This window comes from Microbacterium sp. CFSPD4_SD4, assembly GCF_057364585.1.
In genome coordinates this window covers 56,234-111,593 of the sequence record NZ_JBNFOC010000002.1, presented here as the reverse complement: position 1 = coordinate 111,593, position 55,360 = coordinate 56,234, and the positions used below count along the sequence as shown (strand labels likewise).

56 protein-coding genes, 1 tRNA gene and 1 pseudogene (2 of these 58 cut by a window edge) are annotated in these 55,360 nt (G+C 68.1%); 27 read left to right on the top strand and 31 right to left on the bottom strand.

The window, feature by feature from the left end; all coding sequences use genetic code 11:
* Positions 1–377: the 3' portion of a dihydrofolate reductase family protein gene (locus tag AC2W7E_RS04505; protein WP_485988630.1), read on the top strand. Its footprint begins 184 nt before the window's first position; the window shows 377 of its 561 coding nt (coding positions 185–561); its start codon lies beyond the left edge, outside the window; its stop codon occupies positions 375–377.
* A gap of 24 nt (positions 378–401) precedes the next feature.
* Here AC2W7E_RS04505 and AC2W7E_RS04500 read toward each other — a convergent pair whose 3' ends face one another.
* The 7 genes from AC2W7E_RS04500 to AC2W7E_RS04470 all read right to left on the bottom strand — a co-directional run bounded on the left by AC2W7E_RS04500 (position 402) and on the right by AC2W7E_RS04470 (position 7,796).
* Complete coding sequence (locus tag AC2W7E_RS04500) at positions 402–2,285, bottom strand: MMPL family transporter (protein WP_485988757.1); 1,884 nt, start codon at positions 2,283–2,285, stop codon at positions 402–404.
* 444 nt (positions 2,286–2,729) lie between these two features.
* Positions 2,730–3,362, bottom strand: a complete 633-nt coding sequence (locus AC2W7E_RS04495) for an HsdM family class I SAM-dependent methyltransferase (RefSeq protein ID WP_485988756.1) — start codon at positions 3,360–3,362, stop codon at positions 2,730–2,732.
* Positions 3,363–3,453: 91 nt separating this feature from the next.
* Entirely contained in the window at positions 3,454–3,729 is a 276-nt protein-coding gene (locus tag AC2W7E_RS04490) for a helix-turn-helix domain-containing protein (protein ID WP_485988755.1), read from the bottom strand.
* A gap of 772 nt (positions 3,730–4,501) precedes the next feature.
* On the bottom strand, positions 4,502–5,884 hold the full coding sequence (locus AC2W7E_RS04485) for a GmrSD restriction endonuclease domain-containing protein (protein WP_485988629.1): 1,383 nt from the start codon (positions 5,882–5,884) through the stop codon (positions 4,502–4,504).
* Positions 5,881–6,894 (bottom strand): DUF4236 domain-containing protein, encoded by a 1,014-nt coding sequence (locus AC2W7E_RS04480; protein WP_136029804.1) that lies wholly within the window; start codon positions 6,892–6,894, stop codon positions 5,881–5,883. Before AC2W7E_RS04480 ends, AC2W7E_RS04485 begins: the two co-directional genes overlap by 4 nt.
* A gap of 426 nt (positions 6,895–7,320) precedes the next feature.
* The gene (locus AC2W7E_RS04475) at positions 7,321–7,506 is read right to left on the bottom strand and encodes a hypothetical protein (protein WP_315105355.1); all 186 of its coding nucleotides are present in this window, start codon (positions 7,504–7,506) and stop codon (positions 7,321–7,323) included.
* A 20-nt stretch (positions 7,507–7,526) separates the two neighbouring features.
* Positions 7,527–7,796 (bottom strand): hypothetical protein, encoded by a 270-nt coding sequence (locus AC2W7E_RS04470; RefSeq protein ID WP_136029808.1) that lies wholly within the window; start codon positions 7,794–7,796, stop codon positions 7,527–7,529.
* Between the two features lie 171 nt (positions 7,797–7,967).
* Here AC2W7E_RS04470 and AC2W7E_RS04465 point away from each other — a divergent pair, with 171 nt between their 5' ends.
* Complete coding sequence (locus tag AC2W7E_RS04465; protein ID WP_136029810.1) at positions 7,968–8,378, top strand: fluoride efflux transporter FluC; 411 nt, start codon at positions 7,968–7,970, stop codon at positions 8,376–8,378.
* On the top strand, positions 8,375–8,761 hold the full coding sequence (locus AC2W7E_RS04460; protein WP_136029812.1) for a fluoride efflux transporter FluC: 387 nt from the start codon (positions 8,375–8,377) through the stop codon (positions 8,759–8,761). The genes AC2W7E_RS04465 and AC2W7E_RS04460 overlap by 4 nt, the downstream gene beginning before the upstream one ends.
* Here the strand turns inward: AC2W7E_RS04460 and AC2W7E_RS04455 are convergent.
* On the bottom strand, positions 8,740–9,270 hold the full coding sequence (locus AC2W7E_RS04455) for a P-loop nucleotide/nucleoside kinase family protein (RefSeq protein WP_315105348.1): 531 nt from the start codon (positions 9,268–9,270) through the stop codon (positions 8,740–8,742). The two genes, AC2W7E_RS04460 and AC2W7E_RS04455, sit on opposite strands and share 22 nt — an antisense overlap.
* Positions 9,271–9,371: 101 nt before the next feature.
* Positions 9,372–10,100: a YoaK family protein gene (locus tag AC2W7E_RS04450; protein WP_315105346.1), complete on the bottom strand. Its 729-nt coding sequence runs from the start codon at positions 10,098–10,100 to the stop codon at positions 9,372–9,374.
* Between the two features lie 154 nt (positions 10,101–10,254).
* Between AC2W7E_RS04450 and AC2W7E_RS04445 the strand changes: the two genes are divergently transcribed.
* Positions 10,255–11,466 (top strand): cupin domain-containing protein, encoded by a 1,212-nt coding sequence (locus tag AC2W7E_RS04445; RefSeq protein ID WP_315105344.1) that lies wholly within the window; start codon positions 10,255–10,257, stop codon positions 11,464–11,466.
* A 109-nt stretch (positions 11,467–11,575) separates the two neighbouring features.
* Positions 11,576–12,772, top strand: a complete 1,197-nt coding sequence (locus AC2W7E_RS04440) for an MFS transporter (protein ID WP_315105341.1) — start codon at positions 11,576–11,578, stop codon at positions 12,770–12,772.
* A gap of 53 nt (positions 12,773–12,825) precedes the next feature.
* Here AC2W7E_RS04440 and AC2W7E_RS04435 read toward each other — a convergent pair whose 3' ends face one another.
* The 4 genes from AC2W7E_RS04435 to AC2W7E_RS04420 all read right to left on the bottom strand — a co-directional run bounded on the left by AC2W7E_RS04435 (position 12,826) and on the right by AC2W7E_RS04420 (position 15,939).
* Positions 12,826–13,353: a DsbA family protein gene (locus AC2W7E_RS04435; protein WP_315105339.1), complete on the bottom strand. Its 528-nt coding sequence runs from the start codon at positions 13,351–13,353 to the stop codon at positions 12,826–12,828.
* A 12-nt stretch (positions 13,354–13,365) separates the two neighbouring features.
* Positions 13,366–13,836, bottom strand: a complete 471-nt coding sequence (locus tag AC2W7E_RS04430; RefSeq protein ID WP_058630786.1) for a redoxin domain-containing protein — start codon at positions 13,834–13,836, stop codon at positions 13,366–13,368.
* 73 nt (positions 13,837–13,909) lie between these two features.
* A complete protein-coding gene (locus AC2W7E_RS04425; protein WP_485988628.1) occupies positions 13,910–14,971 on the bottom strand; it encodes an FUSC family protein in 1,062 nt (353 codons plus the stop codon).
* The gene (locus AC2W7E_RS04420; RefSeq protein WP_315105332.1) at positions 14,968–15,939 is read right to left on the bottom strand and encodes a Dyp-type peroxidase; all 972 of its coding nucleotides are present in this window, start codon (positions 15,937–15,939) and stop codon (positions 14,968–14,970) included. Before AC2W7E_RS04420 ends, AC2W7E_RS04425 begins: the two co-directional genes overlap by 4 nt.
* Positions 15,940–16,130: 191 nt before the next feature.
* Between AC2W7E_RS04420 and AC2W7E_RS04415 the strand changes: the two genes are divergently transcribed.
* Positions 16,131–16,514 (top strand): nuclear transport factor 2 family protein, encoded by a 384-nt coding sequence (locus AC2W7E_RS04415; protein ID WP_058630789.1) that lies wholly within the window; start codon positions 16,131–16,133, stop codon positions 16,512–16,514.
* Here the strand turns inward: AC2W7E_RS04415 and AC2W7E_RS04410 are convergent.
* Positions 16,486–19,359, bottom strand: coding sequence for a helix-turn-helix transcriptional regulator (locus AC2W7E_RS04410; RefSeq protein ID WP_485988627.1), 2,874 nt, complete (start codon positions 19,357–19,359; stop codon positions 16,486–16,488). The two genes, AC2W7E_RS04415 and AC2W7E_RS04410, sit on opposite strands and share 29 nt — an antisense overlap.
* A gap of 239 nt (positions 19,360–19,598) precedes the next feature.
* Here AC2W7E_RS04410 and AC2W7E_RS04405 point away from each other — a divergent pair, with 239 nt between their 5' ends.
* From AC2W7E_RS04405 to AC2W7E_RS04385, 5 genes are all read left to right on the top strand, one after another.
* Positions 19,599–20,765 carry a helix-turn-helix domain-containing protein gene (locus tag AC2W7E_RS04405; protein WP_485988626.1) on the top strand — a complete coding sequence of 389 codons (1,167 nt, stop codon included), beginning with the start codon at positions 19,599–19,601 and terminating at the stop codon, positions 20,763–20,765.
* A gap of 35 nt (positions 20,766–20,800) precedes the next feature.
* Entirely contained in the window at positions 20,801–21,637 is an 837-nt protein-coding gene (locus tag AC2W7E_RS04400; protein WP_315105325.1) for an alpha/beta fold hydrolase, read from the top strand.
* 84 nt (positions 21,638–21,721) lie between these two features.
* Positions 21,722–22,438 (top strand): alpha/beta fold hydrolase, encoded by a 717-nt coding sequence (locus AC2W7E_RS04395; protein ID WP_058630793.1) that lies wholly within the window; start codon positions 21,722–21,724, stop codon positions 22,436–22,438.
* Between the two features lie 19 nt (positions 22,439–22,457).
* Complete coding sequence (locus AC2W7E_RS04390) at positions 22,458–23,705, top strand: MFS transporter (protein ID WP_193752157.1); 1,248 nt, start codon at positions 22,458–22,460, stop codon at positions 23,703–23,705.
* Positions 23,706–23,808: 103 nt separating this feature from the next.
* Positions 23,809–24,939 carry an FAD binding domain-containing protein gene (locus AC2W7E_RS04385; protein WP_485988625.1) on the top strand — a complete coding sequence of 377 codons (1,131 nt, stop codon included), beginning with the start codon at positions 23,809–23,811 and terminating at the stop codon, positions 24,937–24,939.
* On the opposite strand, the gene AC2W7E_RS04380 is transcribed toward AC2W7E_RS04385, so the two are convergent.
* Both AC2W7E_RS04380 and AC2W7E_RS04375 read right to left on the bottom strand, forming a co-directional pair.
* Complete coding sequence (locus AC2W7E_RS04380) at positions 24,934–25,305, bottom strand: DUF488 domain-containing protein (protein WP_058630796.1); 372 nt, start codon at positions 25,303–25,305, stop codon at positions 24,934–24,936. The two genes, AC2W7E_RS04385 and AC2W7E_RS04380, sit on opposite strands and share 6 nt — an antisense overlap.
* Positions 25,306–25,326: 21 nt before the next feature.
* Complete coding sequence (locus AC2W7E_RS04375; RefSeq protein ID WP_193752158.1) at positions 25,327–26,136, bottom strand: helix-turn-helix domain-containing protein; 810 nt, start codon at positions 26,134–26,136, stop codon at positions 25,327–25,329.
* Between the two features lie 309 nt (positions 26,137–26,445).
* Between AC2W7E_RS04375 and AC2W7E_RS04370 the strand changes: the two genes are divergently transcribed.
* Positions 26,446–27,282: an alpha/beta fold hydrolase gene (locus AC2W7E_RS04370; protein WP_058630798.1), complete on the top strand. Its 837-nt coding sequence runs from the start codon at positions 26,446–26,448 to the stop codon at positions 27,280–27,282.
* A gap of 1,221 nt (positions 27,283–28,503) precedes the next feature.
* Here AC2W7E_RS04370 and AC2W7E_RS04365 read toward each other — a convergent pair.
* The 6 genes from AC2W7E_RS04365 to AC2W7E_RS04340 all read right to left on the bottom strand — a co-directional run bounded on the left by AC2W7E_RS04365 (position 28,504) and on the right by AC2W7E_RS04340 (position 32,546).
* Positions 28,504–29,316 (bottom strand): aquaporin, encoded by an 813-nt coding sequence (locus tag AC2W7E_RS04365; protein WP_315105312.1) that lies wholly within the window; start codon positions 29,314–29,316, stop codon positions 28,504–28,506.
* A 664-nt stretch (positions 29,317–29,980) separates the two neighbouring features.
* Positions 29,981–30,697 (bottom strand): hypothetical protein, encoded by a 717-nt coding sequence (locus tag AC2W7E_RS04360; RefSeq protein ID WP_485988624.1) that lies wholly within the window; start codon positions 30,695–30,697, stop codon positions 29,981–29,983.
* On the bottom strand, positions 30,694–30,936 hold the full coding sequence (locus AC2W7E_RS04355) for a hypothetical protein (protein WP_147038321.1): 243 nt from the start codon (positions 30,934–30,936) through the stop codon (positions 30,694–30,696). The genes AC2W7E_RS04360 and AC2W7E_RS04355 overlap by 4 nt, the downstream gene beginning before the upstream one ends.
* Positions 30,937–31,082: 146 nt before the next feature.
* Positions 31,083–31,901 carry a hypothetical protein gene (locus tag AC2W7E_RS04350; RefSeq protein ID WP_485988623.1) on the bottom strand — a complete coding sequence of 273 codons (819 nt, stop codon included), beginning with the start codon at positions 31,899–31,901 and terminating at the stop codon, positions 31,083–31,085.
* Between the two features lie 7 nt (positions 31,902–31,908).
* Positions 31,909–32,340, bottom strand: coding sequence for a hypothetical protein (locus AC2W7E_RS04345; protein WP_485988622.1), 432 nt, complete (start codon positions 32,338–32,340; stop codon positions 31,909–31,911).
* A gap of 2 nt (positions 32,341–32,342) precedes the next feature.
* Complete coding sequence (locus AC2W7E_RS04340; protein WP_147038323.1) at positions 32,343–32,546, bottom strand: helix-turn-helix domain-containing protein; 204 nt, start codon at positions 32,544–32,546, stop codon at positions 32,343–32,345.
* A 206-nt stretch (positions 32,547–32,752) separates the two neighbouring features.
* Here AC2W7E_RS04340 and AC2W7E_RS04335 point away from each other — a divergent pair, with 206 nt between their 5' ends.
* The 4 genes from AC2W7E_RS04335 (at position 32,753) to AC2W7E_RS04320 (ending at position 35,577) form a co-directional block, all read left to right on the top strand.
* Positions 32,753–33,931 (top strand): tyrosine-type recombinase/integrase, encoded by a 1,179-nt coding sequence (locus tag AC2W7E_RS04335; protein WP_485988621.1) that lies wholly within the window; start codon positions 32,753–32,755, stop codon positions 33,929–33,931.
* 67 nt (positions 33,932–33,998) lie between these two features.
* The gene (locus AC2W7E_RS04330) at positions 33,999–34,619 is read left to right on the top strand and encodes a hypothetical protein (RefSeq protein ID WP_485988620.1); all 621 of its coding nucleotides are present in this window, start codon (positions 33,999–34,001) and stop codon (positions 34,617–34,619) included.
* An 86-nt stretch (positions 34,620–34,705) separates the two neighbouring features.
* Positions 34,706–35,020, top strand: a complete 315-nt coding sequence (locus AC2W7E_RS04325; protein WP_485988619.1) for a hypothetical protein — start codon at positions 34,706–34,708, stop codon at positions 35,018–35,020.
* A gap of 5 nt (positions 35,021–35,025) precedes the next feature.
* A complete protein-coding gene (locus tag AC2W7E_RS04320; RefSeq protein WP_485988618.1) occupies positions 35,026–35,577 on the top strand; it encodes a hypothetical protein in 552 nt (183 codons plus the stop codon).
* 109 nt (positions 35,578–35,686) lie between these two features.
* Here the strand turns inward: AC2W7E_RS04320 and AC2W7E_RS04315 are convergent.
* Positions 35,687–35,760 (bottom strand) — tRNA-Gly (locus tag AC2W7E_RS04315).
* An 86-nt stretch (positions 35,761–35,846) separates the two neighbouring features.
* Between AC2W7E_RS04315 and dcd the strand changes: the two genes are divergently transcribed.
* Positions 35,847–36,452 carry a dCTP deaminase gene (dcd, locus tag AC2W7E_RS04310; RefSeq protein WP_025102697.1) on the top strand — a complete coding sequence of 202 codons (606 nt, stop codon included), beginning with the start codon at positions 35,847–35,849 and terminating at the stop codon, positions 36,450–36,452.
* 1 nt (position 36,453) lies between these two features.
* A complete protein-coding gene (locus AC2W7E_RS04305; RefSeq protein ID WP_126893932.1) occupies positions 36,454–36,927 on the top strand; it encodes a hypothetical protein in 474 nt (157 codons plus the stop codon).
* Here the strand turns inward: AC2W7E_RS04305 and AC2W7E_RS04300 are convergent.
* On the bottom strand, positions 36,860–37,861 hold the full coding sequence (locus tag AC2W7E_RS04300; RefSeq protein ID WP_485988617.1) for an alpha/beta fold hydrolase: 1,002 nt from the start codon (positions 37,859–37,861) through the stop codon (positions 36,860–36,862). The two genes, AC2W7E_RS04305 and AC2W7E_RS04300, sit on opposite strands and share 68 nt — an antisense overlap.
* Before the next feature lie 72 nt (positions 37,862–37,933).
* On the opposite strand from AC2W7E_RS04300, the gene AC2W7E_RS04295 reads away from it, so the two are divergent.
* On the top strand, positions 37,934–38,581 hold the full coding sequence (locus tag AC2W7E_RS04295) for a TetR/AcrR family transcriptional regulator (RefSeq protein WP_485988616.1): 648 nt from the start codon (positions 37,934–37,936) through the stop codon (positions 38,579–38,581).
* 529 nt (positions 38,582–39,110) lie between these two features.
* Here the strand turns inward: AC2W7E_RS04295 and AC2W7E_RS04290 are convergent.
* Positions 39,111–40,328, bottom strand: a complete 1,218-nt coding sequence (locus tag AC2W7E_RS04290) for a MarR family winged helix-turn-helix transcriptional regulator (RefSeq protein ID WP_485988615.1) — start codon at positions 40,326–40,328, stop codon at positions 39,111–39,113.
* Positions 40,329–40,454: 126 nt separating this feature from the next.
* On the opposite strand from AC2W7E_RS04290, the gene AC2W7E_RS04285 reads away from it, so the two are divergent.
* Positions 40,455–41,012 carry a MarR family winged helix-turn-helix transcriptional regulator gene (locus AC2W7E_RS04285; protein ID WP_240743066.1) on the top strand — a complete coding sequence of 186 codons (558 nt, stop codon included), beginning with the start codon at positions 40,455–40,457 and terminating at the stop codon, positions 41,010–41,012.
* 6 nt (positions 41,013–41,018) lie between these two features.
* Here AC2W7E_RS04285 and AC2W7E_RS04280 read toward each other — a convergent pair whose 3' ends face one another.
* The 5 genes and pseudogenes from AC2W7E_RS04280 to AC2W7E_RS04260 form a co-directional block, all read right to left on the bottom strand.
* Positions 41,019–41,936 (bottom strand): cation diffusion facilitator family transporter, encoded by a 918-nt coding sequence (locus AC2W7E_RS04280; protein ID WP_062765630.1) that lies wholly within the window; start codon positions 41,934–41,936, stop codon positions 41,019–41,021.
* A 46-nt stretch (positions 41,937–41,982) separates the two neighbouring features.
* The gene (locus AC2W7E_RS04275) at positions 41,983–43,350 is read right to left on the bottom strand and encodes an MFS transporter (RefSeq protein ID WP_485988614.1); all 1,368 of its coding nucleotides are present in this window, start codon (positions 43,348–43,350) and stop codon (positions 41,983–41,985) included.
* 197 nt (positions 43,351–43,547) lie between these two features.
* Positions 43,548–43,679, bottom strand: a pseudogene (locus tag AC2W7E_RS04270) (DUF3253 domain-containing protein); the annotation flags it as partial.
* A 330-nt stretch (positions 43,680–44,009) separates the two neighbouring features.
* Entirely contained in the window at positions 44,010–45,185 is a 1,176-nt protein-coding gene (locus tag AC2W7E_RS04265; RefSeq protein WP_485988613.1) for an exo-beta-N-acetylmuramidase NamZ family protein, read from the bottom strand.
* Between the two features lie 2 nt (positions 45,186–45,187).
* Positions 45,188–46,054, bottom strand: coding sequence for a MurR/RpiR family transcriptional regulator (locus tag AC2W7E_RS04260; protein ID WP_029989136.1), 867 nt, complete (start codon positions 46,052–46,054; stop codon positions 45,188–45,190).
* A 137-nt stretch (positions 46,055–46,191) separates the two neighbouring features.
* Here AC2W7E_RS04260 and AC2W7E_RS04255 point away from each other — a divergent pair, with 137 nt between their 5' ends.
* The 4 genes from AC2W7E_RS04255 to AC2W7E_RS04240 are packed head-to-tail and all read left to right on the top strand — an operon-like array spanning position 46,192 to position 50,401.
* Positions 46,192–47,475, top strand: coding sequence for an ABC transporter substrate-binding protein (locus AC2W7E_RS04255; RefSeq protein WP_025102685.1), 1,284 nt, complete (start codon positions 46,192–46,194; stop codon positions 47,473–47,475).
* A 55-nt stretch (positions 47,476–47,530) separates the two neighbouring features.
* Positions 47,531–48,487, top strand: a complete 957-nt coding sequence (locus AC2W7E_RS04250) for a carbohydrate ABC transporter permease (protein ID WP_485988612.1) — start codon at positions 47,531–47,533, stop codon at positions 48,485–48,487.
* A complete protein-coding gene (locus tag AC2W7E_RS04245; RefSeq protein ID WP_062765614.1) occupies positions 48,487–49,404 on the top strand; it encodes a carbohydrate ABC transporter permease in 918 nt (305 codons plus the stop codon). The genes AC2W7E_RS04250 and AC2W7E_RS04245 overlap by 1 nt, the downstream gene beginning before the upstream one ends.
* A 16-nt stretch (positions 49,405–49,420) precedes the next feature.
* Positions 49,421–50,401 (top strand): serine hydrolase domain-containing protein, encoded by a 981-nt coding sequence (locus AC2W7E_RS04240; RefSeq protein WP_485988611.1) that lies wholly within the window; start codon positions 49,421–49,423, stop codon positions 50,399–50,401.
* 193 nt (positions 50,402–50,594) lie between these two features.
* On the opposite strand, the gene AC2W7E_RS04235 is transcribed toward AC2W7E_RS04240, so the two are convergent.
* Positions 50,595–51,491: an Lrp/AsnC family transcriptional regulator gene (locus AC2W7E_RS04235; protein WP_025102681.1), complete on the bottom strand. Its 897-nt coding sequence runs from the start codon at positions 51,489–51,491 to the stop codon at positions 50,595–50,597.
* Positions 51,492–51,709: 218 nt separating this feature from the next.
* Between AC2W7E_RS04235 and AC2W7E_RS04230 the strand changes: the two genes are divergently transcribed.
* The 3 genes in view from AC2W7E_RS04230 to AC2W7E_RS04220 are tightly spaced (at most 42 nt apart) and all read left to right on the top strand, a layout consistent with a single transcriptional unit that may run on beyond the window.
* Entirely contained in the window at positions 51,710–53,053 is a 1,344-nt protein-coding gene (locus AC2W7E_RS04230) for an MFS transporter (RefSeq protein WP_062765608.1), read from the top strand.
* 42 nt (positions 53,054–53,095) lie between these two features.
* Entirely contained in the window at positions 53,096–54,763 is a 1,668-nt protein-coding gene (locus AC2W7E_RS04225) for an amidohydrolase (protein WP_485988610.1), read from the top strand.
* Between the two features lie 10 nt (positions 54,764–54,773).
* On the top strand, positions 54,774–55,360 hold the start of the coding sequence (locus tag AC2W7E_RS04220; RefSeq protein ID WP_485988609.1) for a thiamine pyrophosphate-binding protein. The gene runs 1,030 nt beyond the window's last position; only the first 587 of its 1,617 coding nucleotides appear in the window; it begins with the start codon at positions 54,774–54,776; its stop codon lies beyond the right edge, outside the window.

Sequence of the window (55,360 nt, the reverse complement as noted above, 5' to 3'; positions counted from 1 at the left end):
GAGTCTGGCCGGACTGGATGGAGGAGTGGGAGACGCCCTTCGCAGAGACCATCGATCGCCTGCCGAAGCATGTGGTGTCGGCGACGCTCGATGCCGTCGACTGGAACGCGGACCTCGTACGCGGCGACCTCTCGAAGGCGGTGCGGGGGCTAAAGGATCAGCCTGGGGAGGGCTTGTCGGTCGGCGGAGTGGCTCTGCCCGCGGCGCTCGCGGACCTCGGGCTGATAGACGAGTACCTGTTCGTGGTCCACCCGGTCGTCGCGGGGCATGGTCCCCGGCTGCTCGACGGCGTGCACGAGCGTCTTCGGCTCGAGCTCGTGGAGCGGCGGGAGTTCCGCTCCGGCGCCGTCGCGCAGCGGTACCGTCCGGTGGCGTGAGCGACGCACAGCGACCCCGACGCATCAGCCGGCGTCAGCGTTGCGTCCGGAGGCAGGTCGCCCCGGCCACCAGATGCGGTCGCCGACGAGAGCGAACAGCGCCGGGACGATCACCGTCCTGACCACCAGCGTGTCGACGATCACACCGACGCCGACGATCAGCCCCAGCTGCCCGAGGGTGACCAGCGGCAGGACGCCGAGCGCCGCGAACACGGCGGCGAGGACGATCCCGGCGCTCGTGATGACGCCGCCGGTGTGGGCGACCGCTTCCACCATGCCGTCCCGGGTGCCCCGCAGCACCGCCTCGGTCCGGGCGCGGTGGACCAGGAAGATCGTGTAGTCGATGCCGAGGGCGACCAGGAACAGGAAGGCCAGCAGCGGTACCGGGAGATCGAGCGCGTGCTGCCCGAACAGCACGCGACTGAGCCAGGCCCCGGCGCCGATGGCGGCCACGGCACTCGCCACGTTGACGGCGAGCAGCAGCAGCGGCGCGACCAGGGATCGCAGCAGGAACGTCAGCACCAGGAAGCTCACCACCAGGACCAGGGGCACCACGACGCCGAGGTCCGCGAGGTTCCCGGCGCGGGCGTCGAGATCCGTCGCCACCGCGCCGCCGACGACCGCCCCCGCCCCCGGCACATCGTGCACGGCGTCCCGGAGATCCGTGATCTGAGCCAGGCTCTCGTCGGTACTGGGCGCATACTCGCTGGTCACCAGGATCTTCGTGAGCTTCCCATCGTCCGTCGTCCCGACAGGAGTGGCGCGGACGATGCCCTCCACGTCGCGCGCCGCAGTGAGGACGGCTTCGGCTTCGCCGCTGTCCGTGACGATGAGGATCGGCTGCGCCTCTCCCGCCGGGAAGTGGTTCGAGAGCACCTCGAGACCCGTCGCGGACTCGGACGGGACCCGGAACTTGTCGACCTGGTCGAGCCCGACGGTCGTCCCGACGAGGCCGACCGTCATCACGGCCAGCAGGGCCGCACCGCCGAGGAGGCTCACGACCGGCCGGCTCACGACGCGCGTCGCGATCGTCCGCCACACCCCGTCGCGTCGTGCGGCAGCTCCGGGACGAGGGACGAACGGCCAGAACACCTTCCGTCCGCACACCGCCAGCAGCGGAGGCAGCAGGAAGAGGACGGACGCCAGGGCGACCAACAGCCCGATGGCGGACGAGACGCCGAGTCCGTGCGTGCCGGGGATCACCGCCAGGGCGAGTGTCAGGAGGGCGAGGACGACCGTGAGGTTCGAGGCGAGGATCGCCGGAGCGGTCCGGCGCCAGGCCGTGCTGAGCGCGCGGCGGTGGTTCGTCGTGGTGGTGAGCTCCTCCCGATATCTCGAGATCAGGAGCAGGGCGTAGTTGGTCCCGGCGCCGAAGACGAGGACGCTGATGATCCCGGCATCGAACTGCAGGTCCCACGCGGAACCGGCAGCCGCGGTCAGTCGCCCGGCGAGTCCGTCGGCCAGGCCGACGGCGGCGAGCGGCAGCAGCCACAGCACCGGTGACCGGTACGTGACGATGAGGAGCACGGCGACGATCAGGACGGTCACGAGGAGCAGGGTGAAGTCGGCGCCTTCGAAGGAGGCGGCGATATCGGCGCCGAACGCCGGACCGCCGGTCACGAGTAGCGTCATCCCGTCCGGTGCGTGCTCGTCGATGTCGGCGCGGAGCGCCGCGATCACCGAGGCGGTGTCGGTGCTCGTCTGGCCGACCGCGATCGGCGTCACGAGAACCGCGGCCTTCTCGTCCTCGCTCACGAGAGGCCCGGTCGGATCCGCGTCCGCGTGCGCGTCGAGCACCGGGAGGAGACCTTCGAGGGCGGTGACGTCCTCTGCCGAGAGCGTCGCGCCGTCGTCGCGTGACGCGACCACGATCACGGACTGCCGATCCGCGTTCGGGAACTCGGCCAGCAGGTCGCTCGTGTGCGCCGACTCCGACCCCGCGGGGCCTGCTCGTTGCCGGCGGGTGCCTTCGCCGACCCGAACAGGCCGAAGAGAGTCATCATGATCAGGACGACCGCTCCGAGCGTGATCCACGCTCCGCCACGGGAGGTCATCCACTCGGGAAAGCGCCGAAGAGCGCGAGAATCTGCCATACCCGTCACTCCACCAGGAGCGCCGGGCGGCGACATCGTCAAGACGATGGAGGGAGGTCTCCCTCTTTCGATGGATGCCGGTCGGGCGGGGGCGGGTACGCCGAACCGGTCGCATCGAGGCGAGGATCAGAGAGGTGGTGTCACTTCCAAAACTACTCCGGACTGCCGAGCCGCCCTGGTAGTGCTTCTCGGACTGATGTTTTTGCCGAATCCTGAAGGTCGCGGAGAGGCGCTTTCCATAGCTACTTCAGACAAACGGTTAGCTTAAATCCCAGTTCAATCGAGATTTAAGTCGGGGGTTCTTGAGCTTGAGATCCGCTCTGTGTCGCGCCGATCCCTTCTCCCGGCAGGGATCGAGGCCCCTCCCCGCCTGGGCAGGGGGTGGGCAATGCACCAAATGTGCGCAGTTTCCCCGCAGTCTGCTCGATTCGCGGCAGGGTAGTAGGCGAGAGAGAGTCGCGGGAAGCACCCCCCGGTCGAGCAGCCCACGGTTGCCGAGCGTGCCGCGGCCGATGCAGGGGGGCGAGTCGTCGGGACCGAGCTCGTTGCGCTTCGAGCCAAGCCCCTTGCGCATCTTGCGGAAGAGCTTCGTGCCGTCTATGAGCTGTACCCGGCCCGTGCGCTCGGCGCTTTTCTTGGTCGAGAGCACCCAGACGTAGGTGGCGATGCCGATGTTGTAGAACATGTCGGTGGGTAGCGCGATGATTGCTTCGAGCAGATCGCACTCGAGCACCCACGTGCGAATGTTGGACTCGCCTGACCCTGCTCCACCGGTGAACAGCGGGCTGCCATTGAGGACGATGGCAGCCCGCCCGCCTTCATCCGAGGCGGAGCGCATTTTCGAGATGAGGTGCATGAGGAACAACATCGATCCATCCGAGACGCGCGGCAGGCCAGGTCCGAACCGTCCCGCGAATCCGCGCTGAGTATGTTCGTCCGTGACGGCCTTCTGCTGCTACTTCCAATCGACGCCGAACGGCGGATTAGAGACCGTAACTGAACGTCGCGCCAGCGTGGCTGTCCTTGATGAGGGTGTCGCCGAAGAAGATGGGGCATCGACCGACTGGCCTTTGACGGTCATGTCGGCCTTGCAGATCGCGTACGACTGCGGGTTGATCTCCTGCCCGGCGAGCGTCAGCGTCGGCGGAGGGAGTGAGGCGGCCTCTCTCGATCCCCGAGATGACAGCTTGAGAAACGTTGGATCGTTCGGCGAGCTCCACTTGGCCCACGTGCTGACTGACGCGAACGTTCCACAGCATCAAGTTCGCGTCGCCCATGACTCCACCGTTGATGCACCCGCACCGGATCTGCCAAAAATATTTCGGCAGATCTAGTGCGGGTGGACCTGTGGTAGACGAAAACGACAACTGCTGACCAAGGGCACCTTGGCTGGAGTTTCCCCAGTGATTCCGAGGGATCGGGGGCTGTTAGCAAGGTTGCCAAGTAGTAGGTAGTTCATATGAGAGATCAAGAGTAAGTAAGTAGTAAAGGGGGCCCTAGCTACCCTCTGAAATCCCTACAGGGCTACGTTATGCACTCGGTCACCTTGGCAGATCGAGGTGGTCCCCTACTCTCGACTGGCGAAACGGCTCATTCCGGCCTTGGCAGAGTCCTTGGACTGACCGTGACATCAAGATTTTCTGGCGGATCTGCAGCAATCGCCCCGGACTCGCCGCAGGGTAGTCGGTGAGAGAGAGTCGCGGAGAACATATCCCCGGTCGAAGCAACCCATTGGGCTGCCGAGCGGCCGCGACCGTAGCAGGGGGAGGAGTCCTCGCGCCGGGGCCTGTGTTCGACATCTGACAAGTCCACAGCGAACCGCGGCACGCCTGCCGCCCGAGCACGTTCGAGATCCGGCGGAGCTCGAGGTGAGAGCCTGCCTAGCTGCTGCGACCTTCCTCACGGTCGCCACATCCATCATCCGCGGCTGACGACCGCGTAGCGACGGTCGATGTCGCTGTCTGCAGGAGTTGGCCGTTGAGGCAGATGTTGTAGATGGTCGTGCCACTTCAGAGCGTGCTTGCGCATCGCTCATTCGCAAGCGACGCCGTCTCCGTCTCGGTCAAGCTTCCGGCTGTATCCAGGCGAGCCGGCGTAGAGGGGCGAAGCGCCTGCCGCGCGCACCGCATCGCAGTTCGCGTAGAACGTGTTCGCGGGTGGCGCCGGAGCGGGTACCGGCTCTACCGGAGCGGGTGCGGGCTGGATGGGTGCTGGTGCCGGGACCGGCGCTGGATCTGGCTCGACGGGCGCTGGTTCCGATGTCGGCTGCGGAGCGGGTGCAGCGAAAGCTGAGCTAGGTGCGGGCTCGTCCGGGCAGGTCACCAGCACGCGGTCCATAGCGTCGTACTCGGCCTGCGTCACCCACAGACCGTAGGTGGCCTTCACCGCTACCTGCCGCGCGACGTAGGCACAGCGAAAGTCTCGGTTCGAGGGCAACCATGTCGCCGCGTCGCCGTCGCCCTTCTGCGCGTTAGCCGAGCCATCGACCGCGAGGAGGTTCAGCGGATCGTTTGCGAAGGTCGCGCGCTGATCTGCAGTGAGCTGTTGAGCGCCCTTCTGCCAGGCGTCGGACAGTGACACGACGTGGTCGATCTGCACCAGCTCGGACGTGCCCTGTCCGCGGGAGAACGCAATCTCGGTTCCGGTAAAGGGATCGGCGAGCGACCCGGAGATCACGCGGCACGGACCCGACCGTGTGGCGTCGGCGAGGTCGCGGGCGAGGATGTCGTTCCGGGTGTCACAGCCGTTGCGGTCGATGTCGAGCCATCGCTGGCCGAACTCGTCTCGGTCGTATCCGGTTTTCGGGGCGCGACCCTTCACCTCGAGGGTGGCGAGAACTGCGAGAGCAGTTTGGTTAGCCGTCGCCGATGCATCCTTCGCAGTGCCGGCCAGACCCGCGAAGGCCTGCACCTCTGACGCGTCATCCGCGAACGGCGTCGCGGATGGAGTGGGCGTTGGACTCGCGGTCGTTGTCGAGACGACATCAGCAGGCGCCTCAACAGCGGTGCTCTCGTCCGTCGGGTAGAGCGCGGTGCTGATGCTTCCGACGACGAAGAGGACCACGGCGGACGCGATGGTCCAGATCACTGCTCGTCGGCGCGAGGTGAAGCGCAGCCAAGTCGGGGTGTTGCGGACAAGGGCGACCACACCGGTGATCGTGACGATCAGCGCGATCAGCGCGACGAGCGGGGAGAGGAAGACTGTTACGAGCACGGCGGCTAGCCCGCCGATAATCCACAGCCAAGTGGGTATCTTTCGCTTCGCTGCTGCGGTCGCGAAGGTTGTCGCGGGCGGAGGAAGCATGCCGGTCGGTGGGGGCGGCGCGGTCTGCGCGCTCCACTGCTGTCCGTCCCACCAGCGGGTCTGCTTGGGATTCTCAGGGTCGGGGAACCAGCCGGCGGGAGGGGTGCTCACGCGCTCACCGCGGCGAGCATCTCGGTGAGTCCGGGATAGGCGGCGTTGTCCGCCAGTACCCGCTCGTAGTCCTTGCGGGCCATGGCCTTCTTCCCTTCGGCGAGATAGGTGTGCCCTCGTGCGACAAGCGCGAGGTGTCGCAGCTCGACGGGGCGCGAACGCACGCGTAGCGCTTCCTTCAGCGCTTCGCGAGCGGCCTCGAAGTACCCCTGTTCACGCAGCGCCGTGCCGCGCTGGATGAGGAGGAACGTCGCTGCGACGTCCTCGTTGGTGAGACCGTTGGTCAGGTCGATGATGTCTGCCCATCTTTCCTGCTCCGCGTAGAGCTCGGCGAGGGACACGGCAGCAACTGTTGTCGGCTCCAGTGCTTCGACGATGGATATGGCTCGCTCGGGATCGCCGGCGGCCTGCTCTAGCTCGGCGGCCAGCAGGCCGAGGGCCTGACGGTCCCACTTCATCATCGCCGTCACGCCGGTCGCAACCGGGATGCTGACTTCGGCTGTATCCACGTACTTGGTGATGAACGGGTCGCTGGTGGGGTCGTATCCAGAGTCGAAAAGCCACCCAAGCAGTACGCGAGCCCGTGCGTCATCGCGGTTCGGAGCAGCCACCCGCAGCACCTCGACCATTGCGGCCGTTGGCGCGGCCGCGGGGGTCTGCTGACCAACCGCATGGATTACCGATGCGTCACCGGGTCCGCTGAGCTGCTTGAACAGTTGCTTCTCCCACGCCGGGGCAGTGAGACCCGGCTTGATCTTCTTCGGCTTCGGTGGAGCTGTCGGTTGTGGTTGCTGCCGCGGACGGGATGCAGGACGCTTCGCGCTGATACTCGACGACTGTGTGTGCGAGATGCCGGTGCCCGGGATCCCGACCGTACGCGTCATGCGCCCGTTGGTGTTCACGCTGACGCGGGCGCCCCGGACACCCGCCGATACACCGATGTTCTTGCTGGATACATTCAGTCGCACGCCGGGCGCGATCTTGATGGACTTGCGGACCTTGAACCCCATAGTTCAGCCTCTCTCGACAACCTCCCTGATTCTATTCATGCGCAAGGAACGCTGCGCCTTGGTGGAGGCCAAGCCGAACCCGGCCGGTAAGCACACCTGGTCGGCGATACGTTGGCTCCTGCGCGAATCCCATCTGTAGGGGAAGAGCTGAACGACGACCACTCCTTCTTCTCATGCCGATGTGGTCACGGCGCTATCCCGGCGCCGAGGAACGGAACTGGCGGTCGGCCGTCGCCCTCATCGGCGAGCATTGGCCGACCTTGCTCGATGAGCCCGGCAACATTCTGGATGATGCGTTGCGGGCTGTTCCGCTCGATGCTTTCCGTGGTGAACCGCGAGCGACGGCGGTCCCATCATGGCTGATGCGCCCTGAGATCTACCCAGTGAACACACGAGTCAGATCGGCGCCCAAGAGGACGGTCCCCATTAGAAGTCGACGCGGCCCTCGCGGTCGATGTCCAGAGCTGTGCGGTCTTTCGCCCACTCCTCGAGCGCGGAGTCAAGTTGCTGCCGCAACCAGTCGCGGGTCTGTTCGGTCTTCGGGGTGACCGACAGCTGCCAGAGGCGCTGGTCGACGGAGCCGGTGAGATTGGCGGCGGGTGATGTCTTCATGGTGTCCCCGGTTCTTGACGTCAGTTGCGGACGGGTGTGTAGTCGGCGGCGTGGAGAAGGCGGCGGAGTTTAATGAGGAGGTCCTCGTCGACGGTCTTCTCCCGAGGAGGCGACACGATGATGGTCTCGGTGCCGACCGTGACCTTCACTTTGCTGTTGTGCTCGACGGTGACCTCCCCAACGGCTCGGAGCAGTGACAGGACGTCGTGCCACTGGACGTTGCTGCTCGTCGGGTGCTCGGAGATCTGGCGGAGTGTATTGCGGTGGTTCTCACCCAGGTGCGAGGACATGTCGGCCTACTTTCGGTGGTCTCGGTAAACACCACCGTAGGTTCGCGAAGCCGGGTGCCAGTCAGACCGTTGTCGAGTCCCGCATCGACACCGCGTAGACCGACGGGTGTCGATAGGACATTCGACAGTCGTCGTGCGCCGTTCGACAGGCGCTCTTCTACGTTCAACAGCATGGAGTTGGAGATGACCTCGACGCGGAGTGCAGCGGCCGTGCCGTACATGCTCGTCTTCGCCGGAGGAGCAGCAGGCACGAGTATCCGGATTCTCCTCGGTACATGGTGGGCGAGCAGCTCCTCGTTCCCCTGGCCGACGTTCATCATCAACGTGTCGGGCGCAATCTTGCTCGGCGCGCTCTACGGCGCATCTCGCGGGGCGGCGACGGGTCGGATGCGCTTGCTGCTCGGCACCGGAGTTCTCGGCGGGTATACGACGTACAGCACGTTCGCGGTCGGCTCCGACGGGCTGATCCTGACGGACCACCTGCTCCTCGGTGTCCTCTACGTGGTGCCGACCGTCGTCCTCGGGATCGCCGGCGGGTTCGCAGCCCAGCGCCTCACCGCTCCGAGGAAGGTACGAGCATGACGGGGCTCGTCGTCGTTCTTGCGTCCTTGGCCGGCGGTCTGGGCGCAGTCGCACGGTACGCTCTCGACACGCGAGTCACGCGTCGTGTGGGCGGCCCGTTCCCGTGGGGCACGGTCATCATCAACGTGAGCGGATCCTTCGCTCTCGGTCTCGTCACCGGGCTCGCTGACGCTCACGTCCTCGATGCATCGGGCGCGCTGATCCTGGGCGCCGGCTTCCTCGGCGGGTACACCACGTTCAGCACGGCCAGCGTGCAGGCGGCAGAGCTGTTCGCTCGTCGTCGAACGCTTCTCGGGGTCTCCTATGCCGGAGGCATGCTGAGCGCCGCTCTCCTCGCGGCGGCCGCCGGACTGGCGCTGTCTTACGCCTGGGGGCCCGCGTGAGTGCTCAGCGAGTGAAACAGATCGGCGATGGTCTCCAGCTCACGCGCGTTCCGGGCTTCGACGCGGATCGCGTTCTCCTCCAGCGGTGGCTCGAAGCTCGCTCGGTGCTCGGCCATCACCCTGTCCACGACATCGGGCCGGGCGGCAGCGGACCGGTTCGCTTGCAGCCGATGTCGCTGGGTGACCGGGTCGATGTCCAACCAGATGATCTGGAACCGCACCTTGCCCTGGGCCGCGACCTCGCGCCAGGTGTCACGCAGGAACCGGTGGGAAGCGGTGTCGTCGACGATGACGCTGCAGCCTTGCATGAGAGCCTGCAGAGCGCGTGCTTGGGCGATCTGATGCGTCTTCTGCCATTCCTCGCCCGATAGAGGCCGCGCTCGGCGTTGATGACATCGAGGCTGAGCGCCTCCGCGTCGAGGCGTGAACGCAGTTCGAGGGTCAGGGTGCTCTTTCCGGAGAATGACAGCCCGCACATCAGGGATCAGCCGCGGGGCGAGCGCCGTCATCAGGGCAGACTCGATCCACGCGAGGATGGACAACGTCGCCCGAGAGGTCCAACCGGTGGGATGGCTCCGGGCAGCATGCAGATCAGCGTGATCACCCGGCGCTACGGCGTCGGTGCGTTCTGCGCCGGGTCGATGGCGCCACGCCCGCGGACCGCGCAGGTCCACAGCACGAGGAGGACGGCCGCCGCCAGGACCAGAGACAGGCCTTCCCACCCGCGGTTGAGCAGGAATCCGCCGCCGCCTCCGACGGCGAACGCGAGAAGAACCGCGAGGTATGCGCCCGCAGGCCGCACATGCCGTTCGCCATCGTCCGCGATGCGCCGCCCGACCGCTCGCCCCAGCAGACTCGCCGCCATCTGAATGACGGAGGTGACGGCGATGTTGCCGTAGAGCATCCCTGCTTCACGGTGGAAGGCGTTGCCCTGCACTCCGGCGAGGAAACTGATGGCCCACGCGATCCACATCGGCTCGACGACGTGCCCGACGCTCAACACAGCGAGCATCGCGATAATCGCGACCTCGCCAAGAAGGACGGGCGCGGAGTACGACCTCCCTCGCCGGGAAAGCCAGAGGACCATGATGCTGCACACGAAGGCTCCGAGCGCGAAGACGAGAACAGAACTGGCAGCGAGGAGCGCGCGCCCGACGTTTCCCCCTGCGGTGAAATACCCGAGGGAGATGAGGTTGCCGGACTGCACTGTGGCGAACGTGCCGACCTGGCCGAACGTCCACGCGTCGAGCAGCCCGGAGACGAACGCGAGAGACGCAGACGCCCACACCGTTTCCAGCAGCGGGTATCGACGAAGCGACGGGGCTTGGGCGAGCGACATGAAACCTCCTCGGGACCTTTCCACCCAAGCGAACGACGCGGTTGACGGCGTCCGACGAGTGTCGAGTGCACGTTCGTCAGCTATCCCTGTTGCGCACCGCTGGGCGTTGCCAGACTCCTGAGTACCGTCCGGATTCGTCACGAAGGAGCAAGCTATGGATTCGTCTGAGAACGTCCCCGTCGGGCATGAGGTCCCCACTCTGGGTAACCCCGACCTGCCGCAGGAAGGCGAGATCAACATCGCTGACCACCCACAGAGCAACACGATGACGGGTCCGCAGAACGAGGCCATCGAGTCGCAGTTCCCGAACCAGGTGCATGCGCCGGCGACCGACATCAGCACGCAGCCGTTCTTCTGGTCGTCGTTCAACATCTCGCCCCGTCGCGTGCAGCGTGGTGGCTGGGCGCGTGAGCTGACGAAGCAGGACTTCCACATCTCCGACGAGATCGCCGGAGTGAACATGTACCTGGAGCCCGGCGGCATTCGCGAGCTGCACTGGCACCAGACCGCCGAGTGGGCCGTGATGACTCGGGGAAAGGCCCGCGTGACAACGCTCAGCCGTTCCGGCCTCCCCGCCGTGGAAGACGTGGAGGAGGGCGACCTGTGGTTCTTCCCGGCCGGTACGCCGCACTCCCTGCAGGGGCTCGGCCCGGATGGCGCCGAGTTCGTGCTCGCCTTCGACGACGGCGAGCAGTCCGAATCGAACACCCTGCTGCTGACCGACTGGTTCGCGCACACCCCTCCCGAGGTGCTGGCGAAGAACTTCGGTGTCGCACAGGAAGTGTTCTCGGACATCCCGCTCCACAATCTGTGGATCTTCCCCGGTGACGAACCGCCGGCCCTCGAGGTCGACCAGGCTGCTGCCGGCGTCGAGTGGGGCATGGAGCCGGTCATCTTCCGCCTGTCGCGCTCGAAGCCGCTGTACGAGAACACGGGCGGGTCGATTCAGATCGCTGACTCCACCAACTACAAATACTCGTCTACGGTCGCTGCGGCCCTCGTCACCGTGGAGCCGGGCTCCATGCGAGAGCTGCACTGGCACCCGAATGCCGACGAGTGGCAGTACTACCTCCGCGGCTCCGCCCGGATGACCGTGTTCAACACCGGCCCGCACGCGAACACCACCGACTTCCGTCCGGGTGATGTGGGCGTGGTCCGCAAGAACTTCGGCCACTACATCGAGAACACCGGCGACGATGTGCTGCAGTTCCTCGAGGTGTTCCGCACCGACAAGTACGAGGAGATCTCCCTCGCCAACTGGCTGTCCCACGTGCCGCCGCAGCTCGTCTCGGCGCACCTCAACATCGACCCCGCCGTCCTCGCGACCTTCCCGCGCGGCTCGCAGGGCATCACTCCTCTGCGGTAAGCAGAGACGCCGCCTCGGGATCGGGCTCGAGGCGGTAGACGGCGCCGGAGGGGCACCCCTCCGGCGCCGTTCTTGCCTCACCACGCACCCATAGAGAAAGCTGCAGGCGATGGCCTTCACACACTCCGACACCGCTCACCGCACGACACCGTTCTGGGTGGTGGCGGTCGCGTTCCTCCTGGTGATGGCGTATTCCACTGTCCCCACACCGCTGTATCCGCTGTACCAGCAGCTCGACGGGTTCCCCGTCTCGGTCGTCACCGTGGTGTTCGCGGCCTACGCGGTCGGCGTCGTCGCGAGCCTCTTCCTGCTCGGTCACGTCAGCGACTGGATGGGCAGGCGCCGAATGCTCGTCATCGCCATCCTCATCTCCGCGCTCTCTGCGGTGCTGTTCATGGTGTTCACCGACGTGCCGGGTCTGCTGGTGGCCCGCGTCGTCAACGGCGTCAGCATCGGCGTGCTCACCGCGACGGCGACCGCGCACCTCGGTGAGCTGAGGGCTCGCGCTCGGCCGGATGAGAACGCCATCGTCGCGGCATCCGTCGCCGGCGGCGCAAACCTCGGAGGCCTCGCCCTCGGCCCCCTCATCGGTGGGCTGTTCGCGGACTTCCTGCCGGACCCGCTGCACCTTTCGCACACCGTGTTCGCGATGGTCCTCATCCTCCTGGCCATCGCGGTCGCGCTCGTCCCTGAGACCGTTACCCCAACTCTGCGCGCGTATCGTCCGCAGAAGGTCGCGGTCCCCGCTGCATCCCGTGGGCAATTCATCGCCGCCGCCTTCGCTGCCTTCGCCGGGTTCGCGCTCTTCGGGCTGTTCACCTCTCTTGCGCCCTCGATTCTCGTCGGCATCTTCGACGAAGACGGCCATCTGATGGCCGGCATCACGGTCTTCCTGGTCTTCGGGTCCGCCGCGGCTGCTCAGGTGCTCCTCGCTCGCGTCGCGCGACGCACTCAGCTGCTGTTCGCCGCCGTCGCCTGCGGTATCGGGCTGCTCGCCATCGCCGGTGGAGCTCTCGCACCGTCGCTCGCCCTGTTCCTCCTCGGCGGGATCATCGGCGGGGCGGGCGTCGGCGCCCTGTTTAAGTGCGCGCTGGCCACGGCATCCGAGATCGCGGAACCGGGTCGCCGGGGCGAGACGCTCGCCGCTATGTTCCTCGTCGCCTATTGCGGCCTGGCCATCCCGGTCCTCGCCATCGGCGGCGCCCTGACGGTGCTGCCGCAGATCACCGTGCTTCTGGTGTTCGTCGTCCTTGTGGGAATCGTGACGGTGGCCGCCGCGCTGAGGATGCGCCGCATCGCCCGCTGAACAGTGAAGGGCCGCCGGGTGGATCCCGGCGGCCCTTTCGATGCTGACACGGCTCAAACGGCGCGACGGATCACTCCTGCCAGAGCCTTGGCGAGGCCCTCAGTTCCGCTGTCGAGGCGGTGGCCGTTGAGGAAGAACGTCGGCGTCCCGTTCACACCGCTGCGGATGCCGCCTTCCTCGTCGGCGCGGATCCGAGAGAGGTATCGGCCCTCGGTCACGGCCGTACGGAGTTCGTCCAGCGGCAGGCTGAGGCGCTCACAGATCGTCGCGTAGAGGTCGGGGCCCAGCTGCTGCTGGTGTTCGAACAGCAGGTCGTGTGCCTCCCAGAACTTCCCGTGCTCGGCGGCGAACTCGGCGACGAAGGCGGCGTCGACCGCCTCCGGGTGAACCTCAGCGAGAGGGAAGTTCCGGAAGACGAAGCGTACCTTCCCCTCGTAGGCGGCGAGCAGCTCCTTGACCACGGGATACGCGGCACCGCAGTAGGGGCACTGGTAGTCGCCGTACTCGACGAGGACCACCGCCGCGTCGGCGGGGCCCGAGGTGTGGTCGTGCGGGGAGACAGGAACGCGAAGTGAGGACATCGTCCTCTCCTTTCAGTGGTGGGTGAGTGTGTCGAGGGCGTCGAGAACCCCGTCGACGCCAGGATTGACGGCGACGGGGGCGAGGTAGCTCCAGGCGATGATGCCCGCGGAGTCGATGATGAAGAGGGCCCTTCGGGCTTCGCCGACGGTGTCGTCGTATGCACCGAAGAGTCGGGCGACCGCCCCCTTCGGCTCGAAGTCGCTGAGCAGCGGAAAGTGCAGTGAGTGGGCCGAGGTGAACGCCTCGTGCGACCACACGTTGTCGACGGACACGGCGACGACCTGAGCGCCCCGGGCGCGGATCAGCGGCAGAGCCTCGTTGATGACGGACAGCTGGTCACCGCAGACGGGGCTCCAGTCGGCAGGGTAGAACGCGAGGACCACCGGGCTGCCGAGGAGCTCATCCGAGCTCAGCGACTGGTCGGCGGTCACCCGGAGAGTGAACTGTGGTGCGCGTTCTCCTGGTTGCAGGATCTCTGGCATGGTCGGCCCTTTCTGTGCGTACTCTCACTGTGCTCGCGAGGGACCGGACTTCCGTAGGCCGAGCGTTCGAAGGTCATCCGACATGTGTCGAACCGGCGGTACTCCGCCGGCGTTCGACCACGACGGCCCCGATGAGGACGAGCGCCGCAATCGCCGCACCGGCGAGCGTATCCACCACGCGTTCGTCCGCGACCTCGCCGATGGACTGCCCCGCGGCGGACGCGAGGAGCACCGCCATCGGAGTGACCGCGGCGAGAGCCCAGGTCAGGTTCCGGCGTATGAGGAGCTCGAAGGCGAAGATCAGCCCGGCGGCCCATGCGATGCGCGCGAACCCCTGGGGCTCGATGACCGCGAGGACGACGACGAGGATGATGGCGACGCCCGTGCCGATGAGCCGTTGTACGCCGCGCAGGGCCGCGGAGTGGACGTCGGCGTCTTTCTGCAGGATTCCGAGGCACGCCAGCATCACCCACGCCGCATGGTGCAGGCCGAGGAACGCGCTGACTGGTACGGCGAGCACCGCGGCCACGGCGATGCGAGCGACGACCACGCGCACCGATGCGGAGACCGCGAAACGCCAGTGGGTGCGTCGCTCGAAGATCTCGTGGTCGCTGGCCCGGATGGACGGCACCACGAGGGGCAGCACCACGACGAGGTAGCCGACAAGCGCACCGCCGGCAAGGGAGGCGATGACCTCGAGATAGCTCATCCCGGCTCCGCCCTTGGCTATGGGCGCGACGAGTTGACCGGCGGAGCCCGTAATGAGAACGAGGAACAACGCACCCGGCGGACCGACCGAGAGAGCCTGCGCGAGGAACGACCCACCGATGGCGATGACGGACATGGCGACGAGGCCGGGGATCAGCGCGGTGCCCAGAAGGGCGCCGATGCTCGCAGCGACCAGGAGAGCGGCGGCGATGAGAGGCAGCGCGACCGCGCGTTCTCTGCGCGACCGGTCCGGGAGATGCAGCACGATGAGGGCGCCGATGGAGGCGACCGATCCCCAACGCGGTTCGCCGACGAGCAATCCGAGGAGAGGTGGAACGGTGATGGCGGTCGCCGCTTGCAGCGCACCCGGCCACTGATGGGTCGCTGGGCGGAGGGCGAACAGTTGCCGCCAGATGGCTGCGTTCACTCAGCGCCGAGCGCGTCGAGCTCTGCGGCGGAGGGCGCGAAGAACACCGAACCGGTCAGGGCAGTCGAGAAGTCCAGCAGCCGGTCGTGCATCCCCGCCGGCTCTCCGACGAACATCCGCTCGAGCATCTGCTGGATGACCCAGAGGTTGCGGCTGTATCCGAGGAAGTAGGTGCCGAACTCGCCCGCACCCGGGCTGCCGAAAGGCATGTTGTCGCGGATGATGTCGTGCTCGACTCCCTGTTCGTCTTCGATGGTCGCCAAGGACTTGTGCGACTGTTGGCCCGCGGGGGCGTCATCCAGCTCGATGCCGTCCACCTTTGTGCGCCCTAAGATCCGCTCCTGCGTGTCGACGGGCAGCGAATCCCACGCGGCCATCGCGTGAACGTACTTCTGGGTGACGACGTAGGTACCGCCGGCGTGGGCGGGGTCCTCGTCGCCTACGAGCACTGCCTCGTCGACTTCCGGTCCGACAGGGTTCGCCGTTCCATCGACGAATCCCAGTAGGTCACGGCGGTCGAAGGAGCGGAAGCCCACGGTCTCATCGATGACCTGTACTGCAGCCCCGAGGTCGCTCAGCAGTCGCTTCTCGAAGAAGAAGCAAACATCGGCACGCTCTGCTCTGATGTGGAAGAGGAGGTCGCCTTCGGTGGCGGGGGCCGTGTGTACCGCACCGACGACGGGGGTGAACGCACGCAGCTGGGCTGGCAGGGAGCTCCCCATCAGCGATTCCCAGACGCTGCTGCCGACGCCGACAGTGCATGTCAGTGCGGCATCAGGGAACCGGAAGGTGATGGCCTTCATTGAATCCGCGAGGTCGGCTAGGACGTCGCGCACGGTGTCTATGCCGTTTGGCGCGATGGTCACGACCAGGAAGACCGCGTTCGCGGTGAGTGGGGCACCCGGCGCCTGCGTCGGACCCGTTTCGGCACTGTTCATCGCCCGCCTGCTTCCTCTCACAGTGGTCATCTGCTCCATCCTGACGGCGCATGGGGCGATCCTCCTCCGACACGTGACGAGAGTGGATGCGACGCTCGACGCCCGCTCCGGCGTGCGCGGCAACCCTGCACGAACTGTCCATAGGGGACTGAACGGACGTCGCAAGGACACGGTCTCCACCGGTTCTACCGTGAGTGCCACACGACCTGAACGGAGACATCATGGACGCCATCGGCCGCGAGGCACTCACCGGAATCCAGCAACTCGAACGCGAACTCATCGTGCGTGACTTCGTCGCGCTCCTCAACGACCGGGCACACACCGAGCTGCACCCGTTCCTCGCGGAGGACGTCGTCTATCGGCCGTCTGCGAGCAAGAGCGTGTGGGGACGCCCCGCCGTCACGCGGATGATTGCCGATCTGCACGAGAACTTCGACCAATGGACCACCGACCTCCAGTCCGTCGCGGTCTGCGGCGACACGGTGCTGACCGAACAGCGACTGCGGCTGCGGCTCCCCGGTACGTCGACAGTTGAGGTGATGGGGTTCGCGAGCTTCCGCCTGGCGGGCGCGCAGATCAGCGCATGGAACCAGATTCACGCGTGAGCTGTGCCTGAGAGCGCGCTAGGCGCTTTCCATGCCACTCGCGCAGAGCCTTCCTCGAGTTGACGCCTGACTTCGCGTAGATATGGCGGATGTGCGAGACGACCGTATGGGGCGACATGAACAGCGCGTCCGCGATCTGCTGCGTTGTCGCACCGGCGGCTACGCGCTCGAGCACTTGCTGCTCGCGCGGTGAGAGCATCTGCGGATCGGCTTGTGAGTGCGCACGCCGGCGCACTCCGAGATGCCGGAGAGACTGCAGTACCCGGTTGACGTCGCGATGCGCTCCGGCGTTCTCGTAGATCGCGAGCGCTTCGTCAAGCGCCGATATGGCCGGTTCCGCATTGGTTTGCACGGCCCCGACGAATTCGAGGACCAGAGCGAGGATGAGCGGTCTGTCCAACTGCCGAAAGGTTGTCGCGGCCTCAGACAGGAGGTCCGCGTCACGAGCGTGGCAGCCTTCGGCGGCCTGAAGAATGGCCCGGCAGTATGCGCTGTCGGGATTGCGGTCGTACCGGGACCGGGCTCGCGTGATGACCTCCTGAGCGAGTCCATCATCATCGGACCGGATCGCCACTTCCATGAGGAGAAGGTCGTCCGCGAAGTCGGAGGGGGTGGTCATCGCAGGGATGGGGTCATGAAGCGACTCCCGCGCCAGTGCACTGTACGCCACCGCGTCGTCCACATTGCCGTCGTTCAGAGCTCGCAGGACGAGCATCCACTGGCCCGCCCGCACGACACCACCGCCGGACGCCAGAGCCACGACGATGGGCTCTGACTGCTGACGCAGAGCGGTGTCGCCGGTGCGGAGCGCAATCCGGAACAGGACGATGCCAGCGGTCGCATTCGCGAAGTCACCGAGTCCGAGTTCGCCAGCAAGAGAGAGCACCGACTCGGCTTGCAGCTTCGCCTCGTCCAGTCGGCCGAGATCATGCAGGACGCGGGCGCGAACCATCATCCAGTAGGCCTCGGCGACTGCGGCTTTGGACGCGAGCGCGGAGCGCAGCCCCTCGTCCACCAGTTCGAGGGCGTGGGTGACGTCGCCCTTCGAGCTGCGGAGGAACGCGTCCCACAGCCCTTCCGGCACCCATCGCGCCGGATCGAGCCCGGCGAGAGCAGCGCGCTTCGACGCCGCCTGCATGAGGGCGACCGCGTCATCGAACCGATTGCTGTTGAACGCGTACACGGATTCTGTCGCGTCGACCGTGGCCAGCGCCTCGTGGTCGATGTCGGGGTCGGCGACCTCGCGCGCGAGCGTCAGACTGCGAGTCAGCTCGACGAAGTCGGCCTTGTTCGCGCAGTTCAGCGCGCGCACAGCGAGGAGATCGGCTCGTGTCGAGCGCTCGATGTTTCCCAGCGCGAGCGCCTCATCACAGGTCGCGATGGCTTGGTCGAACGAGGACTCGGTCTGGCGACGGGCGGCACCGAGAAGGATGCGCGCGCGGGACTCTGGTGAGAGATAGGGCGTGAGGGCCTGCGTCGCGTTGTCCGCCTCGGTATCGCGTCCGTCGGCCCAGAGGTACGGCAGAAGCTCGGTGCTGGCCTCCGCCAACGCGGGGATGTTGTTGGCGAGGCGAAGTGCCGCCGCCGCAAGGTCGGCGGCCTGCGAAGTGTCGGACGCTGCCAACTGCTGTGCGGCATCACGGATCAGAGCAAACGACTGCTGGTCGCCGGGTTCCGCCGCCTCCACGAGCGCCGCGGCGACAGCGGAGGCCGGCTCGCCGGAAGCGAGACGCAGGTGGGCCACTTCCCGAAGCATGACTTTGCGGACGGATGCGGGGATCGTCGCCTCGACGGCTTCTCGGATCGTGTCGTGGACGAAGGCGAGCGTCGTCCCGTCTTCTGTCAAGAAGTCAGCGCCCAGCAGTTCCCGCACCACGGGCATCGAGGTCACAGCGGTGGCGCCGGTCGCGGTCAAGACGTCGGACAGGCGGAACCTTCTGCCGAACAAGCTCGCAACCTGCGCGAATGTCAAAGCGTCGTCAGAGAGGTGAGCGACGCGCTGTCGTGACGCCGCCCCAAACCTCGCGGGAACGTTGGTGCCGACAGCATCCACGACACCGTCATGAGCCTCGAGGAGTGCCTCCTCTTGGAGGCCGCGCACGAGTTCGACGACGAGGAGCGGGATGTGCGAGGTCCGTTCGAGAGCGGCTTCGAGCTTGGGTCCGAGGGCCGCGCCAGCGAGGTCGGAGGCGATTTCGAGCGCAGCGTCGGCCGCGACGGGCTCGAGATCAACGACCGTGCCGGTGCGCTCGACATACTCGGCGACTCGCGCGTGCGCTGCCCGGAATTGCCCGGACCGGCTGGCAAGCACCCACGCGACTGGCTGATCCGCCAGCGCGGCCGCTGACCGCAACAGGATCCCGACCGACGCGGCGTCCAACCACTGCAGGTCGTCAATGACGATGACCGTGCCTCCCGCGGTAGTCGCCGCCGACTCCACTCTGTCGGTCAGGAGGCGCGTAATCCAGTACTGCGCTTCCCCCGTGCCGAGGACCGGTCGCAGTTCCTCCTCCGTCACCAGGGGTGGAGTGCCACGCAACATCGCCTCGGTGAGCGCACCCAGGGGGACTGCGCCGGAGTCGACATCGGGGGTGACGGTGAGGGTGGACCACCCCTTTTCATCGGCGAACGCGAGAATCTCCGCGAGGAGTCGAGTCTTTCCCATTCCGGCGCGCCCACGGATGAGCGCAGGAGTGGGCGCGCCCGTGAGAGACCGGTTGATGGACGCGATGAGGGCCGAAGTGATGTCGTCGCGTCCGCGCAGGGGGGTGCTGGCCGCGGTGGGGGAACCGGCCAAGAAGGCGCGGTCTGACGCAACGGCGTAGCCGGAGTGTCGGTCGTGCATCCCCCCATTATCCCGAAGCGACGTTGCGCGTTCGTTTCGAGGTGATGTGCATATGTCGAAGAGGGGATGTGAACGCTCCCACCCATACCTACCGTTGAGGTCGCTGCCGCCATCTGGGTGGTACAAGTTGGGCCTCCTCGACATCGATATGTCGTTCCTACGCTGAGGCCGAGGGCGCGAGTGCTGGCCCGAGAAAGGATCACGATGCATCGGTGGGGCGACGTCGTAGGGAGACGTGCATGAACCTGCAAACACTCGTGGATGACCTCGCGGAAGACCTCGGTCGATCCGTGGTCATCAACGACGCGCAATACCGCCCTATGGTCTCCAGCGCGCAAGGGGAGGAGATCGATGAGCTTCGTGCTCGCGGACTTCTCGGACGTGCAACGCCTCCGCGCGAGCGCGCGTATCTGGAGAGCATTCATCTGTCCTCCGCCAAGCGGCCGCAGACCGTGAATCTCGACCAATTCGGTGCACGCGAACGTCTGGCCGTGCCGATTCGCTCCGATGACGCGCTGCTCGGAGTCATGTGGCTCATCACGGGCGGGCTCCCGCCGCTGACATCCGCACAGTTTCGCGCCGTGGACGCGGCAGTGGACATCGCGCGCGACTATCTCGCCGCGGAGCAGGACGCGACACCCGCGCGATCCACACGCGAAATGGTCATCCGTGGACTTCTCGCTCAGGATCCGGTCGCCAGACGGGACGCGCTGAGCACCGCTGTCCGCACTTACGGGGTATCGCGCAGCTCGGCAACCGTCGTTCGTGCCGTGTCCGTCGGGCATGACACATCCGTCGTGCAGCGCGCGTCGCTCGGACGGGCCCTGGAGAGCGTGGCCAAGACCACACTCATGTTCATGGGCGAGATCGGAGCTGCCCTGCTGTTCCTGGAGCGTGCGAACGATAATGCGCGAACAGACGACCTCGTCGCGGCCGAGGCCGCGCGCGCCGGCGTGCTCTTGCGAGCAATCGGGTCCGCTCACCTGACCGAGACGGACATCGACGTGCGGCCCGTCGCTGAGCGGGCGGTCGCGACGGCGGCGGTCGCTGAGCTCCTGCCTGATCTGGGCAAGAGCCTGCGCGCCGAGGACGTCGGTCCCTGGCTGCTCATTGCTGATGTCGTCTCAGATCCGAACCGGCTGCAGTGGTACTCGCCAGCCGCGTACACCCTGATCCATGACGCGGACCCGCTGCGCCGGCAGACCATCGAGACTCTCCTCGACCACGCCCACCAGATCAAAGTCGTGTGCGAGGAACTGCACATCCACCGCACGACGCTCTACTACCGATTGGAAAACATGCCACAAGTGGTGAAAGACGCAATGGATGACGGAATGAAACGCAGCGCACTACACCTGGGCTTGAAACTTGCGTCGTACTGGGAGAACGCAGGTCACATCCAATGAGGGCACGAAGCCGGCAAGTTCAGACCAGCGACGGTGTGACCCTGGAGCTGTACGACACAGGTGGGAACGGCGTCCCGCTCCTGATGCTCCACGGGTGGTCACAATCGCAGGAGATGTTCCGGCACCAGCGTGAGGGACTCACCGAGCGCCGCGTCATTACCTATGACGCGCGCGGACATGGAAGGTCAGAGAAGCCCTGGCGTGGACACCGTATCGCCCGTCTCGCGGCCGACCTCCGAGACATCCTCGACGAACTCGACATCCAGACCGTCGACCTCCTCGGCTGGTCGATGGGCGTCTCCGTCATCTGGTCCTACCTCGAACTCTTCGGAGACAGCAGAGTACGCAGCATCGTGATGGTGGACCAACCAGCCGCGGTCGTCGCGCAACTGTGGATGAGCCCACAAGAGCAGCAGTCCGCGGGCTGCATCCTGCCGCCGGACGGGCTCGGCGCGCTCGCCAATGCCATCGCTGATGATGCTGGTGGCGAAGCGGCGGTGCGTGCTTTCGTGCGGAGCATGTTCACCGGGCCCGTCAACGACGACCTCTGGGCGTTCGTGTCCTCGGAGGTCGCTCAGACGCCGCGTCGAGTTGCCGCGCCACTCCTGTTCGACCACGGCGCGCAGGACTGGCGGGAAATGCTTCCGACCATCGCCAAGCCCACCCTCGTGCTGGGTTGTGATGGCAGCCATGTCTCCCCGGAATCGCAGCGTTACGTCGCATCGCGTATACCTGGAGCGCTCGTGCACATCTTCCCGCGGGATGTAGCAAGCTCCCACTTCCCATTCCTGGAAAACCCGGAGGCGTTCAACGATGTCGTCCGCGTCTTCCTTGACGCGAACGGGGTTTCCGACACCCGTCCAGTCAAGTAACGACAACGCGTAGGAGCGGGGGCACGGTCCCCGCTCCTAGCGTGGGATGGAACCCGGAGATCTCGGGGACTGAGGGAGTGAAGTATGCGCGAGAAGCCGACCGTCGTGATGGTGCACGGTGCGTTCTCTGATGGAGCGAGCTGGTCGCCGGTGGCGATGCGGATAATGGGGGCGGGCATCGAGGTGCGTGTTCCCGCCATCTCGAACCGGAGTCTCGCGGCGGATGCGGCGTATGTGCGGTCGTTTGTAGAGAACATCTATGGTCCTGTCCTGCTGGTCGGCCACTCCTACGGCGCGACCGTCGCCTCCGTCGCGGGGACTGCCGAGAACGTCCGCGGGCTGGTATTCGTGGCCGGTTTCATCCTCGATGTGGATGAGAGCGCAGCCGACCTGCGTCAGCGCTTCCCGGCATCGGACGCCGCAAACTTCTTCGACTACCGGCCCTACGCCACTGCAGACGGCGCGACCCGGCGCGAGGTGTCCGTCGCCATCGACGAGTTCCCCTTCCTCGCTGCCCTCGGCATCCCGGCCGATGAAGCTGCCGTCTTCGCCGTCACCCAACGGCCGCTGGACGCCGCGGTGCTCGACGAGAGGGCCACGCACGCAGCCTGGCGCTCACGTCCGACGTGGGGCATCGTTGCTACCGCCGACCACATCGTCAACCCGGACGTTGTGCGTTTCGGCCTCGAACGAGCCTCAGCACTCGAGGTAATCGAGCTACCAGGTCCGCACCTCATCATGCACACCCATCCTGGTGACGTCGCAAGCTTCATCATCGACGCGGCCAACGCGGTTCCCTGACTTTGGCTTCGGTGCTGACGTGACCGTCGCCGCGCCCCGGACGCGTGTGTCCTCGCGTTCGGGGCGCGATGGGCCATTGGCGCCGCTGAGGGTTCCGGCATTCCGAGTGCTGTGGGTCGCCGGGTTCGTCAGCAATATCGGCATCTGGATGCAGACTGTCGGCGCCCAATGGCAACTCGTTGCCGACGACAGCTCACCTGTTGTCGTCGCCCTCGTGCAAACGGCCTCAGCAGCGCCCGTGTTGCTACTGGCGCTGCCATCGGGAGTGCTTGGCGAGTTCCTGAATCGTCGCACGGTGATGCTCGTCACGCAGGTCGTGCAATTGGGGGCGTCACTGGCATTGGTAGCGATGTCGGCTGGGGACGATCTCCCAGCGAGCACACTCCTCACCCTTACGTGCGTGCTCGGTGCTGCGTCCGCCGTGCAGATGCCAGCAGCACAGTCAGTCATCTCGGACATCGTGCCGCGCGAGCAGGTGGCGGACGCGGCATCACTGTCGTCCATCAGTGTGAACGTCGCGCGCGCGGCAGGTCCGGCAGTCGCCGGGCTCGCCATCGCGCAGTTCGGGATCACCGCAGTGTTCATCGTGAACGCCGCCTCGTTCGTCATCTACTTGGGCGCGCTCATCGCTTGGCGCAACTATCGAGCCCCGCAGACACCGGCTGAGCCTTTCCTGCACGCGATGCGCGAGGGCGTTCGCTTCGTCTTCCGCTCGTCGCTGGTGCGCTCCCTCTGCATCCGCTTGGCGATCTTCCTCGTGCCGGCCAATGCTCTCTGGGCGCTGCTGCCTGTGTTCGCGAAGCGCACGCTCGGTCTCGGCGCTGACGGCTACGGACTGCTTCTGGGCGTCTTGGGCGTGGGCACCATCGTTGGCGCAGTCCTTGCGGGGCCGTGGCGTGCCCGGTGGGGAACGAACCGAGTGCTGTCGGCGTCGACGACCCTCTTCGGTCTCGCACTGTGCGCGCTGTTGTTCATCCGCGACCTCTGGGTCATCTTTCTCGCGCTCGTCGCGGCCGGAGCGGCATGGATCGGCGTCATCGCTACGGTGAGCGCTGTCGTGCAGGCGTCGTTGCCGGAGCGTGTGCGCACGCGGGGCCTGTCGATCTACCAGCTGGTCCTCTACGGGGGCACTGCTGTGGGGTCGGCGGTGAGCGGCGCGTTGGCTGTCGCCGTCGGTACGGACGCGGTCCTCGTCGGCGCCGGCGCGGTCGTCCTTCTCCTGACGGCGCTGCAGGCTTTCCTCCCGCTCGCCGACCAACCGTCCTAGCGTCGGTCTCCCCGGCAACTCGTGCGCGCTGTTGACTCATGGTCGAAGGCTCGTCCGTCAGTTGTCGCACGGGTTCTCGCATCGCCACGCATACGGTGGCCACATGAGCGACTTCTCCGTATCTGCGCACCGCATCGCTGTGGCCGGCGGTTCCATCGGCGGACTGTTCGCAGCCGCCATACTGCATCGGCTTGGGCACGATGTCACGGTGTACGAGAAGTCAGTCCACGGTCTCCGCACGCGAGGTGCCGGACTCGTCGCGCAAGACGAGATCTTCACGGCACTCGACGTTGCGGGCGTCCCGCCAACTGCGGTGTCGGGTGTGACGTCCGTTGAGCGGATCACTCTCGACCTGCGCGGAACGATTCGCTACCGAGAACGAGCCGAGCAGACGCAGTTGTCCTGGGGCCGGCTGTACGACGGTCTTCGCGGAGTGATCCCCGACTCTCGGTACGTCCTGGATAGTCCGGTGACGGACGTCCAGGCAGGCGCAGACGTCATCTCTTTCGCCGCGGGCGCTGAACGACATGAGGCTGACCTGCTCGTCGGAGCAGATGGAGCGCACTCGCACGTGCGTCGCTTCATCGCGCCCGACGGCGGTGAACCGGCGTACGTCGGGTATGCCATCTGGCGCGGCCTCATCCCCGAGGACCTCGTCCCCGCCGGCGCCGCCGACACACTGTTCCGGCGGATGACCTTCTACACGGGGCCGGGGGAGCACGCTCTCGGGTATCTCGTTCCTGGGCCGGACGGTCAGACCCAGCCAGGCAGTCGCCGATACAACTGGGTCTGGTACCGCTCGCTGAGCTCCGTTGACCTATCGGCGTTGATGACTGCCTCCGGTCGCCCGTCCACATCGACCTCCCTCGCCCCGGGGCAGACACCGCTCAACGTCACGACGAACCTCGCTGAGACTGCCCGCCATCGCCTGCCACCGCAGTTCGCCGAAGTGGTCGCTATGGAGCCTCGGCCCTTCCTCCAGGGCGTGCTCGACTACGTTGCTCCCCGGCTCACCCGAGATCGCGCAGTGCTTCTCGGGGACGCGGCAGCGGTGGTGCGTCCGCACACCGCGATGGGCGCGGCCAAAGCCGCCGGCGACGCGCTTGCTCTCACCCGTGCGCTTCACTCATCGCCCATCGACGCTGCACTCGTCTCGTACGGCGAGCAGCGGCTCCCGGTGGCCAGGGACATTGCGCGGTACGGAATGAGGCTTGGCGAACAAATGCCCCTATGACCTAGCGGCGGTCAAGCGCTCCTGGATGAAGCGCTGGAGGACGACGGCATGGTTGACCGCAGGATCGTGGGCTGCGTAGATCAGGGTGACTGTGTCGTGCGCGTGGACGACGTCGAGCAGGTGCTCAACGGCCATGGTGTTCTCCTCCAGTTCCGCGTCGTACCGAGTGGCGAACTCCGCCATGCGTTCGGGGTCATGGTTCCACCACGTCCGCAGATCGGGGGACGGCGCGATGTCTTTCAGCCACTCGTCGAGAGCGGCACGTTCCTTCGACACGCCCCGCGGCCACAGGCGGTCCACGAGGATCCGGTAGCCGTCGCCTGTGGAAGCTGCGTCATATGCGTGCTTGATGAGGATGTTCGGCATGAGTGGCCTTTCGTGCGGGGCTCAGGCGAAGGCTGTCTCGCGGGCGCCTGAGTTAGTGGTGAGCACCTCGAAGCCTGGTTTCGGGGACTGGGTGGTCATCGTATGGAACGGCAAAGAGGGCACTTCGAAGTTATGGACCCGCATCTGGATCTCACCGATTTCATCCAAGCGCAGGTGAGAGTCGAAGTCCGACGGGCGAGCAACCTGGTGCAGCTCCCACAGCTTCATGAAGTCCTGATCCGCTGACAGCTCACGAACGATCTCGTCGTACCGCGCGGAGGAGCGGTCTCCGAGGAAGCGGAGGGTCGCGACACCCCGCGCCGCCAGTTCCTCCCAGTTCACGATCTGGCGCTTGTTCTCGGGAGCGAAGTGGACGACAACAGCGTTGGCCCCGGGGCTGATGGCCCCGGCACTCAAGGAGTGCATGAGTTCATTGACAGCGACGATGTCGAGGTTCCCGTCGGTGATGTACGCCGGGATATGTGCCCACGTGTCGAGAAGTTCACGCATGATGTAGGTCTTCTCGGGCGGGATCATCCGCCGCTGCTCATCGACCCTCCCGGTGAGGCGATTGACATACTCGACGCACACATCGTCCAGATTCAGCGCGCGGGCGAGAGCGCGAACGACCTTGGTGGAGGGATCTGCTCCCCGTCCCTGCTCGAGCCGGATGTAGTACTCCACGCTGATGTCGGCGAGCATCGCCACTTCTTCCCGCTTCAGTCCGGAGACTCGTCTGCCGTCAGCCGGATGAAGGCCGACGTCCACCGGCCGGACGTGCGCGCGCCGCGCACGCAGAAAGTTCCCCAGAACACTCTTGTTACCGCTCACCGATCTCCCTGAATGCAACCAATTTCCCTCCCTGCACGTCGTGGTGCAAGGAGTACGGACGCTTCACCGTACGAAAGACGAGGGCACGCCCACATCACCTGTCCGGACGCTCCGTATCCCCTCAAGAAATGTCGTGCTCGGCGTGCCACCTCTCGGGTTCGGATAGACGTAGCAACGGGAGTCGGCAATTGTCGGAGGCGTCGCGGACGCCCGAAAGTTACCGTGAATGCAGTCGCCACATCGTCGAGGCGCAAACTACCCACCAGTCGCGCGGGCTTGCTCGTTCGACGACATGACAAAGGACTCATCATGGGATACATCACCACCGAAGACGGCGCAGAGATCTACTTCAAGGACTGGGGCGACAAGAACGCCCAGCCCATCGTGTTCCACCACGGCTGGCCGCTGTCGTCCGACGACTGGGACGCACAGATGCTCTACTTCCTCTCGAAGGGCTACCGCGTCGTCGCCAGCGACCGCCGCGGCCACGGACGTTCGTCGCAGATCAGCACCGGCCACGACATGGACCACTACGCCAGCGACGTGAACGCCGTCGTCGAGCACCTCGACCTGAAGAACGCCATCCACATCGGCCACTCCACCGGCGGCGGCCAGGTCGCTCGCTACGTCGCCAAGTACGGTCAGCCCCAGGGTCGTGTCGCCAAGGCCGTGCTCGTCTCCTCGGTTCCGCCCATCATGCTGAAGTCCGACAGCAACCCCGAGGGCACGCCCATCGAGGTCCTCGACGGTTTCCGTTCCGCTCTCGCCGCCAACCGTGCCGAGTTCTTCCAGGCCGTGGCGTCGGGTCCGTTCTACGGCTTCAACCGCGACGGTGTCGAGGTGTCCGAGCCGGTCGTCGCGAACTGGTGGCGTCAGGGCATGACGGGCAGCGCGCTCGCTCACTACGAGGGCATCAAGGCCTTCTCCGAGACCGACCAGACCGAAGACCTCAAGGCCATCACGGTCCCCGTTCTCGTCATGCAGGGCGACGACGACCAGGTCGTTCCCTACAAGGCCGCCGCGCTCCTGCAGCACGAGCTCCTCCAGAACTCTGAGCTGAAGCTGTACGCCGGCTACCCGCACGGCATGCTGACCACGCACGCCGACGTCATCAACCCTGACCTCCTCGCCTTCATCCAGAAGTAAGAAGCGGCGCAGTAGAAGAGGTGCACCCGGGATCCGGGTGCACCTCTTCTGCATTCTTGGAAGGAAGAATGCGGCGTCCTGACGATACTGTTCGTCTGGGGACAACGCCTTCGCGACCTGGATCCAGGTCATCGCGTCTCTGCTGTCGGTGATCCTTGCTCTGGTCGGATTGGTCATCGCACGCGACGCCAGCCGCGAGGCTCGCTCCAATCGTGACTTCCAGCTCGACCGGTCTGTCGGAGACGAGTTCGCCATCGCCGTGTCGGCGTTGTCGCTCGCCGGCCGCGAAGACGGGCCGGCGCGGTCGGACTTCGCCCGTCAGTACGGTGACGCGGTGCGATTGTGGAGTGACCGCGTGACGTCTCCTCGCGCGCAACGTCAGCGGGGCGAGGTCGAGGCGTTCCTCCGGAAGCTGGGTCACACCACGGAGCAGTTGCTACCCGCACTGCCGACCGGGCATGGAACCGATTGCGCGCACGGAGTAAGAATTCACCCTCGCTCGCGCGCAACGCGTCACGAGGGAATGGGCATACCCGGAGCAACGCCGCAACGTCATCGTCGAGGTGTTGGAAGACCATGTTGACGAGCTGGCGGAGCCGCGCTCCAGCCCGGACGTGCAGGTGCAACGATGGTTGCTCGTCTCGGACCCGTCCGACAACAAGGTCACGCAGCGGGCACAGTCGGTTCGGGTGGGATGGCTGATGTTTGTCGACGATGTTCGCCGTCGCCGACTAGGGCGAACCATTCGGGAATGGTTCGTCCATCAGCGATTCGCGCGACGGGAGATGCGCGCGTATAGGGCTGGCGTCCGCGCCGCTCGTGGGCCGGTGCCGCCGCCGTCGGTGATCGAGAATACGCCGGCAGGCTGACGATTCTGCCTGAGGTCCAAGCCGCCTCACGGTCTGGCGCTCCCGGGTCTCACTACGCTCGACAGCACCACTCGATCTGGGGAGCACTCATGGGAGGTCCTGTTTACCGTCTCGGCTCCAACCGCGGCGTTGCCGTTGGGATCGAACGCGGCATAGAGATCGGCCCGAAGATAGCTGCCGTCGCGGCCGTGCAGCGCCGGCTCCAGATCGCGACCAGCGCTCTGAAGGCCGTCCAGCAGGCAACACCTGCCGTCCTCCGCGCCATGAGAACATGCCGCGCGACGAAGGTCGTCGACGCGGCCGCATAAGCGTCACGCCGTCCCGGATCTCCGGGATGGAACACGCGCCGCACTCAGATGTAGGAGCTTCTCCTCGCTCGCGGCGCGAGGTGGCGGACCGCTGTCACGACGAGGCCGACCAGCGCCGCGCCGAGGGTTGGGGCGACGAGCGAGAGCCACAACTGCTCGAGCGCGACAGGGCCCCCGTAGATAGCGGTCGCTATCGAGCGGGCCGGGTTGAAGGAGCCGTTCGAGATCGGGATCGCAACGAGCGCCACGACCGTCAACGTAAAGCCGATGGCCAGCGGCGCGAGCGTCTTGTCGGTACGCCGGGCGGAGACAGCGAGGACGACGGCCATGAGCACAGCTGTGGTCACCGTCTCAATCAGGAACGCGGCCTGCCATGATGCACCGCTCGGCGAGAGCGGCCCCCACCCCGTTGATGCGAAGCCGGTCTTCCGAGCGTCCGCGAGGAAACCGGAGCCCGTGCCGGCCGCGACGAGAACAAGTGCGGTGGACGCGAGTAGCCCACCCACGATCTGCGACGCGATGTACGCCGGGACGCGGCGCCACGAGAAGAATCCGGCGGTCGCCAATCCGAGCGTGACGGCAGGGTTGAAGTGGCCGCCCGACACGGGGCCCCAGGCGATGGCGCCGACGAGCACGCTGAGCCCGAGCGCGAAGGCGACGCCGAGGAATCCGATGTTCACCGCGACATCCGACTTCGAAAAGGATGCGGAGAAGGTCGCCGCTCCGATGACTCCGAACACGAGGACGAACGTGCCCGCAGCCTCCGCGGCGACGGCTGACAGAAGCGGAGCGACGGGTGGCTTTCCGAGCGGGTGCGGGTGCAGGCGGCGGCGAAGAGCGGGCTTGGGGCTCGACATGGTCAGGTGTTCCCTTTTTCGGCGGGTGCGGCCGACGATTCTCTCGGGCCGATGAACGTGGTGTGCAACCACTCGCGGTAGCACTTCGACGCTATTGAGAGGTGGGAGAGATGAGCTCAGGAGTGTGTAGAACGCTGGCTCGACGAGTGTTCAGTGCGGGCCCCGCCAGGAGCGAGGGTCGCAAAGTGGCCTCAGATTGCGCGCTGAGTGACGCGACGCCGGACGAGAGCCGGAAACTTCAGTCTGAAGTAGCTCAAGAATGTCCGGAATAGCTTTGGAAGTGACAGGTGGAGGGGCTGACGGGAATCGAACCCGCGCTGTCTGCTTGGGAAGCATGTAGCGGGCCTGATCCGGTGCCCTGATTCCCCGCGGAATCACGGGTCGCCCGCCCCCGCTCCATCCGGCCCCATCCGGTGAGTTAGGGCACGTCCGGGCCCGTCTGGGCACGCGGAGGGCACGCCCTGGGCACGCCGGGAGCGCCGCCAGAGGCCCCTCCAGCACGAGCCCCGGGTGTGGACAACGACGGGGGGCGGAGCATTCCGATATGGGGTTGCGTCTGGTTCGTTGGAGCGGAACGACATGGGGTTTCGTCTGGTTCGTCAGGGGCATGCAGAGGGGCGGCCGGTTCCACCACCCGGCCGCCCCAGTCTGAGGGGTGAACCGCCTACGCGCTGGCGCGCTCCAGGTCCTCCAGCATGTAGCGGATGCCATTGCCGGAGCCGGGCACGTCGATGTGCACCCGGTCCCCGTCCATCAGGAGCCGGTAGCCATCCGGGTCCGCACGATGCAGGAGACTCAGCGATTCCTGGGTGGCCTCGCCGTGCTCCTCCAGGTCCCCGAGGACGGCACGCCATGCGGCGGGCTCAGCGGCCGCACGCTCCTCCTCAGCGACCGCGAGGGCCGCCGGGTCCACCTGGGTGAGGCGGTCCCAGATCAGGCCCTCATAGGCGGCGAGGAGCCGGTCCCGGTCCTCGTGCACCAGCAGGTGCGGCATGACCTCCAGGTCGTCCAGGATGGCCGCCAGGCGGGTGCGGTCCGCGGCCGCGATCACGTCCTGAAGGCGCATACCCGGCTCCCGCTCGAAGCCCTGAGACGGGTCCTGTCCGGCGTAGACGAGGGCGCGGACCTTCTCCCGTTCCCGGCCGAGGGTGGCGTGGTCGTCGGCGGTGCTCGGGCGGAGGGTGTCCAGCACGGGGCCGCGGTCCGGCATCGTGGGCTCCGCGGGCATGGCGGCGTGCAGGGTGGCGCGGATGCGGGCGACTTCCGCGCTCCGGTAGGCGCGGAGGCCGTCGAGGGTCAGGTGCGGGTCCTCGTGGCTCCAGGCGGCGGCGAGGCCCTGGCGGGCGCGCACGGCGGTGGTGGTGAGGTCGGTGCGGGTCATGATCGTTCTCCTTCTCGGTGGTGGTTCCCGCGGGTGCGGGCGTCAAGCGCCGCCTGGAGGCGGGTGGTTTCAGCGCGGCGGGCGGCGGCCTCCGCATGCAGGGCGGCGACGTACTCGCGCACCGCGGCGGCGTGGTGCGGCGGAAGGGCGTCGAGCGCGGCCTGGTAGGCGCGAGTGCCGGAGCGCTTGCTGGCGATGGCGGCGCTCAGCACGGTGCGGCGGGGTGGGGCGTAGACCACGGCTCAGCGCTCCTCGCGGGCCGCGGGTGCCCTGTGGTGGCTGGAGGGCGTGCCGAGGCGCTGACGCGGCGCTGACGGGCGCTGAGCGCCGTGTGTGCGCGCCGCGCCGGTTCCGGCTCTTGGTCGAACGGTCATCGGGTGCTCCTTCAGAACAGGTCCTGCGGGGCCATGGCGGCGTCCGCCCAGCGCTGGCCCTCGGCGCTGAGCGCGTCGTAGTCGTCATCCCCGGCCCACGGTCCGGCGTACCCGCCCCCGCGATCCATGTCGCGCTGGTAGAGGGCGACGAGGGCGGTGGCGTCTCGGGAGGTCAGGTGCGCCCAGTCGTCCACCCGGTCCGGCTCGGGGATGCCGAGGCCGCTGAGGATGTGGAGGTCCTGGAGGAGCGTCACCTGTGCAGGAGTGGGGGCGTCGAGGTATTCGGCATCCGGTGTTCGATCCGCGCGGACGCCCAGCGCACGCTGGGCCACTGCTACTTGAGTTGTGTCTACTTCTGTGTCTACTTCGCTACCGGATTCCGGTAGTCCGGACACCCGCGTGCTGGGAGTCTGGGCCCGCGTGCTGGGAGCCTGAGCGCTCGCCGCATCGTCAGACTCCCAGGAGGCGGGAGTCTGGGAGCGGCGGGTGCGGGCCCGGCGCTCGGACTTCGACAGAGGGCGCTCTGGCACGGGTGGCAGGTCGGGGCGGTCCACCAGGCGGTAGACGGTGGCGTGGTTCTGCCGTCCCGGCTCCACGACCTCCACCAGCCCCCAACCCACGAGGCGCTTCACCGCGGCCGCCGCGGTCGTCTCGCTCATCCCTGCCTCCCACGCGATGAGCGGATAGGACGGCCGGGTGAGGCCCTGTGCGTTGGACCGGCTGACCAGCACAACGTAGGCGGCGAGGTCCGCGGGGCTCATGCCGAGGGCGGGTCGCGCGTGGCGAGTCACCCAGTCCGGGATGCGGGCGAATCCATCAGCGCGGCTCACAGCGCGCTCACCAGCCCGTCAGCGGCCTCTCCAGCCTGTGCGGGTCCCGTGGTTGCTCCAGCACGCCTTGTGGCCCATCTGCGGCGGTCAGCGTCCCGGCGGCATCCGCGACACTTCCCGCCGCTCCGGCCCCACGCGATCCGGGCGTGCCGGCCGGGCACAGCGACCAGGAGCCGCCGTGGTCGCGGAGGTTGTTGCAGGAGGAGCACAGCGGGGCGTAGTCGGTGAAGATGCGGATGCTCCAGCGCACCATGCGACCGTGGTCTGGGTGCGGGCCGAAGTGCGTCGGATGGCCGACGAGGCCCCAGCCGTCAGCGCGGCGTCGGCACCCCGGAGCGGCGCACGGCTTGCCGACCGCGGAGCCGCGGAGACGCCTCAGCGCCCGGTGCACCCCCGCATAGGTCGCGGCTTCAATGTGCTCGTCCCTGTGGAGCGCCATGGTCAGGCCTCGCCGTCGAGGAGCCGCCACAGTTGCGCGGCGGGCACGCGGAGGCGGCGGCCGATGCGGATGCTCGGCAGGTCGCCGCGCCGGATGGCGTCGTAGGTGGTGGAGCGCGGTAGGCCGACGATGGCGGCCGTCTCGTCCAGGCTGTAGGTCGCCGGAGCGGTGGCGCGCTGTGCGGCCAGTTCAGCGGTGGGATTCATGGGGACCTCCTCGGTGTGAATCCGTGTGGATTGACGAGGGGAGTCCTTCTCCCGTGGGGCCCGTTCCCAAGGCTGGGGCGGGGCCTGTTCGCTGTGTTCCGGGTCCGCGGTGGCCCGTGCTTGTCCGGCTAGCGTAGCATGTATGCGGAGGGCAGAATGACCCTCTGATCAGGGGGTTCCATGATGACACCCCCGCGAAAGGGGACATGATGGCACCGGTGCAGAAGCGGACCAGGAAGCCCACGCGAGCGTCCTTCGGCACCGTCCGGCAACTGCCCTCCGGGCGCTGGCAAGCCCGCTACCACGACGCCGCCGGAGTGCGCATCACGGCCCCCGGCACATTCGAGACGAAGCACGCCGCGGAGGACCACCTGGCCACCGTGCGCGCGGATCGGATGCGTGGCACGTACCGGGACCACCGCGCCGGGCTCCAACCCTTCGGCCCCTACGCCTCGGAGTGGATCGCCAACGGCGGCACCCGCGGACGGCTCGCCGCCAAGACCCAGGCGCTCTACGAGGACCTGCTCGCCGGGCCGCTGGAACCGCTCCAGGCCCGCGCCCTCTCTGCCATCACCCCGGCGGACGTGCGCGCCTGGTACACCCGCACCCGGAAGGCGCTCCAGAAGGCCGTCAAGAACCGGCCCGGGGCCACCGGAGAGGCCCGCCTCCGCCAGGCGTACAGCCTCCTCCGCACCATCCTCAACGCCGCCGTCAAGGACCGGCTCATCAGCGAGAATCCCTGCCAGATCGAGGGGGCCGGGCAGGTCAACGATCCGGAGCGCCCATACCTCTCGCCGGAGCACCTGGCTACCATCGTCGGGGCCATGCCGGAGAAGTGGCACCTGCCCATCCGGGTGACCTACGGCGCGCATCTCCGCGTGGGGGAGTTGGAAGCGCTCCAGCGGGGCGACTACGCGAACGGGGCCCTCCGGGTGGAGCGCCAGCGCATCTACGTCCGCGGGGAGAGCACCATCACGCCCACGAAGACGGGGGAGGCGCGCACTGTGGTGCTCCCGCCCAGCATCGCCGCGGAGGTTGAGGCCTACCTGGCCAGCACGACCGGGTTTCCCAAGTCGCCGCTGTTCCCCCGCCGGGATGGCCAGGCCATCACCAGCAACGCCCTCGGGCACGCCTGGCGGAAGGCAGCCAGGGGCGTCGGCCTGGGGCAGTTCCATGTGCACGACCTCCGGCACGCTAGCCTCACCGCGGCCGCCCAGGCCGGTGGCACCACGCGGGAACTCATGGCCCGCGCCGGACACCGCACAGCACGCGCCGCGCTCATCTACCAGCACGCCGCGGAGGAGCGCGGGACGCTTTTGGCTGAACGGATGGACGCCATGTCGGCACCGGCTTGGCGAGTCCACAACCTCACAGCGCTCTCGTAAGGTCGAAGGATCACCCGGGGGTGACAGTGTGACACACTAGGAGATAACGGGAATCGGAGGAGAGCCGATGGCGCTCATCAACTTTTCTGTCGTCTTGGTGGGGGAGAATTTTCCGCTCCAGAGCATCAAGACTTCAGACTTCCGCTACCGCCACCGCGCTCTCAACGAGACGTTGAGGCTTCCCGTGGCGATCCAGGCGGAGAACAACCTCGTTCTGATGCAGGTGCTGCCTGACCGGTTCGAGGTGCGGATTAAGTCGCCAGATGACCTTGAGTTGCAGGCGGAGGGCCTCGCGGAGATGGTCACAACCTTCCTGGAGTATGTCGGAAAGCGGACGGTCACCGCGGTTGGCCACAACGCTCAATGGGCGCTTCCGGGTGACCAGAAGGCAAAGCGTGCCCTCGTCGGTCGGTTCGTGAACATGACGAATCTGGAGGAGGTTATTGGCGGGGCCCCTTCTTCTGAAGTTGATCTGGGCTTTTCCTTCAAGGTCGGGGCGGAGTCCAAAGCCCGAGTTGCGTTGAACACGAGCGCGACGGACGGTGCTCTTCTCGATTGCAATTTTCATTTCGACATCTCCAGCCCGGACCAGATCACCTCTGCCATGGCCGAGATTCCTAACTCTCTTCGTCATGTCCAAGCGATCGGTGAGGCGATGGATCGACAGAACAGTGTGGTGGGCAATTGACAATCCATCTGGCTTCGGAATCCAAGAGCAAGTCGACCTCGAATACACATGACGGCTTTATCGAAGAAGTGCGCGTGCCTCGATGGGTGACTGACGTGTCTTCGTTTCCGGGATCTCTGTTGTCGGAGGTGCTCACGCTCCCGCGGGGGGCAAGTTACGGTTACGTTCTGCGTCCGGCCGACCCGCTCGGCGTGTCTTCGGCGATGATCAGCCGAGCGGTGAATGATCTGGTCATGGGATGGCTCGCCGAGAATCTGACGGATCCCGCTGCTCTGGATCCTGCTGATTATCTCTTCGAGGATCCAGGCACCGAGGCTGTTCCGACTGCGTGGCTGGAGGCGATCTTCGCGTTGCCGGTTCGCGAGCGACACGAACTCTCCATGACCGAAGATCCCGAGTAGGCGGAGTGGGACTTCGGGCGCCGGAGCCGACTGAAGGACTCCGTCAGGGTGATATCTGCTTCATCAAGGGGATCCCGCTCTGGAACCTCGGCGCGAGTAGCACTCAGTCCGATCCGCAGGGCGTCTTGTCTCACTTCGTCATCCCTCCCCACAAGGCACTTCAATGGGATGAGTTGTCCGGCGATGTCGCCGTGGCGATCTGTTCGCACGACTGTGATGTGGAGAATCCACGTTCCCGGACGGGAATCATCGTCGCGCCACTTATCAAAGTGCCTGCGTCTCTGGGCTCGGACACGTACGCACAGATCATGGCGTCCGGCGATCTGAGTGAGCAGATTGACTACGTCAACCTCTTCCCCGTCTCGGTGGAGGATGAGGTCCATGGAAGCCGCGATGCGGTCGTGGACCTGAGTGCCATGGTCACCCTGACGCGCGCGCAGCAGGGCGTTGACCTGCTGCTCCCGAAGAGGGAATGGGTGATGGAAGACCCGTCGCGTGAAGCATTCCGGACGAAGATCGCGCTCTTCTTTTCGCGGCCTTACCAAGATCCTCGCTGAACTCTCGCGAGCCCATTGGGCACGGATAGGGCACGGCTCGGCCTGGAGGCGGTCCTCCTGCTGGAACTTACGGCCGGTGAAAAGCCGCTGTGACCTGGTGATAACTCTGTGGAGGGGCTGACGGGAATCGAACCCGCGCTGTCTGCTTGGGAAGCAGAAGTTCTACCATTGAACTACAGCCCCGCACCCGCCCGAGAGCAGGTGGAGCAAGCCTACCTGTCGCGGGCCGGATGGCCAAAGCGCGGGTCGCTCATGACTAGGCTTGTGCCGTGCTTCTCAGCGATCGCGACATCAGAGCAGAACTCGCCTCCGGCCGCGTCGGCCTGGAACCGCATGCGCCGGAGATGATCCAGCCGTCGAGCATCGACGTGCGACTGGACCGCTACTTCCGCCTCTTCGACAATCACAAGTACCCGTTCATCGACCCCTCGGTCGACCAGCCCGAGCTGACGCGGCTGATCGAGGTCGATCCGGACGAGCCCTTCATCCTCCACCCCGGCGAGTTCGCGCTGGGGGCCACGTTCGAGCAGGTCACCCTGCCGGACGACATCGCCGCGCGGCTGGAGGGGAAGTCGTCGCTCGGGCGCCTCGGGCTCATCACCCACTCGACCGCCGGCTTCATCGACCCGGGCTTCTCCGGGCATGTGACGCTGGAGCTCGCGAACGTGGCGACGCTGCCGATCAAGCTGTGGCCCGGCATGAAGATCGGCCAGCTCTGCTTCTTCCGGCTCACCTCACCGGCGGAGAACCCGTACGGCTCCGGTCCCTACGGCAACCGCTACCAGGGTCAGCGGGGTCCGACGGCGTCCCGGTCGTTCCAGAACTTCCACCGCACCGACGTGGGTGTGACTGACATCGGAGCCGTCGGAGGCTGACATGAGCGACGCGAGCGGGACGAGTTCCGACGAGTCCGCGGTGCCCGAGGGGGCGGCGCCGCCGGATGCTTCGGGGCCGGACATCGCTCCCGCCGACGCGGTGATCCCGCCGGCCGACGCCGTCATCCCGCCTCCACCGCCGGAGACACCGATCCCGGAGGGGCTCTTGACAGCACCGGACGCCGCAGGCGATGCGCTTCCGGCACCGACCCGTCGCTCGGAGCGATCCCGCCCGACGCCCGCGATCCTCCAGGGCGAGCAGCCCGCGGCGGCTGCGGACGACTGGGCGCAGCGATCGATCGCCCCGGAGGTCGCCGACACCGGCAGCTACCGGATGCTCGCGGTCGTCGTCTTCGTCGTGCTCTTCCTCCTGCTCGCGGCGGCTGTGGTGACGCTCGTCGTGCTGATCACCACTGTCGGGCTGCCGTTCGCGGCCGTCGACCCGGGCGCGGGCTTCCTGCCGACCCGGGTGTAGGGCTCCGAAGGGCGGCGGGCGGGGCCGCCGGTGCGGCATCAATGTCGGCTCGTCCCGTGGCGGTGCCGAGCGCATCCACGGCGTCGAGACCCCCGGTCACGAGAGCGACCACGGCGTCGAGGGTCGGATCAGCCGACAGCACTCTCGTATGACCGAGACCCACCGTGCGGACGAGACGGGAGCGGCCGGGATGAGCGGCGTGCAGCCGGAGGGCGTCGTGGTCGGGCATCCGGCGGTCGCCCCGGTCGTGCACGATGAGCAGTGTGGTGCCGGCGGGGAGTGGATGCGCGCCTGCGTCATACCGTTCGACGGCGGTTGCGGGATCGAGCCGGAGGCGGCGGTGGAAGCGGGTGCGGAGTCGGTCCGCGGTGGCGGGGTCGAGCCGGAGGTCACGGACGAACTGGGCGAGGAACGCCTCGGGTGCGGCGGCCCCGGCGACGACGGCGACGGCGGGGACCGAGCCGGACGACCGGGCGACGGTCAGCGCCGCGAGCCCGCCGAAGGAGTGTCCGATGAGAGCGGAGAAGGGGCCGTGGGTGCGGTCCAGCTGCTCCGCGGCATCGACCCAGTCGCGGATATCGGTGTGCCGCCCGCCGGAGGAGCCGTGCGCCGGGGCATCGAAGGCGACGACCCGGAATCCCTCGGCGACGAGTTCCCGCACGAGCGGGGCGAACTGGGAGGCGCGGCCCCGCCAGCCGTGCAGGAGCAGCACGGTGCGCGGACCCGTGCCCCACGTGTAGGTCGTGACGTCGATGCCGCGCACGAGGAGCCTCCCGCGGCGGGCGGCGTCATGGGTCGCGGTGTCGGCGGCACGCACGGTCATCCGCGGGCGGGTGGTGAAGAACAGCCGGTAGGCGAGATCGCCGGCGAGGCGAGGGGAGAGGCGTCCCACAGTCGGGAGGGCGCGGACGAGGAGAGAGGACGCGGACGGCATGGAGGCTCCTTCACCGAACTATACGAACGATCATCCGTATACTAGGCGAACGGTCGTTCGTATACTAGGGGCATGGTGGATGGTGTGATGCAGGACGGCCGGCGGGCACGCGGCGACGCCTCCCGCCGCATCGTGCTGCAGAGTGCGACCGACCTCGCCTCCGTCGAGGGTCTGGACGGCGTGACGATCGGACGCCTCGCGACCGCCTCGGGGTCGAGCAAGAGCAGCATCGCGACGCTGTTCCAGAGCAAGGAGGGCCTGCAGCTCGCGACGGTCGCCGCCGCTCGGGACATCTTCGTCGAGCGGATCATCGAGCCCGCCCGCGCCTACCCTGGAGGAGCGCATCGCCTGGCTGCGCTCCTCCACAACGCCTTGGTCTACTCGAAGGACCGCGTCTTCACGGGCGGCTGCTTCTTCGCGGCGACGGCGGCGGACGTCGACTCCAAGCCCGGTCCCGTGAGCGACGCCGTGCGGGCAGCCCTCGTCGACTGGTACGGATACATCGAGGCCCAGCTGCGGTTCGCGGCCGCGGAGGGAGAGATCGGCGCGGCCGACGTCGAGGTGCTGGCGTTCGAGCTCGTCGCCCTCAACGAGCAAGCCAACGCGCGGTCGCTCCTCCTGCGGAGCGACAAGCCGTATGCGCTTGCGGCGGCCGCGATGCGCTCACGCCTCCGTGACGCGGGCGCCCCCGACACCGCCCTCGCCCTCCTCGACCTCTAGCCCCCTCCCGCGCCCGGGGTCCCGCGCCCCCGTCCCCTGCGGGCTCAGAAACGCACCGCAATCCCGTGTCGACGGCCCGTTTCTGATCCCGCCCCACGGTCGGGCCCTGCCCCCTTTTGCGTGCGGGATGGGAAATGGGCCCCGCGGTCCGTCGGAAGGGGCGCTTCTGATCCCGCCCGACGGCCGGGCCGTCCGCTCTTTCGCTCGCGGGATGGAAATCGGGCCCCGAGGTCCGTCGGGAGGGGCGTTACTGATCCCGCCCGACGGTCGGGGCCTGCCGTCTTGCGTGCGGGGCGAGAATCGGGTCCGGAGGTCCGTCGGGAGGGGCGTTTCCGATCCTGCTTAACGGTCGGGGGCCTACCGTCTTGCGTGCGGGACGGGAATCGGGCCCCGAGGCCCGTCGGGAGGGGCGTTTCTGATCCCGCCCGACGGTTTGGGGCCTGCCGTCTTGCGTGCGGGATGAGAAGTGGCCCGCGAGGTGCGACGGAGAGGCCGTTCTTGATCCGCGCACGTGCCTTCCCTGTACCTGTCACCTCAGGCCCTTGCGCTTCCACCGGGCGCCTCGTTCCTTGCCCCCCTGCCTGCATGACCCTGCGGGATCGAAAACGTGCCGCTGGGGTGTTCGGGAGGGGCGATTCTGACCCCGTCCGGAGAGTAGGTGCTCGCGTCGCCGCGGTGGGGGATCGAAGACGTGCCTCGAGTGCGCTCGGGAGGTGCGGAAGTGATCCCGGAGGGGAGTCCCGGTGCGCGGAAGCGCCCCAGCCGGGGTTACGGTGGGGCGCTTCGAGGAGGTGAGGTCAGGCGGCGTGGCCGTGGCGGAATCCGGCGTCGAAGCCACGCTCGAATGCGCGCTCCGCCATCCGCTGCGCGCGGTGGCCGCGCCCGTGCCCGTGCCCGTGGCCGCGGCCGTGGTCGCGGTGTGCGTGACCGTGGTCGCGGTGCCCCTGGCTGTCGTGGTGACCGCGCCCGCGGTACCCGCCTTCCTCGGCTCCGTCGTGACGGTCGAAGCCGTGCCGGGGGTCGAAGTCCCCGCGGTCGAAGCCGTGCCGGGACTCGAGGCCATGCCGGGGGTCGAAGCCGTGCCGGGACTCGAAGTCCCCGCGGTCGAACCCCTCCCCGGGCCGAAGCCGTGCCGGACCGAAGCCGCGCCGGGCTCGAAGTCCCCGTGCCCGAAGCCGTGCCGGGGCTCGAAGCCGTCCCCGTGCCCGAAGCCGTGCCCGGGACCGAAGCCCTCCCCGCGACCGAAGTCCCCGTGCCCGTGCTCGTTCCCGTGCCCGTGCCGGCGAGCGAAGCCGCCACGAGGGCCGAAGCCGAACCCGGGGCGCTGCTTCCGGGGGAGAGGGGTCTCCTCGTCCCACCCGAAGGCGCGGGCGATCTTCTCGAGCGCCGCGAGGGTCGTCGCCATCTCCTCGTCGGAGACCGCGTCGGCGACCTTCGCGCGGATGCCGTCGACGGCGGCGCCGAGACGCTCCTTCGCCGCGCGGCCCTCGTCGGTCAGCGCCCATCCGTCGCCGTCCGCCTCGACCCAGCCGCGGTCGATGAGATCGTGCAGCTTGTGCGGGTTCAACGGGCGGCGGGCGGGTACCGAGCCATCGACGACGTTCAGCAGCCGCCAGTCGCGGCGGGTCGCGCCCTCCGCGGCGAAGACAGTGGCGAAGTCCTGTGCCATCAGGCGGTCGACGGCCTTGAGCCAGAAACCGAACGGGCGGGAGGTGTTGTCAAAAGTGCTGTCTGCAGTGGTGTTCATGGTGATCCTTCGTCGTCTGTGGTGCACCGATGACGGATGTCATCCGACATATCAATGTCACTGTGCATGTACATGCAGTGTGACATGGAACCGAGACGCATGTCAAGCTGCATGTAAAATCGGGGCATGGCCACCGATCCGATCGACCCCGCGTCCCCCGACGCTGCTGAAGCGATCGCGCAGGCGCTCTCCCGACTGCGCGGACGTCGACCCGGGCCCGGCGGTCGCGAGCACGGCGGGCCCCGCGGTGCACACGGGCACGGGCCCCATGGTGACCCGCGCGAGCACTTCGCCCATCACCGCGGCCACCCGGGGATGCCGCCGTGGATGGCCGACGGCGGCCGCCTCGGCGGACCGGCCCGTCTCCGCATGCTCGAAGCCCTCGCCGCCGCGCCAGAACCCCTCAGCGTGAGCGCGCTCGGGCAGGCGATCGGCGTGGATCAGCCACGGGCGTCCCGGCTCGTGCAGCAGGGCGTGCAAGCCGGGTTCGTGCGGCGCGAGGCCGATCCGGACGACGCCCGCCGCACCCGCATCGCGCTGACCGACGAGGGGCGCCGACTCGCTCGCGGGATGCGGGGCGAACGCCGCGAGCTGCTCGGCCGCGCGCTCGAGTCCTTCACGCCGGAGGAGCGCACGGAGCTCGCGCGGCTGCTCACCAAGCTCGCCGACAACTGGCGCGCCTGACCGGCCTCACGCGCGGGCGAAGTCCAGTGAGGGCTCGTCGTCCACCGAGAGGGACAGCACGACGGTCTCCACCGCGTCGTGCGCCTCGATCCGCCGCTCCACCTCCCGCAGTCGCCGGGCCACGTCGTGCTCGCGCGCATCGCCCGCGAGGTCGACCTCGGCGACGAGGAACAGCCGGTTCGGCCCCACGTACTCGATGTGCAGGTAGGTGACCCGCTCGATGTCGTCCATGCCGAGGAGGGCCGTGCCCACCCGGGAGCGCAGGGCGGGGGACACCGACGTGCCGACGAGGAACGCGATGTTCCGTCCGATCAGGATCACGGCGACGATGCCCAGCAGGATCCCGACGAGGATCGACCCGATCGCATCCCACGCGGCGACACCGGTGAGCTGATGCAGGAGGATCGACCCGCCCGCCAGCACGAGGCCGATGAGGGCGGCGGAGTCCTCGAAGAACACCGCCCGGAGCGTGGTGTCGCTCGTCTCCAGCACGAAGTCCCACGTGGAGGATCCGCGCTCCTGGGCCAGCCGGCGGGAGCGGAGCATCGCCTGCGTGAACGACGCCCCCTCCAGCACGAAGGCGATCCCGAGCACGATGTACGCCACGACCGGGCTCTCCACGGGGCCGGAGTCGGACAGCTCCTGGATGCCGTGCATGATCGAGACGATCGAGCCCGCGGTGAAGATACCGAACGCCGCGATGAGGGACCAGACGAACGCGTTGCGGCCGTAGCCGAGCGGATGCCGGGCGTCCTTGGTCTTCGCGCCGCGTCGATCGGCGATGAGCAGGAAGACCTCGTTCCCCGCGTCCGCCCACGAGTGCGCGGCCTCGGCCACCATCGACGCGGACGAGGTGATGACGGCGGCGACCGTCTTCGCGATCGCGACGAGGATGTTGGCGAGGAAGGCGAGGACGACGGTCACCGGGTCAGGCTACTCCCGCCCGACCCGTCCGACGCCCGGAGTGGGCTCAGCGCGGCGCCTTCACCGGGAGCAGGAGGAGGAATCCGATGATGAGCACGATGACGATGCCGAGGATCCCGTAGGCGGTCTGGCTCGTCGAGACGATCAGCACGGTCCAGGCGGCCGAGGCCATCCAGCTCGCAGCCCGGCCCGTCGTGGCGTAGAGACCGAAGATCTCGCCCTCCCGGCCTGCCGGGGTGACGCGGGCGAGGAAGGAGCGCGCCGCCGCCTGCGCCGGGCCGACAAAGGCGCAGAGCACGAGGCCGCCGATCCAGAACACGAGGGACCCGGCGTCGCGGAGCAGGAACACGGCGAGGCCGGCGACGACCATCGACCCGATCGAGCCGAGGATGATCCGCTTGGGACCGAGGCGGTCGTCGAGGCGCCCAGCGATGATGGTCGAGACGCCGGCGACGAGGTTCGCGGCGATGCCGAAGACGATGATGTCCTGGGTGCCGAACCGGAACACCGCGGTGCCGATGATCGCGCCGAACGCGAACACCCCGCCGAGGCCGTCGCGGAACACAGCGCTGGCGAGCAGGTACCAGAACGTCGACCGGGTCTGCGGGTCGCGGTAGAGACCGATCACGTCCTGCACGAGGAGGACGTAGGAGCGGAAGAATCCGACCTTGCGCTCCGGCCGCCCGAGCGACGGTTCCGGCACGTTGAGGAAGATCGGGATGCTGAAGACGATCGCCCAGACCGCGCATCCCACGGCGATGAGCCGGTACGCGAGGCCGTTGTCGGTGGACATGCCGAACCAGTCGAAGGTGTCGAGCAGGACGACGATGACGAGGGCGATGATGCCGCCGAGGTAGCCGAAGCCCCAGCCCAGGCCGGAGATGCGGCCGACGTTCTTCGGGTTCGCGATGCCGATGAGCATGGCGTTGGAGTTCACCGCGGCGATCTCGCCGAACACGGAACCGGCGGAGATCAGCGCGACGCCGAGCCAGAACAGGGCCGGCTGCGGCTCCACGAACCACAGTCCCAGCATGCAGAGGATGAGAGCGCCGGTGCCGATGCCCAGCCAGAGCTTCTGTCGTCCGGCGGCGTCGGCGCGCTGGCCGAGGACGGGAGCGAGCAGGAGGATGCCCAGGGCGGCGATCGTCGACCCCAGCCCGAGACCGGAGGCGAGGTCGGCCTCCGCGGCGACGCGGACCGGGTCGCTCGGGTCGAGGGCGGCGATCTCCGGCGGCAGGAACGAGGCGCTGACCAGGTACAGCGCGGTGAAGACGAACGTGAGGATGACGGTGTTGAACGGCTGCGTCGCCCAATCCCACAGCGCCCAGGAGTACACCTGCTTCCGAGGCGCGGGGGTGTCTCCGCGCAGATCGAGGCCGACGACGGCCACGGCGCCGCTGTTCGCTGTCGCCACGGGCTCGGGGCGCCCGCCGCGGGATCGGGTGAGGTCATGGTCGAAGTCTGGCCGCGGACGGTGAACGCCCGGTGACGGCGCGCCGTCGGCGTCGGGCGCCCGGGGCGTTCAGAGGGCGGGGCCGCGGCGGATGCGGACGGGCCCCGGGCGTCGGTGATCTGGACCGGCTCACCTTTCTGTGTGACGACCACGACGTCGCGGGAGGCGAGATCCGCGGCGACGCGGCGCACGTCGGACATGCGGTCGCGCCACTCCGCGCCGCCGACGGCGCGGGCAACGTCGCTCGGGCAGATCGACGAGTCCGCGCGTTTCCGGGTGAGGGCGCGCATCGTCGCGGCGATCCGCTCCTCGGCCTGCGCTGCGGACGGCTCCTCCCACCATGGTGCACCCCGCTCACCGAGGGCGGTCTTCGCATCCTGCACGCGACGGCGGGCGTCGGGCTCCGCCGCCTTGACCGCGCGCCGTGCGGCCATGAGCTCGTCGACGAGCTCCTGCCGCAGGTTCTCGGGGATCGACGGATCGGTGGCGCGCCACCGACGGCCGTTCACGACGATGTGGTGTCCGTCCGCGGTACGCGCGGTGCCGTCGTCCGTCATACCGGCCATCCTGCGCGACGGCCGCGCGCGCCGCCATCCCCTTGACGTCCGCGCGGCTGCCGGTCAGCGGTAGAGGAGGTCGGCGTCGACGAGCCCCGGCCAGTCCGGCACCGCGAGCGACTCCGGCTCGTCCCACGCGCCCGCCGTGATCCGGCGGAAGGCGCCCTCGACCCCGAACAGCTTCTCCAGAGGAGACCAGTCGGACTCCCCGGGCATCGGCACCAGCGCCCGCTCGGCCAGGGCCTCGGGGTAGAGGGTGGCGAGCAGGGACAGCAGGCGGACGCCGGTGTGCACCGGCCGGAAGGCGACCGGGTCGGTCACATGCAGGAGGAGCCCCTGGCAGGCCTCGCCGGCGTGATCCCGCACCAGAGGGGTGAAGCCGTAGGGGGAGGCGGTGACACCGGGAAGGGCGAGCTCGACGAACGCGGTCGTGTACTCCTCGGCGTCGATGAACGGGGCGCCGACGACGCGGAAGGGCACCGCCGTGCTGCGACCCTCGGAGACGTTCACGCCCTCGGCCAGACACGTGCCGGGGTACAGGAGGGCGGTCGCGGCGCTGGGCAGGTTCGGCGAGGGCGGCATCCAGGTCAGCTCCTGCCTGCCGAGGGCGGTCTGATCGCGCGTCCATCCCTGCACCTCGACGACGTGCAGCTCCACGTCGATCCGGCGCGTGCGCACCCAGTGCCGCGCGAGCTCGCCGATCGTCAGGCCATGGCGGACGGGCATCGTCCACCGCCCGACGAGCGAGTTCGCCGCCTCGTCGAGCATGGGGCCCTCGGCCTGCTCCAGGCGTCCGCCGAGCGGATTCGGGCGGTCGAGCACCATCACGGCGACGCCGGCGTCTGCGCACGCCTCGAGCACATGGCTCATCGTCCAGATGTACGTGTAGAAACGCGCACCCACGTCGGGAAGGTCGACGAGCACGACGTCGAGGTCGGCGAGGTCGGCGGCCGCGGGGCGCACGTCCGCGCCGTAGAGGCTGCGCACCGGGAGCCCGGTCAGCGTGTCCCGCAGATCCCCGATCAGCTCTCCCTCCCTGGCCCGGCCGTCCAGGCCGTGCTCGGGGCCGAAGAGGAGCGTGAGCGGGAAGCCGGCGTCGGCGAGGCTGGCGCGTCCACGGGCGAGGGTCGAGGTGAGGGCCAGGTCGTTCGTGACCATCCCGAGGCGGGCGCCCCGGAGGCGGTCCCGCTGCGGCTGCGTCAGGTCGTCGTGGAGGAGGCGGTCGATTCCGAGCTGCATGATCAATCGATTCTGTGAGCGGTGACGGCGTCGTGCGTGCGCTGGAGGTTCGCGGAGATCCGGTCGTAGTCGGCCTGCGCGATGCGCGTGTAGAGGAAGTCGAGGACGGCGAGCTGGGCGATGCGGCTGGCCATCGCGCCGGAGCGGAAGGTCGACTCCGACACCGCCGTGACGAGGGTGTGCGCGCACGCGCGGGCGAGCGGCGAGCGCGGGTTGTTGGTGATGGCGATGGTGGTGGCGCCGGCGGCGGCGGCCACCTCGGCCGCCTGCACGATCTCCAGGGTGCGGCCGGAGTGCGAGATGGCGATCGCGGCATCCCGATCGTCCAGGAGTGCGGCGCCGGTGAGGGCGAGGTGGTGGTCGGTCCGCGCCTGGGCGACGAGGCCGGCGCGATGGAGCTTCTGCTCGAGGTCCTGCGCGGCGAGTCCGCTGGAGGCCGCGCCGTAGATGTCGATGCGACGCGCGCCGCGGACCACGGCGACGCACCGCTCCAGCTCGGCGATGTCGAGCTGGCGGGCGGTGCGCTCGATGGCCTCGGCCTCCGCGAAGGCGATCTTGCGCACCGTGGTCGCGGCGTCGTCGTGGCGGCTCACATCCCCCGCGGACACCTGGAAGCGCTCGCGCTCGGACGCGCTCCGCGTGAGCTCTCCGGCCAGGGCGATCCGCAGGTCGGGGTACCCGGGGAACCCGAGGCTGCGGGTGAAGCGGGCGACGCTGGCGACCGACACCCCGCACTCCTCGGCGAGGCGGGTGATGGAGTTCTCCAGGACCGCCTGCGGTTCGGCGAGCACGCGTTCGGCGATGCGGCGTTCCGTGGGGGTGAGCGCGGAGAGGCGCTGATGGATGGCTGTCACGACACTGTTCGGCACGAGCCCATGATGGCAGGTCGGGTCCGCACTCGGTAGGAATTTTCAGAAACGCTTGCATTTTTGTAAGAGATTGCCCACAGTGGCAGTGTCGGCATCGTCCCCGTGCCGCGACGAAGACGTCACCCGAGAGGAACACCATGCGAAACCGCCCCGTCCGCCTCGCTCTCACCGGAGGGATCCTGGTCGCCGGACTCGCCGTCGCCGGCTGCGCGCCCGCAGCCTCGAGCGGCGATGGTCAGGATGATGTCACCCTGACCATCTGGTCCTGGCAGGCCTCGTCGTCCCCGAAGTGGGAGGCCGTGTTCGACGCCTACGAAGAGTCCCACCCCGGCGTCACCATCGAGTTCGAGGGCTTCCAGCCCACCGAGTACAACCAGATCCTCGCCACCGGCCTCGAGGGCAGCGACGGTCCGGACATCGCGATGCTGCGCGCCTATGGCGGCGTGCAGTCGGCGATCCAGTCGGAGCAGATCGTGCCGATCGACGACATCGTCGACGGTCTCGACCAGTTCGACCCCACGGTCCTGCGCGCGGCCCAGGGCAAGGACGACGGCAAGACCTACGGCGTCCCCTTCGCGTACCAGACCATGCAGATGTTCTACAACAAGACCATGTTCGACGAGATGGGCCTCGAGGAGCCCACCGACTGGGACGAGTTCATCGAGCTGCAGGAGACCCTTCTCAAGGAGGGCGTCACCCCCATGGCGCTCGGCGCCCGCGAGGACTGGGTCCTGCCGATGTTCCACGACATCGTCGGTTCGGCGCACTACGGCGGTGCGGACTTCGAGGAGAAGGTACTCGCCGGCGACGTCGACTTCACCGACCCCGCCTACGTGTCCTCGCTGCAGATCGTGCAGGACATGCAGAAGTACCTCGACAAGAACGTCAACGCGATCGCCGTCGCCGACGCCGTCCTGCAGTTCACCTCGGGCCAGGCCGCGCAGTGGCCCGGCGGCTCGTTCGACCTGCCCACGTTCCAGAGCTCCGCGCCCGACACCGAGTGGGGCGTCTACGAGGTCCCGCCGTCCCCCGACAGTGCTCTCGACCACGCGGTCACCCCGGGCTACGCGGACGGCAGCTTCGGCATCAACGCGGCCAGCGAGAATCAGGAGGCGGCCACCGAGCTGCTCAACTGGATGACGACGAAGGAGTTCGGCCAGCTCGTCGCCGACGAGGTCGACCAGTTCTCCGCGCTCCCCGGGGTGGAGTACTCCGACCCGCTCATGCAGGAGATGAACGAGCAGTACACCGCCAACCCGGCTCCGTACCTGCTGCTCGTCGACTTCCGGTACGGCGACCCGACCGGCACCGCGGTGCTCGGCCCGGACATTCAGGCCATGTTCCTCGGTCAGAAGACCCCGGAGCAGCTGGGCGCCGACCTGCAGTCGGGCATCTCCACCTGGTTCACCCCCTCCTCCTGATCCGAGCGTGGTGGGGCGCCGCGTCCGGCGCCCCACCACGAGCGAAGGACCCCCCATGGCTCTGACCCTCCCCGTGCGCCCGCCGAAGAGCCGGCGCCCCCGCACCGGCATCGCGCTGTCGACGCCGACGGCCGCGCTGTTCGTGCTCCCGGCCGCCGTGCTCTTCGCGGTGCTGATCCTCTACCCGATGCTCGCCGCGCTCAGCTACTCGTTCTTCGACTGGCAGGGCACCAAGCAGGGTGGATTCGCCGGTATCGGCAACTACCTCACGCTCCTCACCAAGGAGCCCTACGCCTCCGAGCTGTGGAACGCGTTCGGCCACAACCTGCTGCTCTTCGCCGGCGCCCTGGTCTTCCAGAACTCGCTCGGCCTCGGCATCGCGACCCTGCTGCACCGCCGCAAGCGCACCAAGCGGTTCTTCCAGACGATCTTCGCCCTGCCCTACCTCGTGAGCCCGATGGTCATCGGCTACCTGTGGTCGCTGATGCTGTCTCCGCTGTTCGGGCCGGTGAACGCGATCCTCCGCGGCGTCGGCCTGGAGGGCCTCGCGCTGCCGTGGCTCGGCGATCCGCAGCTCGCGATCTGGGTCATCGTGCTGGTCAGCGCCTGGCAGTGGATCGGATTCCCGATCCTGCTGTACGGCGCCGCCCTCGGCGGCATCCCCGAGGAGATCGAGGAGGCGGCGTCGCTCGACGGCGCCACGGCCGCGAAGCGCTTCCGCTACATCACGCTCCCCATGCTCACGCCGACGATCGGCATCATCACCGTGCTCACCTTCATCGGCAGCATGGAGGCGATGGCCATCCCGTTCGCGCTCGCCGGGTCGAACGGCGCTCCCGCCGGCTCCACCGACGTGATGATGCTGTTGTTCTACCGCACCGCGTTCGAGTCCGGGAACCCGAACTCCATCGGGGTCTCCTCGGCCCTCGCGACCGTCCTGTTCATCTTCATCATGGTCATCTCCGTCGTCATCACGACGACGATGCGCCGCGCCGAACGAAAGCTGTTCTGATGAGCACCGCCCTCGACACCCGTCAGGAGCCGACCACCGAGGCGATCGTCTCCGGCCGGCCCTCCGCCCCGCGGCGCCGCTCCCGGCGCACGAACGACACCCCGTTCGTGGGCCGGCTCCTCGCCAACGTGTTCCTGTGGGGGTACGCGCTGGTCGCGATCGGTCCGCTGCTGCTCATGGTCAACAACTCTCTGCGCACGCAGCAGCAGATTGCCACCGAGCCGCTCGGACTCCCCGTCCCCCCGACGTTCACGAGCTTCCAGAACGCGTGGATCACCGCCTCGTTCGACACGTACTTCGTCAACTCGATCACCGTCACGGTCGGGTCGGTCATCGTCACGACGGTCGTGTCGGTGCTGGCCGCCTACGCCTTCGCGCGGGCCAGGGCGAAGTTCTTCCGCGGGATCGAGGCCGTGTTCCTCTCGGGCCTCATGCTGCCGGTGCACCTGGCGATCCTGCCGCTGTTCTATCTGCTCGACGCGCTCAAGATGACGAGCAACGTCTTCAGCCTCATCCTCGTCTACGGTGCCCTCGGCATCCCGTTCACCACCTTCGTGCTGACGGTGTTCTTCCGGGCGCTGCCGATCGAGCTGGAGGAGGCCGCGCGCATCGACGGCGCCGGACCGCTGCGCACGTTCCTGCAGATCCTGCTGCCGCTCGTGCGCCCGGCGCTCGCGACCGTGATCGTCTTCCGGTTCGTGCCGGTCTGGAACGACTTCTTCTACCCGCTGATCCTGCTGCGCGACCGCGACTCGTACACGCTCCCCGTGGGCCTGACCCGGTTCTTCGGGGAGTACTCGACCGATTGGCCGCAGCTGTTCGCCGGACTCACGATCGCCACCATCCCGCTCGTGGTGCTGTTCCTGCTGGCGACGAAGCAGATCATCAACGGCCTCACCTCCGGCATGAGCAAGTGACGGCCGCAGGCGGATCATGGTGAACGGAGCCCCGGGCTCGGCGTGGGCGTCGGTGCGGGCTGTTGCCGGGGGCGCGGAAGAGCTGCAGCTCCTCGGGTCGCCGGCGCACGACGATCCCGCTCCGCTCACCGCCGCGCACCTGTTCGATCTCGCATCGCTGACGAAGGTCTTCACCGCCATCGCCGCCCTGCGGCTCGTCGACGCGGGCGTGATCGACCTCGATGAGCCCGTCGAGCGCGTCCTCCCGGTGGGCAGCGGCGCCGGAGCGGAGCGGATCACCCTCCGGCACCTTCTCACCCACACCTCCGGGCTGCCGGCGGAGGGGCGCGAGTGGCGGGAGGGCGTGCGCGGGGACGAGTTGCGTGCCCGCGTGCGGCGTCGGGCGCTCGGTGCCGAGCCGGGGGCCCGCCACCTGTATTCCGACGTCGGGTACATCGCGGCTGGAGACTGTCTGGAACGGGTCTCCGGGCGGCCGCTCGCGACGCTCTGGGCGGAGGTGGCCACGGGGATCGGCGCCGCGTCGCTGACCGCGGCTCCGGAGCGGGAGCAGGCGGTCGCCACGGAGACGCAGCCGCACCGCGGGAACGTGCGCGGTGCGGTGCACGACGAGCTCGCCCATGCACTCGGCCGTCCCGCCGGCCACGCGGGACTGTTCGGCACGGTGGCGGATGTCGCCGCTCTCGCCCGTCTCCTCCGCGATGAGGGCGAGGGGCCGCACGGGCGCGTGCTGTCACGGGAGTCCTTCCGCGGGATGACGACCCCGTCCGTCCAGGCCGACGCCGGCTACGGCCAGGCGATCGGCCTGCGAGTGCGCGATGCCGCGTGGATGGGTGACCTTGATGCGGTCGGCCACACCGGCTTCACCGGCACGTGCTTCGCGGTCGTCCCCGAGACGGGCGCCTACGGCGTGCTGCTCCTCAACCGCGTGCACCCCACGCGCGAGGACGCCGACGTCGCCGCCGTCCGCCGTGCCTTCCTCGCCCCCCTCACCCCCTGACCCCCCTACCCGCCCCGCTCCCGGTCTCGCCCCGGTCCCGGGATCGATAAGGCCCCTCCCCGCGCCTTCCGACGCCCTTTTTTCATCCCGCACCGAGAACCCCTCGCGGTGAGTGTGCAGAAACGTGCGGGGGACGGATGAAGGAGGCGCGGTTTTGATCCCGCAACGGGACGCGGACGGGACGGGGCCGGGGTCAGTCGGTGCGGAGGGGGCGGAGGGTGCGGGCGTAGTCCTCCTTGAGCACCGCGAGATGCAGCCACGCCTCGATCCGGGTCACTCCGGGAAGCGCGCGCAGCCGCTCGAGACTCGCATACAGGGCTCCGGCGGAGGGCTCCACGAGGGTCGCGACGGCATCGAACCGCCCGAGGGTCCGGGCCGCGAAGTCGACGCCGCGCCCCCGCCGCAGCTCGTCGATCACGGCCTCGTCGTCGTCTCCGAGCGTCATGCCCACGCCCATCGAGAGCTGCCGATGTGCGAGCCCTCGGGCCTCCACGGCGCTGATCTTGATGACACCGGCGTCGATGAGCCGCTGCACCCGGGTGGCGACCGCGCTGGGGGAGAGCCGCACCTGCTCGCCGAGGGCACGGAAGCTCATCCGCCCGTCGGACTGCAGGTGCTCGATGAGGGCTTCGTCGATGCCGTCGAGGGTCACGCCGCCGTGGTACTCCGAGACGAAGAACCCCTTGATCACGGTCGAGTAGATGATCGTGTTGATGTCGAGCACCCCGGCGCTCCCGCGGATGCGCGCGAGCAGATCGTGGAGTTCCGACATCGAGCCCACCCGCACCTCCGTCACGATGTCGTGGGCGCCGCCGACCGCCGACACCAGCACGGTCTCGGACATGTCGCGCAGGTGCTCGGCGACCACCTCGACGGCGCCGTCGGTCCGGATCGACACGTGCGCGAGCACGTGCTGCCCGAGGAACACGGGGTCGACGGCCGCGACCACCCGCACCGTGCGGTCGCTGAGCAGCGTGCGCAGACGAGCCGCCACGACGGCGCGGGACTGGCCGACGCGCTCGGCGAGGGAGAGGATGCTGGCGCGGCCGTCCTCCTGCAGCGCCCGGATGAGTTCCGCGTCGAAGTCCATGTGCCGTCCGATTCCGTCGATTTCCCCGCAGTGCACGCTCGCCCCCGCAGAACCTCAGCGTAGAGCGCTGTTCGACCGAGCGGAAGGCCCGGAGTGCGCGGTGCGTCAGACACAAATCCAGTGAATGACGCGTATCGCTGGAGTTCTGCCCTTGCCCGCGTCGCTCCGCGTCCGTAGCATCCTTCGCTATCCGACACCATCCGCGAAGGAGCGGGTCCATGACCACTACCCCCACCCCCCGAAGCGGCGTCCACAGCCGCGCGCGCCGCGCCGGCTTCGCCGCCTTCGTCGGCACCACCATCGAGTGGTACGACTTCTACGTCTACGCCACGGCCGCCGCCCTCGTCTTCGGCCCGCTGTTCTTCCCGAGCGACGACCCCCTGGCCGAGACCGCCGCGGCGTTCGCGACGTTCGCGGTCGCCTTCCTCGTCCGCCCCCTCGGCGGCATCGTCTTCGGCCACATCGGCGACAAGCTCGGTCGGCGTGTCTCGCTCGTCATCACGCTGCTGCTGATGGGGGCCGCGACCGTCCTCGTCGGTTGCCTGCCGACCTACGAGAACATCGGCATCCTCGCCCCCATCCTCCTCATCCTGCTCCGCGCCATCCAGGGCCTCGCGGTCGGCGGCGAATGGGGCGGCGCGGTGCTCATGAGCGTGGAGCACGCTCCCGAGAAGTCGAAGACGTTCTACGGCGGCTTCACCCAGCTCGGCAACCCGGCCGGCGCCCTCCTCGCCTCCGGCATCTTCGCGATCATGGCTCGCGGCGGCGACACGTTCATCATCGACGGCGGCTGGCGCATCCCGTTCCTGCTGTCGATCGTGCTGATCGGCGTCGGTCTGTGGGTCCGGTATCGCGTCGAGGAGTCGCCGGTCTTCGAGGAGAAGATCGAGGGCCGGAAGCAGTCCATGCCGCTCGCCTTCGCCCTCCGCGTCAACTGGAAGCCGATCCTCCTCGGCATCGGCATCCTGCCCATCTCCACCGGCGGCTACTATCTGGCCACCACCTTCGCCACCGCGTACGCGACCGGCGAGCCCATCGCGATCAGCGAGCAGGTCATCCTCGACGCGATGACCCTGGCCTCCTTCGTGGAGTTCGTCGTGACGCTGCCGGTCGCCTGGCTCGGTGACAAGTGGGGCCGGAAGAACGTGATGTACATCGGCCTGATCACCTCGGTGCTGACCTTCGCGCCCTTCCTGCTGCTGATGCCGGGTCGCGTGGAGCCGCTGATCTTCCTCTTCGCCTCGCTCGTGCGCATCGCGATGAGTGCGACCTACGCCCCGATCGCGGCGATCCTCGCCCAGATGTTCCGTCCGCAGGCGCGCTACACCTCGATCGCGCTGTCGTACGGCGTCGGCGCCGCCATCTGGGCCGGATTCTCGCCCTGGTTCGCGACGCAGCTCATCGCCTGGACCGGCAGCGTCTGGTCCGTCATCGCGATGTTCGTGGGCATGGCCGTCATCGCCGGGATCTGCACGCGTCTCGCGCCGCAGCACTCCGACGAGGCCCCGGTCACGGCGTCGTTCACCGCCCGGACCGACACCACGGCGAACCGCCTGCCCTGACCGGCACCCTTCCCCCGCACGACACCACCGCGAACAGGCATCATGAGAAAGCTCACCCCCTTCGACCGCTCGGCCCAGGCCGCTCCCGTCCTCGTCACCGCGCGAGCCATCCACACGGCGGACCCCGCGGACACCACCGTCACCGCGATGCTGACCGACCGGGGGCGCATCGTCGCCCTCGGCACGGCGGCGGAGTGCGAGGACGTGGCGGCACGGGCCGGACTCACTCCGGAGCGCGTCGATCTGGGCGAGGCGGTGGTCGTGCCCGGCTTCGTGGACGCGCATGCGCATCCGCTGATGTTCGGGCAGATGATGACCTGGGTGGACTGCGGTCCGGAGAAGGCGGGGAGCATCCCGGAGATCGTGGCGCTGCTGAAGGCCGCCGCGGCGGATCTCCCCGCCGGGCGCCCGGTGCGCGGCTACGGCTACGAGCAGCGGAACCTCGCCGAGAAGCGGCACCCCACACGGTTCGAGCTCGACGAGGTGGCCGCCGACCGCGAGGTGTACCTCATGAACGCCTCCGGCCACGGCGGCGTGGTGAACTCGTACACGCTCGACCTCAACGGCGTGGACCGGGACACCCCGAACCCGGACGGCGGCGAGTTCTTCCGCGACGCCGACGGCGAGCTCACCGGCGAACTGTCCGACGCGGCGTGCAACATCCTCACCGGCGTCCACGGGGTGAAGATCGGCCACCACGGTCCGAACTTCCACCTCGCGGACGAGCCGGAGGAGCACCTGCGCCAGCTCGACGCGGCGACGCAGCGGTTCCTCGCGGGCGGGGTCACCTCCATCGGCGACTGTCAGGTCACGCGCCGCGAGTTCGACATGTACCTGCGGCTCGCCGAGGCCGGGAGGCTGGAGCTGCGCGTGTCGATGTACCTGCTGTCGCACCTGCTCGACGAGGCGCTGGAGATGGGGCTCGTCGGGCAGTTCGGCAACGCGCACCTCAGCTTCGCCGGCATCAAGTTCTACGCCGACGGCACGCTGGGCGGCTGGACCGCGTACTTCCCGGACGGCTACGTCGGCGACCCCTGCCGCACCGGCCAGCTCTACCACGAGCCCGCCGACTACGCGGAGCTCATCCGCAAGGCGCACGCGGCCGGACTGCAGACCGCGACCCACGCCCAGTCGCCCACCGCGATCGAGATGGTCGTGTCCGCGATCGAGGCCGCGCTCGCGGAGCGTCCGGATGCGGACGCCCGGCACCGCATCGAGCACTGCGGCCTGCCGACCCCCGGGCAGATCGAGCGGATGGCGGCCGCCGGCATCCGTCCCGTGAACCAGACGCAGCACTACTTCAACTGGGGCGAGGGCGTGGAGGAGGCCATCGGCACGCCCGGTGAGCGCTTCAACCCCCTCGGGGAGTTCGAGCGTGCGGGCGTGCCCATGACGATCTCCTCGGACGCCCCGGTCGCCGAGCCCATCCCGCTGGAGGCGATCCAGACCGCGGTCACCCGGGTCACCCGGCGCGGGCACACGCTCGGCCCGGACGACCTGCGCATCTCCGCGACCGCGGCGTTGCGGGCGCACACGATCGAGGGCGCGGTCTCGATCGGCCGGGAGGACGACCTCGGCTCCCTGGAGCCGGGCAAGTACGCCGACTTCGCGGTGCTCTCGGACGACCCGCTCGCGGTGTCGGCCGAGGAGATCGCGGCGATCGAGGTCCGTGAGACCTGGGTCGACGGCGTCCGTCGGCACGCGATGTGAGGATGACACGATGAGCACCGACACCACCGGAGACGACCGGTACGCCGATACCGCAGGCCGTGCGGTCCTGGAGACCATCCGCGGCTACGGGGTGACCGCGGTCTTCGGCATCCCCGGCACGCACAACCTGGAGTTCTATCGGCCCCTCGCCGACCTCGGCATCCGCGCCGTGACCAACCGCCACGAGCAGGGGTCGGGGTACGGTGCCGACGGGTGGGCGCAGCAGACCGGGCTCCCCGGCGTGGTGATCACGACCTCGGGCCCCGGGCTCCAGAACGCGATGAGCGCGATCGGCACGGCCTTCTGCGAGTCGCGACCCCTCATCGTGCTCTCGCCCGGCGTGCCGCTCGGGGCGGAGTTCGCCGACGTGGGCACGCTGCACGAGACCAAGGACGCGACGGCCATGGTCGGCGCGATCGCGGAGTGGTCGCGACGGGTGTCGACCGCGGCGGAGGCGGTGCGGGCCGTGCACGACGCGTTCCACCTCTTCCGCACCGGCCGTCCCCGCCCCGTGCACATCGAGATCCCGCTCGACGTGCTGGAGGCGCCCGCCGCCGTGCCCGCGGAGGACCGGAAGCCGCGCCCGATGCCCGACCG

Coding starts and splice junctions, on each gene's coding strand:
- AC2W7E_RS04460 (WP_136029812.1), top strand. CDS start 8,375: ATGACGGGGCTCGTCGTCGTTCTTGCGTCCTTGGCCGGCGGTCTGGGC.
- AC2W7E_RS04480 (WP_136029804.1), bottom strand. CDS start 6,894: ATGGGGTTCAAGGTCCGCAAGTCCATCAAGATCGCGCCCGGCGTGCGA.
- AC2W7E_RS04305 (WP_126893932.1), top strand. CDS start 36,454: ATGAGCGACGCGAGCGGGACGAGTTCCGACGAGTCCGCGGTGCCCGAG.
- AC2W7E_RS04290 (WP_485988615.1), bottom strand. CDS start 40,328: ATGAACACCACTGCAGACAGCACTTTTGACAACACCTCCCGCCCGTTC.
- AC2W7E_RS04385 (WP_485988625.1), top strand. CDS start 23,809: ATGAGCGACTTCTCCGTATCTGCGCACCGCATCGCTGTGGCCGGCGGT.
- AC2W7E_RS04235 (WP_025102681.1), bottom strand. CDS start 51,491: ATGGACTTCGACGCGGAACTCATCCGGGCGCTGCAGGAGGACGGCCGC.
- AC2W7E_RS04445 (WP_315105344.1), top strand. CDS start 10,255: ATGGATTCGTCTGAGAACGTCCCCGTCGGGCATGAGGTCCCCACTCTG.
- AC2W7E_RS04365 (WP_315105312.1), bottom strand. CDS start 29,316: ATGTCGAGCCCCAAGCCCGCTCTTCGCCGCCGCCTGCACCCGCACCCG.
- AC2W7E_RS04430 (WP_058630786.1), bottom strand. CDS start 13,836: ATGCCAGAGATCCTGCAACCAGGAGAACGCGCACCACAGTTCACTCTC.
- AC2W7E_RS04360 (WP_485988624.1), bottom strand. CDS start 30,697: ATGACCCGCACCGACCTCACCACCACCGCCGTGCGCGCCCGCCAGGGC.
- AC2W7E_RS04300 (WP_485988617.1), bottom strand. CDS start 37,861: ATGCCGTCCGCGTCCTCTCTCCTCGTCCGCGCCCTCCCGACTGTGGGA.
- AC2W7E_RS04415 (WP_058630789.1), top strand. CDS start 16,131: ATGGACGCCATCGGCCGCGAGGCACTCACCGGAATCCAGCAACTCGAA.
- AC2W7E_RS04335 (WP_485988621.1), top strand. CDS start 32,753: ATGATGGCACCGGTGCAGAAGCGGACCAGGAAGCCCACGCGAGCGTCC.
- AC2W7E_RS04230 (WP_062765608.1), top strand. CDS start 51,710: ATGACCACTACCCCCACCCCCCGAAGCGGCGTCCACAGCCGCGCGCGC.
- AC2W7E_RS04420 (WP_315105332.1), bottom strand. CDS start 15,939: ATGACCACTGTGAGAGGAAGCAGGCGGGCGATGAACAGTGCCGAAACG.
- AC2W7E_RS04475 (WP_315105355.1), bottom strand. CDS start 7,506: ATGAAGACATCACCCGCCGCCAATCTCACCGGCTCCGTCGACCAGCGC.
- AC2W7E_RS04435 (WP_315105339.1), bottom strand. CDS start 13,353: ATGTCCTCACTTCGCGTTCCTGTCTCCCCGCACGACCACACCTCGGGC.
- AC2W7E_RS04345 (WP_485988622.1), bottom strand. CDS start 32,340: ATGGCGCTCCACAGGGACGAGCACATTGAAGCCGCGACCTATGCGGGG.
- AC2W7E_RS04265 (WP_485988613.1), bottom strand. CDS start 45,185: ATGCAGCTCGGAATCGACCGCCTCCTCCACGACGACCTGACGCAGCCG.
- AC2W7E_RS04455 (WP_315105348.1), bottom strand. CDS start 9,270: ATGACGGCGCTCGCCCCGCGGCTGATCCCTGATGTGCGGGCTGTCATT.
- AC2W7E_RS04370 (WP_058630798.1), top strand. CDS start 26,446: ATGGGATACATCACCACCGAAGACGGCGCAGAGATCTACTTCAAGGAC.
- AC2W7E_RS04225 (WP_485988610.1), top strand. CDS start 53,096: ATGAGAAAGCTCACCCCCTTCGACCGCTCGGCCCAGGCCGCTCCCGTC.
- AC2W7E_RS04240 (WP_485988611.1), top strand. CDS start 49,421: ATGGTGAACGGAGCCCCGGGCTCGGCGTGGGCGTCGGTGCGGGCTGTT.
- AC2W7E_RS04395 (WP_058630793.1), top strand. CDS start 21,722: ATGCGCGAGAAGCCGACCGTCGTGATGGTGCACGGTGCGTTCTCTGAT.
- AC2W7E_RS04410 (WP_485988627.1), bottom strand. CDS start 19,359: ATGCACGACCGACACTCCGGCTACGCCGTTGCGTCAGACCGCGCCTTC.
- AC2W7E_RS04340 (WP_147038323.1), bottom strand. CDS start 32,546: ATGAATCCCACCGCTGAACTGGCCGCACAGCGCGCCACCGCTCCGGCG.
- AC2W7E_RS04440 (WP_315105341.1), top strand. CDS start 11,576: ATGGCCTTCACACACTCCGACACCGCTCACCGCACGACACCGTTCTGG.
- AC2W7E_RS04470 (WP_136029808.1), bottom strand. CDS start 7,796: ATGTCCTCGCACCTGGGTGAGAACCACCGCAATACACTCCGCCAGATC.
- AC2W7E_RS04255 (WP_025102685.1), top strand. CDS start 46,192: ATGCGAAACCGCCCCGTCCGCCTCGCTCTCACCGGAGGGATCCTGGTC.
- AC2W7E_RS04330 (WP_485988620.1), top strand. CDS start 33,999: ATGGCGCTCATCAACTTTTCTGTCGTCTTGGTGGGGGAGAATTTTCCG.
- AC2W7E_RS04465 (WP_136029810.1), top strand. CDS start 7,968: ATGGAGTTGGAGATGACCTCGACGCGGAGTGCAGCGGCCGTGCCGTAC.
- AC2W7E_RS04380 (WP_058630796.1), bottom strand. CDS start 25,305: ATGCCGAACATCCTCATCAAGCACGCATATGACGCAGCTTCCACAGGC.
- AC2W7E_RS04405 (WP_485988626.1), top strand. CDS start 19,599: ATGAACCTGCAAACACTCGTGGATGACCTCGCGGAAGACCTCGGTCGA.
- AC2W7E_RS04450 (WP_315105346.1), bottom strand. CDS start 10,100: ATGTCGCTCGCCCAAGCCCCGTCGCTTCGTCGATACCCGCTGCTGGAA.
- AC2W7E_RS04250 (WP_485988612.1), top strand. CDS start 47,531: ATGGCTCTGACCCTCCCCGTGCGCCCGCCGAAGAGCCGGCGCCCCCGC.
- AC2W7E_RS04295 (WP_485988616.1), top strand. CDS start 37,934: ATGGTGGATGGTGTGATGCAGGACGGCCGGCGGGCACGCGGCGACGCC.
- AC2W7E_RS04245 (WP_062765614.1), top strand. CDS start 48,487: ATGAGCACCGCCCTCGACACCCGTCAGGAGCCGACCACCGAGGCGATC.
- AC2W7E_RS04490 (WP_485988755.1), bottom strand. CDS start 3,729: ATGCTGTGGAACGTTCGCGTCAGTCAGCACGTGGGCCAAGTGGAGCTC.
- AC2W7E_RS04285 (WP_240743066.1), top strand. CDS start 40,455: ATGGCCACCGATCCGATCGACCCCGCGTCCCCCGACGCTGCTGAAGCG.